Raw genomic sequence first — 57,671 nt, 5'->3', positions numbered from 1 at the left:
ACCCCTGTCGGGATAGCAATCAGCATCGTGGTCAGCGCGAAGAAGGCATTTACATCCGCTCCAGAGCCCATCGTGAAGAAGTGATGCGCCCACACCAGGAAGGACAAAATACTGATAATCATCATGGCGTACACCATTGATTTATACCCGAACAGCTTTTTCTTGGAGAAGGTCGCCACCACTTCGGAGAAGATACCGAAGGCTGGCAGGACGATAATATACACCTCGGGGTGACCCCACATCCAGATCAGGTTGATGTACATCATCGGGTTCCCGCCCCCGTCCAGCGTGAAGAAGTGAGCGCCAGCGTAACGATCCAGGAATAGCAGTGCCAGTGTCGCTGTCAGGATCGGGAACGAGAAGATAATAGCGATACAGCTCGACAGCACAGACCAGGGGAACATCGGCATTTTCATCAGCTTCATCCCTGGCGCACGCATTTTCAGAATGGTGACGATAAAGTTGATCCCTGTCATCAGACTGCCGATCCCGGAAATCTGGATGCCCCAGATATAGAAGTCTTGTCCGACGCCGGGATTATACATCAGCTCCGAATACGGCGGATAAGCAAGCCAGCCTGCATCCGGCGAGCCGCCGATGACAAAGCTCAGGTTGAATAGCATGGCCCCGGAGAAGAACAGCCAGAAGCTAAGTGCATTCAGGAACGGATAGGCCACATCCCGCGCCCCGATCTGTAGCGGCACCACGACATTGAACAACCCGAACATAAACGGCATCGCCATGAACAGAATCATAATTACGCCATGGGTGGTGAAAATCTCATTGTAGTGATCCGGCTGCAGGAACTGGAATTCCGGCACAGCGAGCTGCGCACGCATCAGCAGCGCGTCTACTCCGCCGCGGAACAGCATCAGAAAGGCCGACAGAATATACAGAATGCCAATTTTCTTATGATCGACGGTCGTCAGCCACTCCCTCCACAGCCACCTCCATTTTTTGAAATACGTCAATGTAAATAGAATGCCGACAAGCGCCAGACCGATGCTGACATCCGCCCCATAAATCATTGGATCACCGGTGACGAAAAAGTCGGAGGCGAAGTCTTTGATCTTGTCCATCATGATGCTATTTGCTCCTTTCCTGGGAATCTACTTGTGACTATGCATATCCTCCATATCCATGTTTTGCATATCCGTATTTTGCATATCCATGCCTTGCATGTCTGTGTGTTGCACGTCCGTTTCTCGTGCATCTCCAATTGGTGTATCCGGTTTGACTATACCCTGCGCCTGCTTCCCATGCTGATGGGATGCTGCATATTTGGTAACCGTTCGTTGGAACAACCCTTCCGGGAAAGAAGAATACGTCAGCACTTCAGATGCCGAAGGCTCGGCCAATGCATTATAGCCAGCTTGCGTTAGTGCAGGGGAGTCTCCTTTAACACCAGCTACCCATTCCTTAAATTGCTCCGGGGTTACAGCATCCACGTCAAAATACATCTTTGCAAAGTCAGTCCCGGTAAAATTAGCTCCGGAGCCCCAGTATTTACCTACCTCATCGGCCTGTAAATACAACGTCATCGCCATACCGGACATGGCATAGATTTGCCCGCCAAGCTGGGGAATCCAGAAGGAATTCATCGGAGAATCAGCGGTAATCTCGAACCGGACAGGTACCCCTTGTGGGATCGTCAGTACATTCACCGTGGCAATTCCCTGCTCGGGATATTGGAACAGCCACTTCCAGTTCAGTGAGGTGACCTGTACGGTTAACGGCTTAACCTCTGATTTCAGCGGCTTGGACGGTTCCAGTGCATAAGTGTACCGGACGGTGATGGCTGCAATTGCCACAATAATGAGGATCGGAATCCCCCACCAGATGACCTCCAACCGTGTGCTGTGCGCCCAATTCGGTGTATACGGGGCTTTCCTGCCTTCTGTATCCCGATATCGCCAGATAATGATTGCCGCAAGTATAAGGACGGGAATAATGATAATGGCGCAAAGCGCGGTTGAAATAAACATCAGATCCCGCTGCTGCGCCGCAATGGGTCCTTTCGGGTGAAGAACGCTGACGTCAGAGCAGCCGGTTGCGGTCAGCAGCAAAGCCATTAACACGGATAATGATGACAACCAGCGCAGCGTTTTGGGTACATTCATTGTTTCAACTCCTGTGTTCAGTTTGACATGATTTAGACACAATTCAGGGATGTGAGGTCTCTTTGCGCCGATAGATCCATGATCGAACGGCAATATCTGTTAGCAGACTGAATAGTATCGTCGCAATGATGTTATGAAGGAGACTGACGAACAGAAGCTCGTCTCCCCGATCGAGCGCAGCTGTGAGCCAGGCCCCACTCATAATTTGAAAGAGAATACATAGCAGCAGATAAGAGACGGCCGTTCCCATCCCCGAAGCCTGATTCTTGTGTTCTGCCCGCCGTACGAGTAATGCCCAGATTGCCGTCAGAATGAACAAAAGAACGGCTGCCAAACGGTGCGCAAAAACAACGCCTGCGACTTCGTTAAAATCAGGGACCAGCCTGCCATTACAAAGTGGCCAGCCTATGCAGCCACCTGCCGCTTCTCTGTGCCGGATGAAGGCACCCAGATAAATGACACCATAGGTGAACACCCAAATTGCCCAGGCCCAGACTGCAAAGCCCGGCGGTGTCTGCACGCTTTGACGGTCCGTCTGTTTCATGCGGTAGATCCATAAGACCAGCATCATACTGCTTGCAACCGCAAGCAGAGAAATACCAAAATGCAGAGCCATCACGGCCGGCTGTTGCGGCCATTTTACTGCTGCTGCGCCCATCAGCGCCTGAATAACTGTAAATAGCAGCGTGCCACCCGCATAAGCGTATGCTTCGCGGTGCTCCCTGCGATGGAACCATGTCAGAATGAAGGTCAGCAGCACCAGCAATCCGACAATCCCCGTAATCATACGATGGGAATACTCAATCATAGATTCCAGTGTATAAGCCGGAATGAATTTCCCGTGGCATAAGGGCCAATCGCTTCCACAGCCCCGGCCAGAGCCGGTCTGGGTCACAATGGCTCCCGCCAGCAAAACAAACAGCATGCCCACGAACGTACTCCAGGCCAGAATGCGGTATTGCCTTGATATCATTTCTCCCCCGCCCTCCACCAAACTCGGAACCATGGGCCTCTATCAGCCTTCCAGCCCTTCTCTAACTTCCTGTTAATCTCTGACTCTCCCCTTCCTCGCTGTAAATCAAATCCGAATATAACGGTTCTGCCGGAGCCCGTAACCATCCATTTCTTAAATTTTAAATACCAGCCGATTTTGCCCTGGTAGGCTGAACTTAAGAATCACTCAATATAAAAAAGCGGTTTGCTCAAAAAAAGAGGCAAATGGCTGGTTACTTTTCCGGGAAATCATCCTATATTCAACATCAACGTTGTCATTTTTAAAGAGTAAGAGGGGATGAAAACATGGAAGAATCGAAGATCAAGGCACGGAACACATTGAACAAGATATCGCCCTATTCCCCAGGGAAGCCGATCTGGGAGCTTGAACAGGAAATGGGATTGACGGGCATCATCAAATTGGCCTCGAACGAGAATCCGCTGGGACCATCGCCCAAAGCCCTTGAAGCAGCCGGCTATGCGTTACCCACGATTCATCGTTATCCCGACGCTGGCACCACCCGTCTAAGACAAGCTCTCGCCGCCACACTGAAGATGAACCCGGAGCAATTCATCATTAGTAATGGGGGTGATGAGTTGATTACTCTTATCGCCGAGACTTTTCTTGAACCGGAGGATGAAGTGATCGTCTGCTCGCCTTCTTTTAGCGAATATGAATTTGGAGCGCATTTAATGGGGGCAAGCATAGTAAAGGTTCAGCTTGACGGGGATTTTCTCATAAATGTCCATGCTATAGCTGAAGCCGTAACGGACCGGACGAAGCTGTTGTGCCTATGTTCGCCCAATAACCCTACCGGCACTTATATTCCGCGGGAAGAGCTGCGTCAGCTGCTGGATCTCTTGCCTCAGCATGTTGTTGTACTGCTGGATGCGGCTTACTGTCAATATGCTTCGGCTGACGACTACACCGATGGTGTGGAATTTGTCCGGGCCGGATATCCGGTCATTGTTCTTCAGACGTTCTCCAAAATTTATGGACTGGCCGGACTCCGAGTCGGCTATGGGATTGCATCTGGAAGCATGATCCAGCTTCTATCCAAAGTGAAGGAACCTTTTAATGTGAACGCCCTCGCCCAGGCCGCTGCCGTAGCCGCACTTGGCGACAGTGATCATGTCCACTTGTCACTGGAGGTCAATTCAAAGGGCAAACAGCAGTTATATCAGGCTTTTAACAACATGGGTTTGGATTATATCCAGAGTATGAGTAACTTCGTATGGGTGCACATCGGACCTGAAGCGCGGAGTGTGTACGAGAATCTGCTGAAACGAGGGATTATTGTACGATTCGGAGTGATTTGGCAGCTGCCGGATTATCTTCGCATCTCCGTAGGGACACGGAGGGAAAATGCTGCTTTGATTAAGGAATTGTCCGCTATTTTGAATCATGAATGTTAGGACGCTTGCCGTCTAAAGATATACAGACCCGGAAGACAGGAGTTGAACGCTGTGCTTACAGAACAGAGCCTGCATGGCATTATCGTCCCCGTTATTACACCGTTCGATGAACAGGGCAATCTGGACCGGCAGTCCTTTGCAGAGTTGATTGAGCGCCTGGCCAGCAAAGGCATCCACGGGCTTGTTATTAATGGAATAACCGGGGAAGCTCCTGCCATCAGAACGGACGAGTTGAAAACAATGCTCCTGACTGCGCGTACAGCGATAGGAAACATCCCGCTCATTGTTGGCATTCACGCCACCAGCCCTACTGCCGCAGCCAGAAGGATATCCTGGGCCAAATTACTCGGAGCCGACGCCGCTCTTGTGGCCGCCCCAGCCTCCAGCCGCTCTTCTCAACAAAGCATTGTCCGCTATTTTGAGACTTTGGCTGGGGCGGAGCTGCCCATCATTGTGTTGGACCGGCCGCATCGCGCCGGAGTCCCGCTGGAACTTGCAGCCGTACAGGCCATTCTGGAGCTGGACCATGTGATTGGCTTAAAAGAAAGCACCGGCAACATCCGGCGGGTGTTCAAGCTTTCACGCTTCTCGTCCAAGCCGATTCTCTGCGGGGAGGATGAGCTTCTGTTCGCTTCCCTGTCCTGCGGCGCTAAAGGGGGCATTCTGGCCAGCGCCAACTTGGATAGTGAGCAGTTTGTAGAGGTGTATGAGTCGTTTCGGGCCGGCAAAATCGAGCAGGCTCACCAGCGGTTCGAGCATCTGCTGCCGCTGATCCAATTCCTGATTACGGAGCCGAATCCCGCTCCCTTGAAATGGCTGCTCGCCGAACGCGGGCACATCCGTTCCGACCATCTTCGCCTGCCAGCTGCGGCGGTCAGCAACGAAACCTCACAAAAAAGAGCCTATCTGCTGCAAAGCGCGATGGGCTGACCGTCCAAGTATGACAAAGGAGCCCCTTCGGGCTCCTTTGTGTTTGTACCAAATCTCGACTGAACTGCTACTTATGTATAGGTTAGGTAAGCTGGATCTTTATAATCGGACAAGTTGGAATGTACCGAGCGACCCCCAGCTTCAAATATTCGCATCACAGCGAATGGCAGATTCAACTGCTCCAGCACTAACTTGGCCGTCCCCTTCGAATAGTGCATGACAGCCATCTCCTTCATTTTCACTTCGTTCGTCATCCGATCAGTCCGTCATCCGAGCAGTCCGTCCTCCAATTGTTCCAACACAGGCGCTCCACCACTGGTTTTCGTCATCTACACTTAGAGGGTCCCGCTCGGTAAAAAACTCCCGCAGACCATAATGAAATGTACCTTAACCCGATGTATTACCCGGCAGTTACAGGATTGAATCTTTAAAGGTTCATAAAACTACACCTCTCTGAAAACAATAGAATTTGAGTATTGCATTTACAAAACCTAGATGTAAACTAAACGTATAGTTCACTTAATAATTTAACAGGAGGCTTACTCATATGTCTATTTCACATACCAATGCAGCATTATCTGGCTCATACGCCATTGGCGGCGAGCTACACGTTAACCGGCTCGGATATGGAGCCATGCAGTTAACCGGACCGGGTGTCTGGGGAGATCCGCGCGATCCGGAAGAAGCGCTGCGCGTACTCCAAAGATCAGTAGAGCTTGGCGTTAATTTCATTGATACTGCCGATTCCTACGGCCCTTTTGTAGCCGATCATCTGATCCGCAAGGCCCTTTATCCATATCCTAAGGATCTCGTCATCGCCACCAAAGCCGGGTTGACCCGCTCAGGCCCGAACGACTGGCGCCCGGTTGGACGTCCTGAATATTTACGGCAGCAATTAGAGCTTAGTTTGCGGCATTTCGGGCTGGATCAGATCGATCTTTTCCAACTGCACCGGATCGATCCTAAGGTTCCCCTCGCTGAGCAGATCGGTGAGCTGGCTTTACTGCAACAGGAAGGGAAAATCCGCAAGATCGGACTAAGTGAAGTGACCGTGGAGCAGTTGCAAGAGGCTGGCCAGATTGCCAAAATCGATTCTGTTCAGAATCTGTACAATCTCATTGAACGCAAATCAGAAGCCGTACTGACCTATGCTGAAGCTAACAATATTGCCTTCATTCCTTGGTTCCCGCTGGCAACAGGAGAACTGGCCAAAGCAGGCGGACCGCTGGCCGCCCTGGCTGCCAAGCATGATGCACAGCCTTCGCAGCTCGCACTTGCCTGGTTGCTGAAGCGTTCCCCGGTGATGCTCCCTATTCCGGGCACCTCTTCCGTCAAGCATCTCGAAGAAAACATTGCTGCGGCTGCCATCCAATTGAGCGAGGAAGATTTCACCACACTATCCAACATCGTTTAATGACTTAATCGACACCTAGAGAGCACAGAAATTCATGGGAGAGGATTATATGAGCGTTTGGTTTATTACAGGAGCATCGCGCGGCCTCGGCGCAGAAATTCTGCGTGAAGCGATAGACCATGGCCATCAGGTTGTGGCTGCAGTACGAAATCCCGATGCTATCGCAGCGCTGTATGCCGATGCGGGCAACCGTCTATTGGCCGTACAAGTGGATGTGACGAACGAGGAACAAATTCAGGCGGCTGTGGAGACCACGGTTGAACGATTCGGCCGTATTGACGTACTGGTTAACAATGCGGGACGCGGGTTGCTCAGCGCTGTTGAGGAAGCCTCCGATGCTGCCGCCAGGCTGGTCTTTGACACCAACGTATTTGGTGTCCTGAATGTGAACCGCGCTGTCCTTCCGGTCATGCGGGCACAGCGTTCGGGGCATGTGTTCAACATTAGTTCCGTAGGCGGATTCGCCCAAGGCGCCGGTTGGGGGATCTATGGTGCTACCAAGTTCGCACTTGAAGGGTTCTCGGAAGCGATGCATGCCGAATTAGCTCCCGTAGGCATCAAGGTGACTATCGTCGAGCCAGGCTATTTCCGGACAGACTTTCTGGATTCATCCAGCCTCCATACAGAAAGCAACATCATCGAGGACTATAGTGAAACTTCCGGCAAAATGCGCAGCTATGCAGGCAAGATGAATCATAATCAGCCTGGTGATCCGGTCAAAGCAGCACAGGCAATATTGAAGGTTGCGGGGGAACAGGAACCTCCGCTCCGCCTTCAGCTCGGTTCAGACTGTATTTCCCGTGTAGAGGCCAAGCTTCACTATGTACAGAATGAACTGAATCAGTGGCGTGAGCTCGCACTCTCCACAGATTATGGAGATGCACAGGTTGGTTAAGGGTACAGATACCGTAGACAGCGCCGCCTTGAGCAAGCGCCGCAATCCCCGCAGCCAGCGTGCCCATGATGCTGCCTTGCTGGCAGCGTCTGAGCTTCTCGAAGAAGGCGGCCTTCCGGCGGCGACAGTCGATGCCATCAGCGAACGATCCGGTGTAAGCAAGGCCACGCTGTATAAGCATTGGCCCAACCGCACAGCTATTGCGGCAGAGGCATTCGGACAGCAGATGGCTGAAGCGATTCCTCTGCCCGACACCGGCACTGCCGTAGGCGACTTCACAGAGCAAGTCCGGCTGGTCAGCCTCTTTTATGCCAGCCACGCCGGTACGATCTTTGCCCAACTGCTTGCCGATGGCGTATTTAACCCTGAATCCGGCGCGTTCTTTCGCGAATTCTTTCTTAGCGGAAGACGGGCAGCTATCCGGGAGCTGTGGGAGCGCGCGTTGGCCCGCGGAGAAGTCAAAGCCAATATTGATGTGGAGACGGCAACCGATATCCTGTTCGGCCCGCTTATTTTCCGCCTGATGAGCGGACATGCTCCACTGAATGATGAAGAAGCAGCGAACATTGCTTTTGCCGCGCTTAATGGATTGATGAAATAACAGACCTGGAATACAAACAATCTCCGGACAACCCTGTTGCCGGAGATTGTTTGTGTTGTGGATGAATGGGCACGCACGGCGACTTTCGGGTCATGGGTGACCAGCAGAATATCTCGTTCATTCTATCTTATACTCAAGTTCCCCAAAGCTGCGCTCTAAGCCAACTGACATGAACAACGATTGTCCGCCCATCATAGATAGAGTACAATATTTAATGATAATGGTTCTCATTTATGATTTCGTGATTGAGGTGTAGGAAATGAATTTACCCGAAGAACGTTTTTTGATGATAAAAAGAGTTGTCCAGCCCTCACTGCCCTTCTCGCCTGATCAAATGGACGGAGTTGACCAGACAACCGAATATTCGCTTTTTGTTGTGCTTGAGGGCTTCGGTTCGATGACACAATCAGCACCAGATCACAGACTACTGCCGCTCAGTCCGGGATCTGTATGGCTTAGAGTGCCTATTGGGAACGAAAAATGGGTTATAGATTCACAACAGAACCTGCGCATCATCCAAGTTGACTTTCAGCTTCTTTTGCCCGAAGACGAGGGGACAGAAACTGAAGCGTTATATAAAGCCTTGCGGGGCAAGGAATCTGTGCTAAAGTCGCCCACTATAAATATGCAGGCTATTGAGTTCACAAACAATTTGTTAAAACAATGGAATCGACCAGCAGAATGTGATCTGTCCACGCTGAACCATCTGCTTAGAGAATATCTGGAGCTACTCCTGAAAAAGGCCAGGCAAGCTCGTGAAGGCTCCCCAAATGCCATCACCCGTACCATTCAATATATGGAGCATGCCTATACGGCCAACATCCGCCAGCAAGACCTATCCAGAATCGCAAACATGACAGCCTCACATTTCTCTTATGCTTTTCGCAAGCAGACCGGACTGCGGCCTATGGATTATTTATCTGACATCCGGATTCGTCATGCGAAGCAACATCTGCACTGTAATGGTTTAAATGTTAAAGAAACCGCTCAACAGGTCGGATTCACAGATGAGTATTACTTTAGCCGCCGGTTCAAACAGCGTGTAGGCATTTCACCTGCCGCCTATGTACATATCAAAAGAAGTTCAATGAAAATTATCGCACTCAGTTATACAGGGCAATTGCTTGCCCTTGGCGTGAAGCCGCTAGGAGCTCCGCGCCAGCACCTGGCGAATCGGACAGTTGACTCCTTAAAGGCAGGCATTGCGGATATCGGTGACTTTTACCGGATTGATCTTAACGCCATAGCTGCGTTCTCCCCCGACCTCATTGTGACCGCACAGGAGCTGCCGCATCTGGAAGATTATCGTCTTCGTCTGAAACGAATGGCGCCGCTTGCCATCATTCCCTGGGATAATCAGGATGTGTTCGGTCACCTCCGGCAAATCGCCGGAATACTCGACAAAGATCAGGAGGCGGAAGCCTGGATCAACCGGCACGGTGAGCATTCAGCGCTGGCCAAAGCGGAGCTTCAACCTTATATCGATTTTAGTGAGACTGTGTCGCTCCTAAGGATTGTGGACGGACACATCGGTCTTTGGGCCGGAAAAGAATTCGGTCATGTCTTGTATCAGACGCTCGGACTGAAGCCGCCGCCTGCTGTATCCCTCTTAATGGATGGGAACAAATACTTCACTCCACTATCGCTTACTCTAGATAAGATCAAATCTTATGCGGGAGATCATCTTTTTGTGTCAGTCGGTGATGACCCTGGCTCTCAGGCTTTTTACGGCAACATAACAAGTCAGTCCGAATGGCAAGAACTACGTGCTGTGCAAAATAACGCTGTCTATCAGGTCTCCGATACCATCTGGAAATTCTATGAGCCACGTGCGATCTCGGCACAGCTCCAGGATGCTGTTCAGCAATTCCGCTCCCGCCGGTCTTCCTGAATTTCAGCAGAATACCGCCCAAATCGACATCTAGTCCATTCTCAACCGGAAATGAGCCGTATATGATAATCTCTATTGAGAATGAATATCAATCATCAAAGGAGCGGTATACCCAATGAACCGAAATAAAATACTCGTCAGCTTGTGTGTATTCATATTGATTATGGCGTTGACGGCATGCGGACAGGGAAACAACACTAACACAGCAACACAGCAGTCTTCTTCTCCGGCCCCAGATAACGCTCAGGCGTCAGCCACTTCTGAAGCTACTCCATCGTCCAACAATTCAGAAGATACTACTGTAGCAGGCACGAGAACGGTCAAGGATGACCTTGGACATGAGCTGCAAATTCCCGCACATCCAAAGCATGTGCTTGCTCCATACTTGGAAGATCCGCTAACCGCGCTTGGCATTAAGCCAGTCGCACAATGGGCCAACGGCGATATCGTTCAGGAGTATCTGCAGAACGAGCTGGCCGGGTTGCCAAAGGTAGACTTCTCAGCAGGCGGCCTGGTTCCCGAACAAGCAGCTGCCCAGCAGCCGGATCTGATTATTCTGATCTTTAAGGAGTGGGCCGATAAAGGGATGTACGAGTCCTATTCCAAAATCGCACCGACCTATGTGTTCGAGAACGGCATGACCGATTGGCGAAAAACACTGCGCACACTCGGAGATTTGCTCGGTCAAACGGATAAAGCAGAACAGGAGATTAAGGCTTTTGACAGCAAGGTTGCTGATGCCAAGGAGAAAATCAAAGGAGCGATCGGGGATCAGGAGGTTGCTCTGCTGTGGCCGAGCGGCAAGAATCTCTTCCTGCTCAGCGCCCAGGACTACAGTGGTAAGCTGCTCTATGATGAACTGGGTATCAAGGAGCCTGCTCTTGCCCACGGACAAAGCTTCCAGAATATTTCGCTTGAGAAGCTGCCGGAGATCGGCAAAGGTCATATTTTCCTGATCACACAATATAACGATACGGAATCAGGACAATTGATGACTAGTGAGGTATGGAAGGGTCTTCCTGCCGTCAAGGAAGGACGGGTACATGAGATCAGTTGGAACCACTGGATGAATAATGGACTGATTGCCAACCAGTTGAATTTGGAGGATACGCTCAAGGCCCTGGTGAAATAAGTTCCTTTACGTAAAAAATGAGCAGTTGACTAACGCCGCTCTATTTCCCGTTTGCACTGGGGAAAGGAGCGGCGTTATACTTATCGTAATATTTCTATCTTTAAAATCCCCCGACAACGATGTTGCCGGAGCTTTTTTTACCCCTGGCTTGCTTCGACCCCGCTCACCCTATATCGATACCAACAAACAGCACACAAAAGACAGCTATGACGACTGCGCCCACAATCTTAAGGGTCTTGTTTGATTTACGCATGAATATCTCTTCTCCCGAATGAAAAATAGGTAATAGACATACAGATGGCGGTGATCACCAATGGAATGACAAGCACTTCAACAACACTCTTCGTCCCTGACAGGATAACACGCTCTGAATTGACAACGTAGACACCCGAGAATTTCATAATTTGGGTCGTCAGCGTATATCCCGATAACTCACGTACCAATGCAGAAGAAGCCTCTCGGCAGTAGCCGGTGATAAGAAAGTCACCGAAGATAACAAGAAAAGTAGCGACTACCGCCGAGGCTGTTCTTCTAATAAATATCCCAAACATGATGATCAGAACCGCATAAGCGGACAAGTATAGCACATTCAGCCCCAGCACACGGATAACCTGAATCGCGTCCGTTTTCAATCCGCCATTGCCGATGACACTTCCCGAGATCAAGGCAGCCGACATATAACACACATAGTAAACACCAAAAAACTGAATGACCCACACAAAGATGAAGTTTAGCGCAGAGATATATTTTCCCGTAATGTAAGCAAATCGACTCTGGCCTGAAGCAAGGACAAGCTTTATGGAACCATATTCATATCCTTCAGTCGCAAAGAAACAAACATACGTAGGAATGACAAAATAAAGAAAGAGCGATAATTGCGTTAACAGGATCAATGGCTGTGCGAGATTGATGATCTCGAAGTTATTTTTGCCGCCCACCCAGAACGCCAGCACAGCGCTTGCAATAAAGAACAGTAGAGAAATTCCGCGGAACATCGTATCCTTTTTTATAAAATAAGCTTGTGCCTTCAGAAAATTCAGCATCGATTCATCCTCCTATCAGATCCATGTAATAATGCTCAAGACTCGCAGCAGACAAGTGGATTCCCTCAATGGGTATCCCTTGCTCTATGAATACCGTCATGAGCTGCTCCAGATCCGCAGCAGACTTGGGAACCCGGATTTCGTTAGCAACCGACCGTATGAATGAATGGATATTTAGCTCATTTTCCAGCACATGTATTGCAGCGTCTGCCTCTGGAGTTTGAATACATATCTCTGTCTTTGCCGATTGCAAAAGCTCTTCAGCTAAGACCTCCTTAATGAGTCTGCCTTTATGTATAAACCCGAATTTGGTAGCGATCAGCTGCAGTTCGCTCAGAATATGACTGGAGATCAGGATCGTTACGCCTTGCTCCTTAACTAGTCTCGTTAATACGTGTCTCATCTCAACGATTCCGCCAGGATCAAGCCCATTCATTGGCTCGTCCAGCATCAGAAATTTCGGTGCGTGAAGCAACGCGACAGCCAGCCCCAGCCGCTGCTTCATTCCAAGAGAGTATTCTGAGGTGTTCTTCTTACGATTGTCAGTCAATCCGACCAGACCCAACACCTCTTCAACTCTATGAGCATCCGATATTCCATGAATCCTGCTATAGAAGCTCAAGTTCTCTTCACCATTCATATGTGGATAAAGAGCCGGGTGCTCAATCAGAACGCCTATTTGTTTTCGGGCCTGCGCCAGCTCCCTCCTTTTGCTTCGCCCCATCAGCGTAATAGACCCCTGAGTCGGATGGATTAATCCGCTGATCACTTTCATTAGAGTAGTTTTACCGGCCCCATTCTCACCAACAAAACCATAAATATCACCCTCTGCAATTACCATGTTGATATTCTCGAGTGCCGCTGGATTCCCATAATGCTTGGTTAATCCTTCCGCTTGAAAGATAGTAGTATTCATTCCATCGCTCCTCTGAGGTTTGGTCTGCTGCGCATGGATATGAATCTACCATGTTTAGTGTGCTATCCAACGGCAGACGTAATAAACAGGAGAGTTATTGTAACTTCTGCCGTTGCCTGATCTCCTAAATAATGTATGATTAACGTATATAGCCAAAGGGGAAGAGTTACATGATACATATCGCCATCTGTGATGATGACAAACCAACAACGGAACAGCTGGAGGACATGATCCTTAATAGCTCCATATCTCGAACCGAAAAGCTCGATGTCTCCATCTTCTATTCAGGTGAAAGCTTCACGAAAGCCATTCAACACAGCTGTCACTTTGATCTTGTATTTATGGATATCGAAATGGAAGGGATTAGCGGAGTTACTGCGGGGCATATTTTGCGGGCAGATTATGATAACGACAGGGTGCAGCTTGTTTATGTGTCCAGCCACGAAGAGTATCATGTGCAGCTGTTTGATGTACAGCCCTCAGGCTTTCTCAAGAAGCCCTTGCACCAAGCGTCCTTCGAACAGAAGCTGATCTCCTTAATTCAGAACATCAAGCGCAAACGCCAGCGAAGTAAGCCAAGATTGCTGCCTATTAACCAAAAAGGGATTGAAACGCTCGTTCCGATCCGTAATATCATGTATCTGGCAAGTGATCGCCGCAAAGTTATTCTGCGAACCACCGACGAACAATTGGAATACTACAGTACATTATCCGTAGAAGAAAGTAAGCTTCCCTCCGAGCAGTTCGTTCGCATACACCAGTCGTATCTTGTGAATTTCTTTTATGTAAAGCAAATCCTGGCTAGAAGAATGATCTTAACCAGCGGAGAAGAATTACCCATTAGCGAAAAACAAGCTGCCGCAGTGAAAAAGAGCTATTTGAAGTTCAGGGGGAGTCTGATTGAATAGTATCGTTCTGGATGAGTTTTTTTATGAAATTACGCTGATCGCTCTCCCGTTTATTATTCATTATTTTTACAGCCACTACTTCACCTGCCGCGTGGAATCCAAACTGTACCTCGCTGCGATTTACACAATCTATTATATTTTCGTAACTCTGCTGCACTTCAGTTCATTACCCGGCATCTGGATGCTTGCACTCAATGCAGGCTCTATTATACTTCTGTCCTTTCTCTACCATGGTCAGGCAAAATGGCGCATCGGCGCCGGTTTATTCATCGTCTCCCTCATTCTACTTACGGATGTTGCCATAGGTGTCATTCAGAATTCGGGTGGTTATATCCTCTCGCTGTTTCTGTCGAAAATGATGATGTTTTTATTGGTCCGGATGACGCTTCACTTTACTAGAGCTTTTGGCAAGGGCGATCTAAGTCCCTGGTATTGGGTCGGACTATTCTGTTTCCCATTCATTGGTATCCTTGGAATTACGGGATTGACGAGTAACCTGACCTACCACGGCTCCCCTGTCTTGTACTCGATTTTTTCCAGTGGCATGCTGGCCATTCAGTTCTTGATGATCCTTTTATGCGATAGGGTGCTCACCATTCAATCGGCGCAACACAAAAACTCGCTACTGGAACAACAAAATATTTATTATATCAATCAGTATCTGCTTACAAAAGAACGACAGGAAGAAGTCTTTGCCTTTCAACATGACTTCAAAAATATTTTACTGGGCCTACGGTCGCAGCTGCAATCCGGGGAGAAAAGAGCAGGACTCAGCGAGGTAGAAAAGCTTCTGGAGCGCATAGAAGATACACCCGGATGCTGCAACACCGGGACCATCCTGATCGACTCCATTGTCAATTACAAACAGCAAGTAGCCGAGAAGCTGGGCATTGCTTTTGAACCCGACATCCGCATTCCGCCCCATCTGGATTTGGAGACCAACACGCTCAGCATTATTTTGGGAAATACGCTCGACAATGCCATTGAAGCCGCCAAGCAGCAAGGTGTGACGAAGCCCTATATCAAATTCCAGCTGCACTATTTGAATGAGACATTGTTCATTAGAATTCAAAATCCATATCAACATCAAATACGCCAAAATCAATTCGGAGAACTGACAACCACTAAAAAGGATAAGCAACTCCATGGGCTGGGCTTGAAAAGTGTTAAAAAGATGGTGGATGAAAGCGGCGGGATATGGAATATCTCCTATGAGAATGAGATTTTCCAGGTGGAGATTTGTCTATTTAACGTTGGAATTTCATCTGCTTCACAGGATCATTACGAAGACAACCGTGTGACCATGAAATAGAATAATTCGAACGGTCCCGGTTGGTTACTTAACCATATTCTCCAAAAAGGAGGTTAAGCGGCATGAAGCATACTGCTAATCTCATTTCACTAAGTCGGATAGTTCTCACGCTGTGCATGTTGTTCTCCTTCAGCCACGTATGGCTCTTCACGTTGTTGTATCTGCTTTGCGGGCTGAGTGATGTGCTTGATGGATATATCGCACGCCAAACAGGCACCCAAAGTGAATTTGGAGCCCGTTTAGATACGGCAGCGGATTTGCTGTTTTATACATTGATCATCGTATTTACCGCAATCCGGCTTGGTCAGGGCACGCTGGTCTTTTTGCCATGGATTATTATCATCGCCCTGATTCGTATAGCAAACGCCATCATCGCAGCTTACAAATATCATTCATGGGTTATGTTGCATACGTGGGGAAACAAGCTGACTGGGGGGCTTCTTTTTCTAGCACCGCCACTCTACCTCATCCTGCAGAATCCAATGGTATTCTGGCCGGTATGTATAGCCGGGGTTCTATCCTCTGTGGAAGAAGGCGCGATTCATCTCACCTCTGCACAGCTCAATATTGACAGGCAGAGTATTTTCAAAGCGGAATAAAGCCCGGTCGCTACAGTCCAAAGCCCCCTCCATTCCACCTACCTTACCGCCCCTCCACGATCTTCTGCAATAATCAAATGTTCAAAAGCCCATGTTCATCAGCCAGGCAGTCAACTTCTCTTCCCGCGCCTTAAGGTCATTGTTCCTCTTCTCGTACCTGCCAAGCCGGTGTTCTGCAGCAATGCTGCCATCGAGCATGTACAGCACTCGTTCTGCCTCGGCAGCAACCTTGGTATCATGCGTGACCAGTAGAATCGTTGTTCCTGTCCGGTGGATCTCGGCGATAATCTCCATAATCTCTGCGGCTGCCTTGGAGTTCAGCGCACCTGTTGGCTCATCGCCGAAGAGGATATCCGGCTCGTTGATCAGGGCCCGGCAGATGGCTGCCCGCTGCATCTGACCTCCTGATACCTGCGTGATATCGCGTTCTGCCAGTGCGGCAATGCCGGTTCTTTTCATTAAATCAGCGGCTTTTTTATTGATACTTGCACGTCTATTTTTGTTCGCCCGGTAAGCAGGCAGGATGATATTATCACGGATATTCAGGTTTTTTAACAGATGCATCTGCTGAAAAATAAATCCCATCTCGTGCAGCCGGAGTTCCGCCAGCTCCTCCTTGGCAAGGCCGCTGATCTCCCGCCCCTTAAAAACCACCCGTCCCGCACTGATTCCATCCATACCGCTGATCGTATACAGTAACGTGGATTTGCCAGACCCGGAAGGCCCCATAACCGCCACGAATTCCCCCTGCGCTATCTGAAGCTGTATCTCTCGCAACACCAATTGCTTGGCACCTTGTCCTGAGGAATACGCTTTAGATAATCCGCTGGCTTCTAATATGTACATCTCGCCATCCCCTTTCATTCTGTAAGGCCGCTATCCTCTGATCCTGTACATCCCGCTATTCCTCTCATTCACTCATCTGTACCGCAATACTGGATTTTTTGATGGACATTGTGCTCACGAGTGTTGTCACTCCGACAACCAGAACAAAGACTAGCGGAAGCCACCCATACACTGTCATAGGTTGAATCACAAACTGAATCTTTGAAGCCCCCATCATCGATCCAATCACCCGAACCACACCTTGTCCAAGGGTCCCTGCCGCAATAGTTCCCAAAGTAATACCCAGTCCTGCTATCAGCAGCATACGCACCAGATACTGATGACGAATGTCCCCGAGTGAGAACCCAATACTTCGCAGAATGGAGATTTGCGAGGCATCTTTTGCCAACAGCATTTTTAGAAACAGTGAGGTAATCAGCACGGCAATGGCTAAGGAAACGGCAATAATCAGGATAGTTACGAGCTGAAGTTGTGCAATCATACTCCCTAGGGTCTGGGACAGATAGCTGTCCAGATGCGTGATTTTAGCAGGGTAAAAGAGTTTGGCATATTGATCCACCTTCGCGCTCACCCCAACACCCGGCTTGACATCTATAGCCACTACATACCACATAGCAGTCTTAGGATCGTAGGGCAGTCGCGCTTTTGCCGTTCGGCCACCGTTCGTGATATCCTGATAGATTCCGCTGACGGTCATTTTTACTTGGGTTCCACTCACGACCAATAGCAGTTCTTCCCCTAACCCTTTGTCCAGGTCTCTGGCGTTCAGATCCGAAAGCGCAATTTCATTACGCTTTTCGGGAGCCATACCTTCAATGTAAGACAATGGGAAGATGGAGAAATCCCCACTCTCAACATTTAAGCTCTCCCATACCCCATCACTACCCAGCACCTTAAAACGTGAGGTCACCAGTGGAGAAAACTTCTCGATGTCTTGATCCTTTTCAAGTGTTCTTAGCATAGATTCAAACTTGCGCTCGGTAGGTCCCGATTGCTGCAGGTCGATCCGAATATCGCTCTGCCCAATACCCATATAGGTAATGAACTGCGGGGACTGAAGTGTATGCAGCAGATTCACTGGCACAATGATGATGAACGTACAGATCATAAGAATAGAGAGCAATAATCCGTACATTTTGAAGCGTCCCACCACATCCTTGATCCCGAGAAAAATATTCACGTTCATCCATTTGCGCCAGCTAAGCGGAAACATAGTAGTGTTAAGCTTAGCCGCCCCGGCAGTGCCGGACCGTAATGCCTGGGCCGCTGTGATAACGTTCAGTCTTCTCAGCATTAGCTTGCAGAAGAATACAACTGCGGCAAATACAAGTCCCACTGCCAGAACAGGAACAAGATGCTGCAGCAAGCTTGATGAAGCTGTTCCCAAATACAGGCTAATGTTGGCTGTAAAAATCCTCATCACAGCTAAAGAGGCCAAGTATCCCAGCAGCGAAGACGATGCTGCCATGACGACGTATTTTGCCATATAAATAGCTCTGATCTCAGACTGTGGAATCCCGATGGCCTTCATGACTCCAAGCTCCCTGTAATCCTCCTCTAACGCGGCAATCATCGTGAACCTAAGGCATAACAGGGCAATAATCATTAGCAGAATACTGGCTAGAATAATAACAAGTGCAATTGCACCATCGGTCAAGGCATTCAGCATCTTGAATAATGCATAGTCGACCGTCGGACCTTTAGCAGGTAGTCCTGAAGCCTCATAAGCCCTCTGAAATTCACTGAGCTTGCTCTGGTCGGTGAGTTGGAACTCGATCAAATATTCAGAATCCTTGAAGAATCTCTTAAGAACTGTATAGTCTCTATCGCTCACTACAAAACGCTTGGAGCTAACAAGGGCCGGATTCATCTGTACATCACGAACGAAATCAACGATGGTGAACGTAGACTCCCTGGTCCCAGCAGTTATGGTGACGGGATCTCCAATACTCAAATGGTTCTGCTGTCTGTAGTAGATGGGAACAGCGATTTCGCCCTCTGACAGCTGAATCACCTCATTCTCCAAATTGAGCAAGAAATCAAACGATAGATTCTGTCTCACAAAGCCAATATCCATCACACTATTGAGTTCTGTCTTGGATTGATTGCCTAGCGTGATATTCGAGCCGTCTATACGCAACATCTCTACCGTCTGCTGTTTCTTCACTATGGGATTGGCCGATACGAATCTTTGGATCACTGTGTGATTGATTGGACCTTGGTGCATCTGAACAAAGTGGGGAGCGTTCGATTTAAGCAGCAAATTGTTCAAAGACCCCGATAACTCCATGATGATATGGGACGCACTGGCCACAAGTAAGGCCGATAGCATAATGAACAGGAAGAGTCCGATTGTCACAATTTTATTACGCTGAAAATCTTTTATCGCAATCTTCAACAGCATGTCTCCATATCCCCTCCTCTCTTTGAATAAAATCAGCTATGGCTTCTCCAGTGAAGTGATAGATTTAATACTGGGAATCAAGAAGGCAAGGACAACAATCAGCAAGCCGCACACGATAAATAACAGACCGATCCCCCGTCCTTCCCCAATACCTATCACTCTCCCGACCGTAGTAACCAGGAATCCCCCTTCCCATAACATCGGGTTGAAGATACGATCCGCCAGCACTCCGGCCAGCGCGTAAGCTGCCACATAACCTAGCTGTGACAAGATGCCAATAATCCCCCAGGCCCGGCCCTGAGCTTCATTCGGAATATTCGAGCGGATCATTACATCAGCACTTGTATTAATGAAGGGAATAGCTGCGAAGAAGAGAAAGGCCGCTCCAGCGATAAAATAAATGTTCGTCGTCAAACCCACCGCAGCGTAGAACCACCCGGCTACCCCCAGCCCGATCCCCAGCAGCTGGATATAGTTGCTCTTCATACTGAAGATCCCGATGATCAGACTTCCGACCAGCATTCCGATGGCACTTACAGACATTACCGTACCAAGTGTTCCTGAATCTGTGAGAGGTAAAAGCATGGGAGTAAATAAAGTCTGGAGAAAACCAATGTAGAAGGTTACCATCGACAGAATAAAGGTCAGAGAGAGCACGCCCTTGGTGGAAGTCAAGACACTCCATCCCTCCTTCAGTTCCTTGACAAAAGACGATGGTTCCTTGACATGGAGGGTTGTCCCGAGGGTTCTTTTCACAGCCAGTATCGTCAGAAACGTCACTAGAAACGTGAAGATGTCGATCAACAGCACGACCTTGATATCAAACAGAGACAGTAGAATTCCGGCGATCACCGGGGAAAGAAGATACTTGGAGGATGCCGCAAGCTGGACCAGACCACTGGCCTTGGCAAATTGCTCTTCGGTCAAAAGGTCCGTGATCGTCGCTTTGTAAGCGGGATCAAGCAGAGAAACAAAGATTGAACTAAAGGCTACACCCACACAGATCTGCCATAGCGGCGGATCACCCACCAGCATCGCCACTAGAATAAAGACAAGGCCAACAGCAGAGAACAGATCGCCCAGCAACATGAGCAGTCTGCGGTCAAATCGGTCTGCGAGCACCCCGCCGATCGGTCCAAGCAAGATAGACGGGAGAAAAGCACAAAGCGTCACCAACGCTACACTGGTGGCTGTACCAGTCATTTGATAGACATAAACACCGAGTGCAAAGGCAGTCAGACCGCTGCCAATACTGGAAATCCACTCCCCCGTCCACAGGATCAGAAAGGGTCTAAACGACTTATGGCTTGCTCTCCCCATACTTTCTCATCTCCTCATCCTTTGGGCCGTTGTGCAAACATCTGCGCTACATAAGAGAAGCTGCCTTTATCCGCCCCCAGCATCGTCTCCATGATATAGATGAACGCTCCAATCTTCTGCGCGATCTCCTCCGGCTGCCAGCGGAAGATCCCTTCATCGAACAGAAACTCCGAGGTGGTCAATAGGAACTCTACCGATTCCTTGGGATACGGTGTATGGAACAGATTTTCCCGTATTCCTTGCTCTATGACCTCTGTTAACACAGGTGTCAGGTGAAGAATGGTCTGGGCCAGGCTTTTCTGGTGAATCTGGGCATTGTCCGGCTGGTGAAACTGCTCAATCATTTGTTCCTTTCGGTCATCTTCTGGCTTCTGGGCCATAATAATGGACAACAGCTTCTCATGGACAGTCAGATCGGGATTGCCTGCAATCTGCTTGGCTGATGTCACCCCTGCCTCGATGAAACGCATAACCACCGCATCCATAACCTCTTCCTTGGATTTAAAATAATAATAAAAGGTGCCTTTGGCGATCCCGATTTCCTGCAATATATCGTTCACTGTCGTTCCGGCATATCCTTTGGTATAAAAAAGCTTCTCCGCCGTATCCAGAATTTCATTTCTACGTTCTTCAGGTTCTTTCGTAATTCTCATTGGATGATACCTCCATTCACTTGATCGACCGACCGTCGGTCTATAATAGATTACACCTTGATCCAAATAATGTCAACCGTTAGCAAAGAGGGACTACTATCATACTATTTAAAAAAACAGGGGCTTATCCCTCCGTAGAAAAATCTACTTCCGGAATAGCCCCTATGTTTAATATCATCGTTTTTTTCAAATCCCTTGGCCCGATTCTAATCAATGATGGCTTCCGCTTCTATTTCGATCAGGAGACGCGGGTCTATTAACGCCTTTACCTCCAGCATGCTTGCTACCGGCTGAATCTCTTTAAAGAATTCACCGTGCGCTTTCCCGATTTCTTCCCATCTGGAGATGTCCGTAACAAACATTCGGGTTCGTACTACATGCGTTAGGTCAGCTCCCAACTCGTTCAAAGCCTTTTCAATGGTTTCCAAAATAAACTTCGTTTGTGCATAAGGATCTCCTAGGCCGATAACTTCCCCATCTTGCATCGCTGTTGTGCCTGCGACCTCAATCATGTTACCCACACGAATGGCGCGGCAATATCCTACGACCGGTTCCCAAGGGGAACCTGTAAACACCTGTTGTCTGCTCACGTTGTTCTTCCCTTCCTGCAAAAAAAGATAATAGTTTCTTTTATTATACTGAACGTACACTTGTAGTTGAAGAATTTTTCTCATCATTCGATTTCTGAACATGTGCCTATATAAGTAGCATCGAAGCCTAATTAACGGCATTTTTGTATCTTAAATCTTTTGCAACTAAGGGTTAGTGGAGATTAAGTGCAATATTGTACCTTAAATCTTCCAAAATACCCCACTAAGTGTGTTTTTTCGAAAAATAAGATACAACAATGTCCTTATTTACCTCATTTTCTTATTTTAAAGAAAAATAAGGTACAAAAATGCCGTTAGTTGAGGAGGTGTCCCTTCTTCTTTCACTATTAAGTCGACTGGTGAAGAAATATACCGCTATTGTTGAAATCTATCAACAGTCGATGTTCCGGTGCTAGCTTTCCTATGGAAGTTAATATTATTTACATATTCCGAAAACACTCTCATAATCTAAGTTCTTTATGATTTGTTTGGTAGTACAAACATTAGGAGGGAACATATGAAATCACCGAAAAAGTACGGAATCAAGACTGCCGTTGTAGCCACCGCGGCAACTGCCCTGTTCGCTTCAAGCGTAATAACTGCACAAGTCACCAATCGTGCGGACGCCGCTCCTTCCAAGACTAAAAATGTTATTCTGTTTGTCGGTGACGGAATGGGGACAGCACAACGAAATGCCATCCGGTTAGCCACTGTTGGTGAAAAAGGCAACCTTGCTATGGATTCCATGCCCTACGCGGGTCTGATCCATACAAGCTCCACCGTTCCAGTTACGGATTCGGCGGCGTCTGCCACAGCTTATGCCAGTGGTGTGAAGACTTACAACGGTGCCATCGGCATGGATGCCAACAAGAAATCGGTACCTACTATTATGGAATATGCCAAAGAAGCTGGTAAATCCACTGGCGTGGTTACGACCAGTCAGATTACGGATGCCACCGGAGCTGCTTTTGGAGCGCACGTAGAAGACCGTTCTAAGCAAAGCGACATCGCACTGCAACTACTGACGAAGAGTAAAGTCGATGTGCTGCTTGGTGGAGGCGAGGATTTCTGGTATCCAGCGGGCAACCCGGGTAAATTCCAGGATGAGCCTGCGGAAGATCCTTCCGAGAAGAGCAAAGGCACGCAAGGAAATCTCGTAGAAAAAGCCAAGCAACTAGGCTATAACTACGTATCTTCCAAAACAGAACTGCAAAATGCAAAGAACGGCAAGCTGCTCGGACTGTTCGCTAATGAAGAAATGTTCCAGCAAAAGCCTGAAGGTGAAGGCGATATCTATAACCCTGTCGTCTCGCTTAAAGAAATGACCACGAAAGCCATCGACACCCTTTCTAAAAATAAAAATGGCTTCTTCCTGATGGTTGAAGAAGAGGGTACCGACGAATTCGCACACCAAAACAATGCCAAAATGACGATTAAATCCGGTCAAGAGCTGGATAAAGCGGTTCAAGTCGCCAAAGACTTTGCCAAGAAGAACCCGGATACGCTGGTTCTCGTACTAGCTGACCATGAAACCGGCGGCTTCTCGATTGAAGAAGTGAACGACGGCGACGAGTCCGGCGATGGCATCTCCAAGGAAGACGGACCATTCGCTATTGCCAATTCCAAAGCAAACTTTGTGGTAGACTGGACAACCTCTGGACACACAGCGGTAGATATCCCTATCACAGCTATGGGCAGAAATGCGAATCTCTTCACAGGCATCTACGAGAATACTGAAGTATTCCACAAGCTGATGGATTCTATGGGACTTAAAGCAAAGAAATAATCTTGTGAAACGTTGTTCACAGGATTAACGTAACAGGCTTCCCGTCGGGTAACAAGACCCGCGGCAAGCCTGTTTTTCATTGCTACCTCCCAAGTGACTCATACTCCACACGGGCTATGAGAATCATCGGAAACGATGCCGCAATAGTATTCGAAGAGACGTTGTCCAGCAGCATCTCATTCACTGGACCATAGGGAGAATCATTGCCGTAAACCATCACCACCGAATTGTAAGGGGCGAGGCGGGCTTCCAGGTCAGCTGGCAATTGTTCCGCGAACTCACTATCCTCTATGTACTCATGCCGCAAGTAGGTCATCAAACTCCGCCGCTCTTCCCCGTTTCTCACAAAATGCCGTTCCATAAAATCCTGATCCAAACCCTCTATTCCTGCTTCGTCTATAAAATTACCCCCGGTCACCCCATCACCAGAGGAACCCTCTGTATAGGCCATAAGTTCTTCTTCAGAATTGAAATTCCCCGCCCAGATCGCTACCGCATTTCTCATCTTCGCTCTCCTTTGCCCAGTTATATGCGAATGATAAACAAGCCTTGTACTTAAAGTTTACCCAATTGTACACGGAAAAGTAACGCTATATACGTAAAAATCCGGCTGGATCAGCGATAGGCTCCAGCCGGATTTTTCAAAGATGTTTTTCCGCATCGCATGCGGCTCCCGGCGCGCGGTGTTCAGCCTTTACAATTGCAGCCGCCCGCCCTGCTGCTGGACTACTTTACCGGCTATAACATTCCCCAGCTCACAGGCCTGCTGTAGAGAATAGCCTCTGGCAAGTCCCGTGATAAAAGCACCGGTATGCGAATCGCCTGCACCGATCGTATCCACAACCTTCACCGGCTCCGTCTCGGCGATCCCCTCTTCGTCACGTGAACAGTACAGGGTGCCTTCTCCACCCAAGGTGACTACGACCGCCTCACCAGTCCGTTGGGTCAGCTTGGCTGCTGCTTCCTTAACATCATTCTCCTGCATGATGGCCTGGATCTCGTTCTTATTAGCATGCACAATCGTACCCATGCTAAAGATTCTTTCCAGAATCGATGGCTCCAGGAATTCACCGCGCGGACCTGGATCGAAGACAATTTTCCCGGTTGACTTGCGCTGGCTCAGAGCATCCAAAATAGTAGGGCCTGATGGTCCTTCCAATTCGTAACCGCTAACGTAGATATAGTCATAGCTAGCGAGATCAATTGTCTCGAACCAGTGTGCAGCCCATCGTGTTTCGATTCCAGGAATAGTGATGAAAGTCCGCTCACCATCATGCTCTACGATGGAAAGGTTCCAACCGTTATCTCCGGACAAGTCCTCCAGGAGCACGGGTACGCCGTCCTTTTGCAGCTGGGCCTTGACGATATCGCCATAGCTTCCTTGTCCCACCGGGGCGAACAGACTGTAATTCACATGTAGCTGGTTCAGGATATTGGACACATTGTAGGCGCAGCCACCCACAATAGTTTCTTTATGCTCGGCCATGACATCCTCAGCCGTTCTTGGCAGTCTGTCAAGCTGGATGATCACATCCACTACAGCTGCACCGATCACGAGGATTCTGCGGCTTTTATCGGATTTTACACGATCCAGAATATTTTCACTCATGGGATACTCCTCCTTGCATGGACTTTCTATTCGCCTGACTCAAGATGATGGTTGTCACAGCACTTGCCGCAAAGGCCAGCAGCACCCCTAGGCTGCTATCCTTAAAAATTCCTGTGGCAAACGGGCCGCTGAAGAACGGCGAGTTAGTGAACAGAAAACCTGTAACTACACCGATAATCCAGCTGATTACGCCATTATAATTAAATGCCCTGCCTGTAGCATTGTCCATCAATCCTGCGTCATAGCCAGTCTTGCTTCTCAACAGCACATAGTCGAACATAAAGGTCGCCGCCCAGGCTGCCAGGCCAATGCCGAGAATACCGAGGAACAGCTGGAAGTTCATCAGGAAATCCTCTGAAATAAACAGGACGTAGACCGGAATAAGGATCATAATTAGCGCGTGAATCGCGATAGCGGTTTTATCGCTAACCTTGATGTTCAGCGTCTCCATGTTGACACGAGCCGATTTCAAGCTGATGATACATTGCGGAATCAGGCCGCCAAGCGCTGTAATGAAGTAGACGACTGTCATCCATTTCGGAAGCGCATTTCCAATGGCCTGGATTGGGTTGGAAGCGGATACCAGATCCGGCACAGAAGTACTGAGCAGAATCCCCACGCCCATGATGAAGAACAGTGGTATAAAGGCGCCGATAGTCACACCTGCGAATACCTTTTTGCCGGAATTGGCCGGGTTCTGATAAGCGCTGTAGTCAGCGGAAGCAATGGACCAACTGATTCCCGTTCCTGCAATGATGATGGAGAGCGCCGGCAGAAAACCATTCAGCCAGTTACCGTTGCTCATCTTGAACAACGCTGTCCAGTCTGTCTGGGGAATGAGAATAACCAGGATCAGGAAGGTTAATGCCCCGAACACATAGGTGAAGAAGGTCTGTACTTTGACCAGGACATTTTGCCCAAAGAGATTCGATGTTAGAATCAGCACCACGAACAACGCCAGACTTATCACCGTCAATACTGCTGATTGACCGATACCAAACAGCCCGAACAGTGACATTAGGGTAAGCGTTCCCGTAATCACGTTCACTGCTAACCAGCCTATTAGACTAAGCCAACCGAGCAGATTCGGAATATAGTTTCCCTTGACGCCAAAGACTGCTCTAGACAGCACGAAGGTGGTTCCGCCTGACTTGAGACCTGACAGACTTAGATAACCCACAAGAGCAAACGACAATGCACCTGCGGCTGCCGCCAGTACGGACTGGATAAAGCTCAGATGATAACTCACAATAAGTGCGCCATAAACTACACCCAGAATTCCAATATTGCCAGCAAACCAGATGAAAAAAAGTTCCTTGGGACTTCCGGTTCTTTCATCAGACGGGATAAACAGTTCAGACTTCGAATTGGACATGTTCTTCTTCCCCCTATAATGAATCAGAATGAATTAATGCTGTGTTCTGAACGCAAGAATATGATCGGCATACTGACTGAGATTCACACCATTGGCCTCGTCGATCAATGCTCTCCATGAGGGATCAATGGCATCTGCTCCCGATTTGGCACCACAGATGGCAGTTGCCATCGCACCGATGGTATCTGTGTCACCGCCCAAATTTGCACACAATAGGCTGCATCGTTGCGGTTCCTTGGCGTAATACGCAATAGCAAGCGCTGCTGGAACTGATTCGCTGGTGATTACGCCGCTGCCGATGACATCGTAAATGACCTGCAGGAATCTTTCGTCCTGACCTTCGTACTTCTCCGCGTATTCCAGTGCGAGCTTCAGCCGCGCAGGGAGCGATGCGCTGTACGTCTCTGCACCGTAATCCTTCGTTTCCAAGTAGGCCAATACCGCATGGGCCATAATATCCTCCCAGGACTTGTCGACTATGGCGGCTCCTACTGCTGCGGCAACCATTGCCGCTCCACCTACAGCTACATCCGTAGAATGCGTCACCTTGCTGATGTCGTACACGAATTTGGATAACTTCTGAACCTCTGCTGGCAAGAATAGTCCTCCGACAGGAGCAATCCGCATCGCGGCTCCATTCGTTTCGGCTTTGGAAGTGAATTCCGTCGCATCCTTACCTGCCTTTAGGGCGAGCAGCGCAGCCTTGGAGCTTGGCCCAAGAATGTTGTTCTCAAAAGCATTCAGCCTATCGGCCCATTCCAGCAAGTGCCGGCCAATCACAGCCGTCTCCGGGACGAAATCGCTTTCAATAAGAGCATCCAGGATTAGCAAAGCCTGTGAGGTGTCATCCGTAAATTGACCACGGGTAAAGTTGCATGCCACATCATTTTCCTTAGGGCCATCCAGAAAATCGGTTATGGTTCCAAAATACGCCTTCACCTTGTTTCTGCCCCACAGCTCCGATGGCATCCCCATCGCATCACCAATAGCCATCCCGTATAATGCACCTAGAATTTTGTTCTTCATAAAATCTGTCTCCTATCTTTAAATTTATACACATACGGTTGTACGTATGAGTCGATCTTAAAATAAAGCCGAGATCACTCGGCGATTAAATATGGGTAACCACTTTGAACTCGACACTCGGCCCGTAGATAACCTCTACCTTTTCCACTTCGATTCCCTTCTCATCCAATACGCTTCCCTTGGTCATGATCAACGGGAAATCCCCCTCATATTCAAACAGCTGTCTTGTTCGCTTGCTGCTGTTAATGGGATGAATGGCCAGCGCTGCATTCTGCGGGTAAATACTGTAGCGTTGATTCATAATCTGGTACAGGGACTGCTCGGAGAAATCATATTGATCGATATCCGGAAATAGAGCCAACGGAACATAGGAAGTGTCCAAGGTCAGCCACTTAATACTGCTCTCCCTGCGCGTCCCGCGGAGCCGAACCAAATGCATGTAAGAGCTGCCTTCCAGGCTGATAATCTCCTGCTTCAGCACACGCGAGACGGGAATTTCATTCTTCTTCCGCGCTGATTCGGTAAACCCGCTGAAGTTCCAGATATTATGCTTCATCTCCCGCAGGCACACCATCGTGCCCTTGCCATGCATCTTCACCAGAAGGGCTTCATCGACGAGACCGTCAATTGCCTTACGGATCGTGGTCCTTGTGACCTGATACAGCTTCATCATTTCCGTCTCAGAAGGAATCATCCCCCCTTCTTTGAACTTCCCATTGATGATATCGCTGCGGATAATGTTCTGCAGTTGGATGTACAGTGGGACACTGTCATGCTTGTTAAGCATATCTGCCTCCTTACACGCAATCACGGGATGGCCAGCCAGGCTGCACCGTCCATTCTGCTCAAGACTACTACTGCAGGTGATTTAGCGCTTTCATCTCGTGTTGTCCTGCTTGCCGTTCACTCATACGTATGAGTTGAGTTCAATATATCAGGTTCATTATCCTTTAGCAATAGCTTTCTGAAGTTTGGGACAAACTTCCATTAGTGTGACTGTGGAACACGCTCCTGAGCAGCCTGATAATTATTGCATCATCTCTGCTTTAGCTGTCCGATTAACGATCGTACTTACTTTTCCTCTACTGTTCAAGTTCTGTTAAAGTTAATATGGTACGATGAGAGTGGGTGAAGAATATATGACAATAATGAACGATATAAAAATAGTCATCGTAGACGATGAATCTTCAATTATCACTATGCTTCAAATGGTGCTGCGCAAGGAAGGGTTCCAGCACATCTATACTGCCGCTTCCTGCAGGGAAGCGCTGGAGGTCGCCCGGCGTGTCCGTCCTGAGATCGTACTGCTCGACATCATGCTCCCTGACGGCAGCGGGCTGGATATTTGCTCGCGTATTCGAGAATACGGCAATCCTCATATCCTTTTTCTAACGGCAAGAGCTTCAGATCTGGATGTACTGACCGGCTTTGCCATGGGCGGGGATGATTATATCACCAAGCCTTTCAATCCTCTGGAGATCGTGGCCCGGATTAAAGCTCGTTTGCGCCGTCAGGATGCCGAGAATTCATCGGTGATGCTTATTCCCCCCCGCTCTGAAGCTGTGAAGTACGAGTTCGGACATTTCGTCGTCAACGAAGCAGAAGGCGAGCTGCTGGTAGACGGACAATCCGTCTCCTGCCCGGCGCAGGTATTCCAGTTGCTTCTCCATTTCTGCAAGCATCCGGGGATCGTCTTTACGCGCACCCAGCTCTATGAAGCGGTATGGGGGATTGACGGATTGGGGGATGACTCCACAGTACCCGTGCATATCCGGCGGATCCGGGAGCGGATCGAGCAAGACCCTGGAAACCCCAAATATTTACTGACCATCCGCGGTCTCGGTTATAAGCTGGCAAAGGGGCCGCAGGAGTTATGAAAATCAGACGGCGTATTGCCTTCCATCTTACCTATCAGTTTATTTTATATGCCCTGCTTATACAGGCCATTGGTCTGTTCTTGCTCTTTATGTTTCTGCAAAAAACCATTGACGATGACTTACGCCGCAATTTTCCAAACGGGGCCTTGACCAGCATCACAACAGAAGTCTCAATGCGTAACGGGGAGATCAAGGTCCCCTCACACTGGATTAATCTGCTCAAAGAGCGGAGGATGTGGCTGCAGATTATCAATAAGGAAGGGAATGTGATCTATGACATTAACTCGGCCATTGTCCCATCGCTTCCCTCCTCCTACTCTGTGGCCCAATTGTTAAACATACAGGAATCAGGCAAGTACGAAGATTACTCGGTGCATTCTCAAATGGATTTTAATCTTTCACAGACCCAGCTTTTTCTCCTTGGTTATAAAAATCCTGACCTGGATCTGCTCATCAATCTGTTCAACAGCTATCAGAACAATGGGCTGGTTAGTAGCTCCAAGCTCTCCGAACTATCCACTCAGTTGATGGAAAGCGGAAGGTATTTGCAAATCACTGACGAAGCCGGGACAACCGTTCAGAGTGCCGGGAAGAGCAGCGCTTTTTATCCAAACAAGGCTACGCTGGAAATTCTGGAAATGCAGCAGGCTCCAGCCAATACGGATAGGAATATTGCACTCTACCGGGATCCGCACACAGCAAAAACCTGGATGTTATACTCACCAAATGCGGTGGAGAACATCCCTAAGCAGCCTGTCGTCCAGAGTCTTGTCCGCGCGATCTACTGGCTGGCTATATTCATCTTTGTCTTCTCATTGGCCGTCTCTGTCTGGCACGGCTACCGCTATGGTCAGCCACTGATCCTCTTCGTCAGTTGGTTCCAACGATTGAGCCAAGGGCATTATGATCAAGTGCTGACGGAGAAGGACAGGCGCAAAGTCTTCAAGCGAAACGGTAAATTGAAAATCAGCTACAAGTTATACAGCGAGGTTATTCAGACGTTCTACCATATGGCTGAACAAATGGCACACACGGAGAAAGAACGCAAACGACTGGAGAACGCGCAGGAAGAATGGATGTCCGGCATATCACACGACCTGCGCACACCACTGGCTACTATTCAGGGGTATGGCTACATGCTGGCGAACCAGCCTGGACAATGGGATCAGGAGGAGCTTCAAGTCATGGGCACGATGATCCGCGAAAAAGGCGACTATATGCTTGAGCTGATCACCGACTTCTCACTCATTAATCAGCTCAAGCATGGGGCTTCGCTCATGAAAGTCCACAAGCTGGACCTGGAAGAGCTGGTACGCCGTGCTGTCCTGAAATATGTGAATGATGCAACGATGTCAGACTGTGATTTTACATATGAAGGCACAGATCAGGCCTTATATGTTCAGGCAGATGACAATTGGCTGCAGCGGCTGATGGACAACCTGTTATCCAATGCGGTGAAGCATAATCCGCCTGGTATTACGGTTAACGTCACCGTAGGTATAATGAATAAAGACCCTTACATCAAGGTAGCGGACAATGGAACCGGAATGGATGAAATCACTCAGCAAAATCTGTTCAAACGCTATTACCGGGGTACCAATACAGAAGAATCCACTGCAGGCTCGGGGATCGGGATGAGCATTGCCAAGGCAATTGTCGATGCGCATGGTGGTGAAATCAAGGTACGCTCAACATTAGGCCAAGGGACAGAAATCCTTATCCTGCTGCCTCAGAAGCATAACTTATGAAAAAAAGAATCTTCAGCCCTGCGACTTTACGCGGGCTTGAAGATTCTTTTTTATGTCCATACTAAGCTTGCTGGAGAAGCCATTGCTCGGCCTCATCGGTATTGTCAAATATTCTGAATTGGTTTCCTTTATTCAATTCGGAAGCGAGTTCCTTGAATCTGCCTTCTGTAATCATTTCATCCAAAATCAACGCAGTTTTCACATGATAATTAATGAGCTTCTGCATCATTCCGCCGGCCAGCCCTGTTCTGAGGTTGAAGAAATCTGCAGATAACACTGCATTGTGTAGCATCAGCAGTTTGGTGTCATGCTCTGAGCATAAGCCAATGAGGTCCAATGCATCCTGTTCTCTGCTCAGCGGCGTATCGGCGGACAGGACTGATACATAGGCCACATTGTTGTTGCTGATCACTTGGTAATTCATTCTGTTCTCTCCTTTGCTTGTTCGTATTCTGAAGCCTGTTCTGTCAAACCTTGGCGTAATTGCTGCACCCACTGCAGCTCCTGCTCATAGGAGGCGATGATATTCTTATCAATCATTTTCCAGATATACGTTTCACGGGATGTGCGATTAGGGGAAAAGAGTCCTCTACGCATCTTCTCCTGCTCCAGACTGATCTGCAGAATGAGCTCCTGCTCATATCCTGACAGTAGCTCTTCCAGCTCTGCAGGACTTAACTGATCGGCCCACGCCAATTGAGTCAGGAACCCTTTCTTGATTTCCGGCAGCTCCGGTGGTGAGAGCACCCAGCTTTTCAATTCAGCCCTGCCCTTTTCAGTAATCGTATAAATCTTCTTCGAAGGTGAGCTTTCTTGATGCTGCACTTCATTCGTAACGAGTTCTTCTCCAAGAAGTTGCACCAGTGTCTTGTAAATTTGATTGTTGTTGCCTGACCAATACATCGCCGAGGAGTCCTCGATAATTTTTTTCAGGTCATATCCAGTGGATGGCTTCCAGCTCAGGATGCCCAAAATCGCCAGTTTGATTGACATTACAATTCACCCTTTACCAAATAACTTATGTTAATAGTATCATATGTTATTAGTTATACACAAGGGCAGAAAAAAACCTCCTTTGCTGAGGATGAGATTGTCCAATCATCCACTACAAAAGAGGAGTCCTCACTAGCTATGTATGAATTCCTTCTCCAAGATCGCATAAAAATACTGGTCGACCCAGCGTCCCTGCCAATTCAACTCTTCCTTAAAAACCCCTTCCCTAACCATCCCGCTTCGCTCCATCAGCGCGGCTGATCGCTCATTATGACTATTGCACATTCCTACTACCTTATGGGCTTTCAACTGTTCAAAAGCGAATTGCAGCAGTAATCGTACGGCCTCAATCCCGTATCCATTCCCACTGTATTCCGGAAGCAGAGCATAACCAAGCTCCCAACTGCTGCGGAAACCAACATAACTCCAGAGCTTTATAATCCCAATTGGTGTTCTCTCAGGATCAGTCGCTCTGCGAATCACAAAATCATAATGATCCTTATTCCCGGCATCTTGAATCCTGCTCCGATACTTCTCGCGTACTTCCGCCTTGTTCTCTTCTACACTCTCTTCGTAATACCACAAATTTTTGTTGCATAATGTACTGCTCATAAAGTCCAAATCATCAACGGCTAGACTCGACAGTAGTACCTGTTCTCCGTGAATTTCCATGAACTCAGATTCCTCTTTACTTGGGGCAAGATTGTACCAGAATATAGGGTAGCTAAAATCTAAAGACAAACCCGCACCTTCAGCGAGCCGAATCGAGCCCATGTTATCACGAGAGCAATCCCAATAGGGTTGGAAATTACACCGACAGCATTCCTTAACAAAAGCCCTGACTGCCCCAGCAGCATAATACTGTCCCCGGAACTCTTCCACAGTCTCTACATCCGCCGCATGGGTACTCCCGGCTACGAAACCAGAAAAACACACACTGGCCACCTTCTCGTTACACTCCGCAATATATCCAATGCCATGCTGCAAAAACTCCTCTATGGAGTTCCAGTAGTGAAGAATCTTGTGCTCCAGAAAAGCATAATTCTTATACCTTCCGGGTCTTAATGTCTCCTTGTCCATTCTGGTGATGATTAACGGTGATGATAATACAGCTTCCAGTGCCGGAGGTACATTATCCTCTATGAGCCCGAACACATGCTGAATATCATGGGAGAGATGGCGCGGATGAAAGATCGCCCGGATCGTCTCCCCCCACTCTCTGTTCTCCGGCACAATCTCTACCCCATGAATATTTTGTTTTACCAGTTCAGGCTCAAGATAGGTTCTCATGTAAGAATCAAGGCCCTGTAAAAAACCTTGGCTTCGCGGATTTCCGACAATCTGAAAATCTGACTGGCCCTGAATCCAGATTAAAGCCGCTTCGGGTTCATCAGGATGATCGATGTATACCCGTCCAGGGTTGATACCTTCGGCAACAGCCCTTACCTCTATGTTGTTGCAGGGGTCCGTCAGATGTTTTATTTTATAGAATTCTTGAGTTCTTAACTCTGTAATCATTATAAATTCCTCCAACAGTTATCTTTATTTAGTATAACGACAGGTGGCAATTTATGGATTGTAAAGAATGAGTTAAAAAAAATTCGCCATATTTTAGCTAAAATACATCGACCCGTTACTGCTATTCATTGAGTATTATGGCGCCTTTTTATCCAAGAATATAATTCCATGAAAATTGCGCATAATAGCATAGAACTATCAAGTCAGACCCATCTAAGGATGTAAATATGCTCAAATGGCTCTTAAGAGATCGTAAATCACACAAAAAGCTGCCAACCCCACAGTTGTCCAGGGGGAATTCCCCGATGGGCTCTACACTAAGCGGTAATTTCGAAGCCGACTTGGCGTTCTTCAGAGAGAACTTTGACCGTTCAAGCGACATCGTATTCAAAGAACTGCTGGTCTGCGATGGTTACCGCGGCATTATTATTTTCATAGACGGATTAGTGGATGTATCTCTTGTGGACATGCACATCATTACTCCCTTGCTGCACGGTCGCAGCCAATTGGAACTCAAGCTGAATGAACAAGTCAAGCATCACAATGTCCAAGCGATTTTGCAAAAAAGCATTGTATCTGCCTGCCAGAGCAAGCTAGAGAGTGAGATGCGTATCATCGCATCTGCCATAACGAACGGTGACACCATACTCATTCTGGAGGGTTCTTCCGAAGCTCTGATCTTCGATATGAAAGAGCGTGAAGCACGAGCGGTCGAAGAAGCGGCCTCTGAGCCTACTATTCGTGGACCCCGGGAGGGTTTTACCGAAAAGCTACGTACCAATACGAGTCTTCTGCGCACCAGGCTTAAGACGAATAAACTCAAAATGGAGCCACTGACCATTGGCGATGTGTCCAATACAGACATTGTCCTAGTGTATCTGGACGGAGTCGCAAAGACAGAGCTATTGGATGAAGTGCGCACACGGCTTGGCCGCATAAAAATCGATGCGATTCTGGAGAGCGGATATATTGAAGAATTGATCGAGGATAATACCTATTCGCCGTTTCCCCAAGTCCTTAGTACAGAACGCCCGGACCGGGTCGCTGCAGCTCTGCTAGAAGGTAAAGTCGGTTTACTGATTGACAATACGCCGTTCGCTTTGGTGTTGCCTATCACTTTTCTGGGACTGATGCAGTCGCCGGAGGATTACTATCAGCGGTACATGATATCGACAGCCACCCGGTGGCTACGATACTGGCTGGCGTTCATCGCCCTGACCTTTCCCTCTCTTTATATTGCTGTAACAACCTTTCATCAGGAAATGGTGCCGACCAACCTGCTGCTTAGTATTGCATCCTCACGAGAAGCGGTCCCCTTTCCGGCCATTATCGAAGCGCTTCTCATGGAGATTACCTTTGAAGGATTACGGGAAGCAGGTATCCGAATGCCCCGCCCTGTTGGACAGGCCGTAAGTATCGTAGGTGCATTAGTCATTGGACAAGCCGCTGTGCAGGCGGGCATTGTCTCGGCGATCCTCGTGATTATTGTATCGTTCACGGGAATTGCCTCCTTTATTTTCCCTTCTTATAGCCTGGGGATCGCTGCACGGTTGCTGCGCTTTCCGTTAATGTTCCTGGCCGGAACTCTGGGGCTGTACGGAATTCTCCTGGGGCTGCTGGTCATATGCATCCATCTGCTTAGGCTCCGCTCCTTTGGCGTACCTTATCTTTCGCCCGTAGCTCCCCTATCCTTGAATAATCTTAAGGATACACTCTTCCGGGTACCTTGGAGGAATCTCATTCATCGCCGCAAAGGAATTGGCGAATAAGAACAAGACCATGCACTCTGTTCTGATGCCATTCATAAGCTTCGTTCCAACAATAAGATGAGGGGTGAGAAAAATGCAGGTGAAACCAGTGATCCTGTCAATGATATTCTTCCTGATTCTCCCTCTGTTGACGGGCTGTTGGAGCAAAGTGGAAGTAAATGATGTCGCTATCGTTACTGCCGTCGGTCTCGACAAGACGGATAAAGGAAAAATCCAGCTCTCGCTGGAACTCGCCGTCCCCCGATTGTTAGGTGTGACCAACCAATCCGGAGGCGAAAAGCTGGAGGCCAAAGCAGGCTGGATCCTGTCCGCAGAAGGGGAGACCATTCTGGAGGCCTACAGGTACATTCAGCAGAAAGTACAGCGGAAGATTGTTTTTTACCACAGTAAGGTCATTGTTATCGGTGAGAAGCTGGCGCGCAGCGGCGTACTGCCAGTCCTGGATTTCTTTGAACGGTACAAGCAATCGCAAATCAAGAGCCATATTCTGTTTGCCAAGGGCAAAGCGGTAGATATCTTGGAGTATAATCCAGTATTCGAAAAGCTGTCCTCTGAAATCATGCGCGAAGAAGCGAAATCCAAAAAGAATGTAAGCGTCCGTCTCCTGCAATTTATGGACATGTTGGTGTCGCCGGGAAATACGCCCATGGCAGCCCGTGTACAGCTAATCCCCGCTCAGACAGATAAAAATAGCGGCGAGTCTGATCCAGGCATATCCAAGATTAGCAGTCTATCCGTCAGAGGTGCGGCTGTGTTCCACAAGGATCAGCTGATCGGCTGGCTGAATGAGACAGAGACCAGAGGAGCCATGTGGCTGAAGAACCGGATGAAGGATGCGGTAACAACTGCCGAAGTTCCGGTGGAAAAAGGCGGCGGCCGAATCAGCGCACAAGTGCATACAGCGAGCACGAAATACCATACACTTGCAGGCACTAAAGGAATTAGGATAACGGTAGATCCCTACGCGGAGATTTCTATCTTTGAGAACACTTCTAAGCTGGACATGAGTAGTCCCAAAGATCTGGAGTATGTCAGAACTTTGGTTACGGAAGATGTTAAGGCCAGAATTGAATTGGTCTGCCGTGAGGCACAACTAAGTTATAAAAAAGATATTCTAGGGTTCGGGCATATCATCTACCGCCAGCACCCCAAGCAATGGAACAAGAGCTATGCCAAGGAATGGGAGAAGCTTTTTTCTGAAGTACCGATAAACATTACTCCACACATTACAATAACGCAGGTAGGGTTAACCAATAAATCCATAGAGCTTGAGTAAGCGGCTGAAAGGGAGGAATCAGGATGGTCAGGGTATCGGGTTATCAGCTCTTTGCGACTACGGTGTTGTTTCAGCTTGGAACGACAGTGATCTTCGGGTTCGCCTCTCCCGCCGGGCGTGATGCCTGGATTGCGATGCTGCTCTCAGCCTTCATTGGAATGTTCATGATCCTGGGCTACACCGCTCTTATGAACATGATGCCGGGCTTATCCTTGGTTGAATGGTTCCCCAAGCAATTTGGCCCTTGGCTGGGCATCCCCATTGCCTGGTTCTATCCATTGCTGTTTATTTATGACGCAGGACGGGGAATCAGCGATCTAAAGGAGCTTGTCCCGCTCACCCTGCTGCCAGGTACGCCTACATGGGTCATCCTTGGCTCCATGATGCTCGTAATTATGTATTTTCTATCCAGTGGAGTCGAAGTTATCTTTAGGTTCGCGGGGCTGCTTTTCCCGATTATATTCTTTCTCTTCGTTGCGGAGATCCTTCTACTACTGGGTTCCAGAAATGTGCATTTCGACAATCTTCAGCCCCTCTTGGGCGAAGGCTGGGGGCGAGTCTGGAAGGCCGTCTGGCCCTTTGGCATTCTGCAGACCTTCGGCGAAACCATCGAATTCGCGATGTTGTGGTCCTTTCTGAGAAAACCGGGGCAATTGGCCGGAATAAATATCATTGCCGTGCTGGTCACCGGCGTTACTATCGCCGTGTTTGATATGTTAGCGATTATGGTGCTGGGCGAAGGCGTCTTCCAACGCAATATCTATCCTCTGCTGGTGTTGTTGAGGCAACTAAGTATCAGTGATTTTCTGGATAACCTCGATGCTCTAGGCGTGATGTACTTTATGACGACTATCTTTTTAAAAATATCCCTTCATCTGATAACTGCTGTTCTGGCTATCCAGAAGCTTACCTCCGCCAAATCACTACGTCTGCCGATTCTTATCGTCACCATGACCACACTATGGATTGGCAGCAATATGGCACGGAATGTGACTGACCACATCTTCGTGGGGACCCGGATCCTTCCTTACAACTTATGGATTCCCCTCTTTATCGTGATTCCAGCTATTCTCTTGATGGTGGCCTGGATTCGCAAGAAAGCAGGGACAGCATTATGAGTGGATACCTGTGGCCTTGGCAGTCTCATGTGTTCATCCTGCATCCTTGGGCAATCTCTATCATGTTCATCGTGTTATCGCTGCTGTTGTCGATGATTAGTTGGTTCAAGAAGAAGTAGAGGGTCCGCTGATCCTGCTGCTAGTCATAAAGCGAAGATGAGCGAAAGGGAAATTTGGAATTGTAGGCGCAAAGCGCTCACCTTAAAGCTTTCCATAGGAAGGCTAGCACCGTAAACATAAACTGTCGGCAGATTTCAACCACTAGAAGCGTTAAATCCCCCTTCACCAGTCGTCTTAACAGTGAACAAGAGGGCAACCTCCCAACTAACAGCATTTTTGTACCTTATTTTTCTTCAATATAGCCAAATGAGGGAAATAAAGTCATTATTGTATCTTATTTTTCGAAAAAGCACACTGGATGGGGTATTATGGAAGAATTAAGGTACAATATTGCACTTAATCTTGGCTAACCCTTAGCTCCAGACGATTTAAGGTACAAAAATGCCGTTAATTACAATTCAATACTTCTTATAAAAGCTCTTTTTTTCTTGGCTATGTTTTTTAAACACATGGTAAAATCAGCTCAATTTCTTAATCAGCTTCTCGACTCGTTTCCGCTTTGTGTCTTTTTCAATGTCGTCAAGTCGTGAGATCAGCGTCTTTATGAATACGGCTTTGTTGTTATCGTTAATGATGGACATTGCATTCTCCGCATACATTGGGAGTTGATTTGTCGGGCATTTCTTAAGCTGTTCAATAAGTAAGCTGAATGCATGATCAGCATATTGTCCGACAGAACAAAGCTTAATCAGAATGTTTACTGCATGATCTTTGGTGATCACCGATCCTCTGTCAGCAATTCCAACAATTTTTGCAAGTGATAAATAAATGGTTTCCGGGTTTTCTAGAGTTATCATATCTAGTGCTGTCATAGCCCCCCAGACAAGTCGATTGTTCCTATGATCAAGTAATGTTACGAACTCTTTGCTGTATTCAACAATTAAAGACGGTTTTATAACTCCGATTTCATAGAGAACTTTAATACAATCGCTTTGAATATTCTTATCTCTGTTATGCAAATTATCAACGAGTTCTTTCACAGCTTCCTTATCCTCCCGGTCGGCAATATATTTCGCCAGCTCCTGATTAGGACCTTCGTCTTTACGGTCGAGTGAGGTTGCTAATTTGTCGATTATAGTCATCTGTTTTTCTCCTTTAGAGTTTAGGGATCTCACTTTATTGAGCTGAACAATACTCTAATAAGTTTCATAGACAAGATGGTCATTTATGTCAAGATTTTCATTAAAAATTACGTAAATACAGAGCTGCTGCCGGGGTATTTATAAAGCCCGATTAAATGTGCATTATGGCTGAGCTTATCTATGTTTGACTAATGAACATGAATTTCGCTAGACATCTATACTTTTGTTGAGACGTACCAGTTCGTCCAAATCCCGATTGTTTTTTAACCTATTAAAGTTATCCAGTTTGAATTGAATTTTTCTCAGCGTCTCGTGCCTTTCTTCAATCTGCGACTCAATATTTTGTTTATGGTCCTCCAGCATGACATAACAGCTCTCTAAGTTTTGTTCGTCTACCAGATTCATATACCGTTGAATTTCCTTGAGAGGCATTTCGGTGCGTTTCAGACAGTTAATAAAAATTAACCGCTCCAGAGCGTGCCCATCGAATTCAAGTTGGCCGTTGTCCTTACGTTTTGTCCGTGAGATCAGCCCTATTTTTTCGTAATAACGTATGGTGTCATAACTGAATCCTGTCTTCTTGGAAACTTCAGAAATTGTAAACGTCGGCATCTTTTTAACCATCCTCTTTATGAATGACATTTCTAGTGCGCGAATATGACAGTATACCCTGTAAATTAAATGTATATAAAAAGAGCTGCATCTCCGCGGTTTGTCTTATCTGACAATAGAGATACAGCTCTTTTAACATCCAACCGCAGGTTGTCTACAAATTATCGGCGACGCAAGCTCTTATTGGCAAGGGCCGGATGATCAGCAGCATAGTTATCTGCCGGATTGACATCTGTACCTGGCGGGACGATCTCATCAATACGGTCAAGAATTTCTTCACTGAGTTCAATGCCTGCGCCATCCAAAAGACTGCCCAACTGCTCCATCTTTCGCGGCCCAATGATTACCGAGCTCACAGCCGAATGCGACCGGACGAACGCAAGAGCGAGATGCGGCAGTGAAATGCCCGTCTCCTCCGCGAGCGCAGTAAGTTTTCTTAGAGCCTCTACCTTAGGCTGGAGAGCCGGAATTGTCGTGTCATACATCGATGGTCTGCCCGCTGCCCGATGGCTGGCATTAGGATTGGAACGCCCTGACAGCCATCCCCCGTTCAGTGGACTATACGTGAGAACGCCTATTCCGTAACGCTGCGCGGTTGGCAGCACGGCACCTTCCAGCTTTCTAGTAAAGATGGAGTACATCGGCTGCTCCGTGAGAAAACGGTGATGTCCTCCACGCTGTGCCGCCCATTGTGACTCGACGATAGCTTCCGCAGGGAATGTTGAAGATCCAATCGCCCGTACTTTCCCCTCATGAATCAGGTCAGAGAGGGCTGACAGCGTCTCGCTAATATCCGTATTGTAGTCCGGGCGATGAATCTGGTACAAATCGATATAGTCTGTACCCAGTCGCCGAAGACTATCTTCAGCAGCCCGCTTAATCCATCTCGCTGATCCGCCTTGCTGATTAACATCCGCGCCCATTGGAAAACCAAATTTCGTCGCGAGGATGACGTTCTCCCGGCGGCCCTTGAGTGCCTTGGCAACGATTTCCTCCGACTCGCCCCTGGAATAGACATCGGCCGTATCAATAACGTTAATGCCCTCATCCAATGCCTTATGAATGATGCGTATAGAATCATCATGATCGGTATTTCCCATCGCACCGAACATCATTGTACCGAGTGTCATTTCGCTAACGGATATGCCTGTTGCTCCCAGAATCCGATATTTCATTGTTGTATCCTCCCTTATATCTTGTCCTTGCTGTTGTATCGTAATTCGTGGAGTTAACTCCATGTCAAGGGAATGATTCCAAAGAAACTACAAAGAAGACGCACAGGAGATTCCTGGCATCTTCTAATTGGTGTAGCTAGAGATTCATAAAGCACTTAACACCGTACATGCTTGCGTTTAAAACCAGTCTGCCCTTTGTCTACTGCGGTTTGAATGCGTTCAGAAGCGTTCAGAAATTTACTTTTTTTCTTATCAACGTCAACTTCAACCGGACCTACTGCTTTAGCAGTTTCAATCGCTTTATCATGGAGAGGCACATAGGACACCCCAACTGTGTAGATAAAGTTATTCATAGCGTATTTTGCGCGCTCGGGAGCATCATGGATCGTATTTTTCACAAGATCAAGCATGTTGGCAATTTTACTTTCAGAAAATTCAGCGTCTGGACGATTCCCCAAAAGCCAGCAATAGCAGCTCCAGCCCGCAGACATCCTCAGTTCATCGCCGCTTGCGATCCAAATGTCAGCTACTTCCTGAGCAATATCTGCCTCTGCCAACGTTACCGCCACCACAAAATCAGACAGCATATAAAAATAAGCGCCGTCGATCCAACGTTCAAAGTCTGCTACGGTCATCGCCTTGGGGTCGGCAATAATCCCGGCAAAATACATGGCGTCGTAGTTCCCGGTTGCATAAAGTTGCTCAGCCAATGCTTGATTTATTTTTGTTTTTCGGAAAATGGGCTTCATTTGGCCTGTAGCCACACCAAAAAGCGGTTCATGTGCGCCATTCGATTGGTAAATCTTCTTAGTTCGTTCCTTGCCAAGGTCTTCAAGCTCCTGCATTACCATTTCAAAATCCATCGTTTAACACTTCCTTTGGGTCTGTATCAAAGATAACGGCGCTCAATGGGACAATTCAGCGATTTCATGCACATTACCGAACGGATCAACAAATGCAGCATATTGCCCTTGAATAGTTTCATCATGTAAAAATTGAATCCCTTTCCCCTTCATTTCCTTAAAAGTATGCTCCACAGATTCGACCTCGAACACCAAAACCGTTCTAGCCTCGTTGGAATAATCTCCAATTTCTTTCGTCTTCTCACACTTAAAAGCTACCAGCTGACAACCATCAAGGGCAAAATATTGCCCTCTTTCTTTTACTATATTAACATGGAAGGACCGCAGAAACTTTTATTAAAAATATGCCTTCTAAGTTACTGTGCCAATCTCCCCGTTCCCTACTGGCCTATCCAAATTGCTATTAATAATAGCCCTATTGAGATTAAAGTTAAACTCCTTGTCGAGATCTTATTCAATTTTTTATTATTCTCTGATTTATACCAGCCTTTAAATTGAAAATAATTTCGGTATAACACTAAAAATAAAATCATATTCCCCAATGTCATACTCCAATGATAAAGCGGCTGGCCAAATATCCCTTGATATATGACCTTTTCCAATCCACCTAAAACCAGCAGCGTCAAAGCAAGTAAAATACATAACCGGAGTAATTCAAATATAAAGGATACTAATTTAAGCATTTGATTTTCCGTCCTTTCATGTCGATAAGGATCAAAATAAGTATCATCTACACTAACAATTTTTTCAAGCTTCCGGTAATTTCAATTTTTTGGTAGAATTAAATGGTCTCTGATAGCCCCAACAATGAAGGTTCGACACGAGTGAAGCCTCAATAATGGGAGGGTACAATGGTTTTATTAAAACAAAGTCCTGATAAAGAAAAGGTTAAAGAGCAATACAATCAACTATGGGAAAGTCTTCTTAATATAGATGAAAAACATGCTACAAAAATTATAAACAAAGCAAATGAAGGTGTACTACCAAAAAAAGAAAGATTGAAAATAATAGCGCACCCACTCAAAACACATTTAATTTGGATTGTTCCACTTAGCGCTTTAGCGGTAGCGATACTCATATATGTAATATTTATATGGGTTGCCTTGTTTGTTGAATAGTCTGTTTTCCGTTCCCAAATTGCTACTCAAGACAATCTCCGCTTCCTTGCCAACAAAAGCGCGCTTGGCCTCTGCATCATCCATCAGTTGTATAATCTAACGCAAAAAATCCACTTAAGTCTCTCCTTAAGTGGATTCTTGCTATGAATTTTATCTATTAATTGTGTAATTCAAATATATGCCGTTAGACTCTAATTTGCGAACTTCTCTTAATGTAAATCGTGCCGCTGGTTGTTTCACCAGAGAATCTGGTTTGGCAAATAATGCTTGTGTACTTGTATCCCCATCGGCTGTTGGAGTAATTAATAAGCTTAATTCATCAACGAGTCCCTCATTTAGAAAAGTACCGTTCAGATAAGCTCCGCCGTCCAACATCATTTCCTGGACACCTAATAAGGTATTAATCTTTCTTAATACTTCATACAAATCCAGTTGATCTTTACCGCCAAAAATATAAGAAATCCCTAAATCGCGTAAATATGTTAAGTATTCATCTGCTACATCCTCAGTGATTACCACTACAATATGTGATTCCACTTTTAACTGAAACGATGTCGGTATTGTGTTTTGAGTCCATCTTAATTTTCCTTTAGGATCTACTGCAATTACATATCTTTCAGCATGAGCATCAGCAATGAAATCTGTCCTTGGTACTGCTAAAGTGATACCTCCCTTAAATTCCACCTTTTCTCCAAAGGCAAAATTCCCTTCCATAGTCACCCTGCCGCACATCCAGGCCTTAGGATTATAGCTTTCCTGGATTTCTACATATTTCAAATACAAAGTTTGTGCCTCTTCTGTGTTCATATAATCCCCGTCTATTTTCCCGTCCAAGGATGTCATCATGTGGCAAATAACATGAGGTCTATTCATATTTTTCTCTCCTTATCATTACTGTTTTTATAATAGAATAAGTATCTTTCACAAAAATCAATTTCGATCCTTGTGTGTATTAATACTCTCCTGTATATTTAATTTAAAATAGAATGATGGACAAAACAATTACCACATTCACTGATTCATGTAGTAATACTCATTTATTCTAAACTGTGTATGAAACGGAGTTTGATATGGAAGAAAAAATAGATCGGAGAACCAAAAAGTCCAGAAAAGCAATTCAATCCACTTTTTTGACACTTCTACTTCATGATGGATTTGATAGTATTACTGTGAAGACTCTTACTGAAAAAGCTGATATCAGCAGAAAAACCTTCTACTTGCACTTTACTGATAAAAATGACTTATTAGATGCGATCGTTCAAGAACAAATCAGAGAACTCAAATCTACTTGCGCCGAAAGCAAAGCAACTGATTTTATAGAAAGTACAATCGTTTGGTTTCATTACTTTGAACAAAAGAAAGATTTTTTCTATGCCTTATTTAAAAGTGAAAGCACTGTCTCTTTTAGAAAACAACTTCTCAATTGTCTTATGGAACAAATCGGTGGAGAAATTCCTATTGGAGATATCACGCAAGATCGGGACCTTAAGATTCGTTTTCTGAGCACAGCCGTTATAGGTATTGTGGAATCCTTCGTTATGGATGAAATCAATTCTGACTGTGAACATATAGCCAGACAAGTCGGGAAATTACTAGAAGAGAATCTGCCTTTTCTTTCGAATCACTAGCGTTGCAATAACAAAAAACGGAGATACCTATGTCATGTCAGACTAGGTCTCTCCGTTCTTATATTCCGTAATTCTGTTTTCCATACCCAGTTGAATCATTTCTGCATATTAGCTGAAGTGACATCTTTCCAATTGCTATTCGTCACAATCTCCGCATCTTTACCTATAAAAGCGCGTTTGGCCTCTGCATCATCCATCAGTTGGTATCTCATCCAGGCTGTCAGGTATCCTCTGTGCTGTCCGCCATCCTGTTCAATCGCTGTATGTGCAGCCCCTTTAGCCATCGCCATCATTACCGGAAGGGTCGGCTTAGCTTTGCTGATCTCCAGCTTGTTGGAGGAGGCCGGTGAGATGATAAAATCGCGGGTACCGCTCAGCACCAAAAATGGCACTTTCAGCGCAGACGTATCATAGACATCCTTTGGATCGCAAAATTCAAGCTTCGGAAGCGCGATGGATACGACGGTTTTGATCACACTTCCACGCTTATAATTCGTATGAGCATTAATTACGCCGGTAGAGCCTTGGGAATGACCTGCCGCACCTATTCGATCAGGCTGAACCCTGTGATAGAACTGACTTTTGGGGTCATTGTTCGCAGCCAGCATATACTCAATCGAGGCCAGGATTTCTTTCCCTGTTCCAGTCGTTGTACTATAGCTGTCGATGACGATAAATCCCCAGCCTGCAAGGTGGCGGAACAGCGCATCATATTGTTTGGGCAGTGCTCCCGTTCCGTTGCCCCATGCAATCAGTGGATGTCTGACATCCTTGGACTCCGGGTAGTAGACTTTGTACAGCTTTTCTCCCTTACTCCCCGTGACCTCCGCCGTTTGGACTGAATACTTTCCGGGTAACGCATATTTTTCCTCGATACTCCCCGTTTTGTAAGCAGCAGATACAGAGTTCACCAGTAGAAAAGATACTGTAGAGAAAGCAATAATCACAATCAGAAAAATACCGGCTATCCATTGAAACCAACGATTTCTGAGCACACGTTTGATTTGTGGCATACAACACCCTCTCCCACTAAAATATACATGGTTGTATTATTGGGAACTAAGCATACTATGCGGTTGTTAACACAATGTTACATGCAATCCGCTCTCTACTCGAACCGTTTTCCACCCAGCTCAATTTGACGGTTGATTTCGGCCTGGATTTTAGGTTCTGGTGCGTGGTCGCGCTCCCAGTTATCTGGTTTAATGACCTTTCCGACTTCATTGTAATGCGGTTTGCCGTCCGGGAAAATTTTGCCCATATTAGCAGCGTGGACGATGTTAAAGATCGGTTCGGGCTCCACGCCCGCTTCTACGAATCCGCCATTGGCGAAGTATAAAATATCCGTGAACGCATCCATCTGCCCGATCAACTGGTCGTCAGGATAGGATTTCTGCAGTTGCTTGCGATAAGACTCAGCGGCCCGGGTCATAAGATCCTCGTAAAAGGCGGCAAAGCGCTCGTCATTACCGGCAGTAGCATGCAGCAGCTCGATTACCTCTTCCATAATAAAAGAAGCACGGTTAACCGCAAGCTTGTCCGATAGTTTTTCCGGTGCCTCAGGGGCCGGGCAGTTAAAGCCAAGGTGAAACTCTCGTACTTGCTGGAATTGTGTTTTATTCTCTGTTTTCTCTGTCATGTGTTAATCTCGCTCCTCTGTCTCTTGAATCTTCTACTATTATAACGGCATCCCGCATGCTGGTCATGGAAATCATGAATTCTTTCGCAAAAAAAGAGCTGCCGCGCACCCTAAAGTGCGAAGCAACTCCTTAATCTGTGCTTAATTTGCCTAGCCGAACTGACGGAGTACGATTACGATAGCGCCAGCATAGTGTTCATATCTGCCTCGGCCGTTGTGATCAGCTTCAGCCCAAACATTTCAACAAGCACGTCCAGCACACCCTCTGAGATGAATTCAGGCGGCTTCGGCCCGATGCGGATATCCTGTATGCCTAGACTGAACAGTCCAAGCAGAATGGCTACGGCCTTTTGCTCAAACCAGGACAGTACGATACTGACCGGAAGCTCGTTCACGGTACAGCCGAAGGCATCGGCGAGGGCCAGTGCGATTTTTACAGTGGAGCCCGAATTATTGCATTGCCCAAGATCGATATAACGCGGAATTCCCGTGTTCCCTACAGTCCCGTAATCTACATCGTTAAAGCGGAACTTGCCACAGGAAGTGGTTAGAATAACTGTATCATTCGGCAGAGAGGTAGCCAGCTCACGGTAATATTCTCCCCCTTTGCCTGGTGCATCACAACCTGCAATCACGAAGAAGCGGCGGATATGACCGTCCTTGACTGCCTGAATAATTTCAGGTGCAAGCCCCAGCACTGTCTCATGATGATACCCTGTGGTAAGCACAAGATCCGACTCTATGTCTGCCACAGGTAGCGACAGCGCACGCTCAATCAGCGGGGTGAAATCCTCCCCTATGATCTTCTCCACACCTTCCAGCCCTGCTACTTCATATGAGAAAAAGCGGTCTGCATACGTCCCTTTAATCGGCATCACACAGTTCGTAGTCGCAAGGATGGCGCCGGGAAACTTCTCGAACAATCGGCGCTGGTCATACCAGGCTTTACCGATATTTCCTTTTAGATGACTATATTTCTTCAGTGCCGGATAGCCGTGGGCAGGCAGCATTTCAGAGTGGGTATAGATGTTGATCCCCTTGCCCTCTGTTTGCCGCAGCAGCTCTTCGAGAGCATACAGGTTATGGCCTGTCACTACGATGCAATGGCCCTCAATCTTGTTCTGGCTCACTGTAATCGGCTGAGGGATGCCAAATCGATCCGTATGCGCCTGGTCCAGCACATCCATAATTCGTACCGCGGCATTACCAACCTTCATCGCCATTTCCAGATGCTCCTGCACATTAAAGTTGGAATTGGTCAGGGTCATATATAACGCTTCATGAGTGATGCGATCCACCTCAGGATCGGTATATCCCAGTTGTCTTGCATGTGTCGCGTAGGCAGCAATGCCTTTTAATGCAAAAATCATCGTGTCCTGCAGGCTCGCAATCGTCTCGTTCTTTCCACACACTCCAACTACGGTACATCCTCCGTCTGGCGTCTGTTCGCACTGATAACAAAACATATCGTTATCCTCCTTGATAGATAATCAATCGTCCGTTTCAGCGTAACAGAGCGCCAAGACTGAAGGTGTGATTACACACACAGGATAATTCAAGATTATTTGTACATTTTGGAGGCCTTATCTCGTTACTCCCCTTACCTTCTCCTAACTTCATGCTCACACTACAATTCGTTCTAGTGAATTCTAGCTTTGTGAGGTTTAGGCTTTACCAATTACCACGGAATCGTTCCAAATGTTGCGCTCGTGAACATCCCTGTCGGTCCGTCCGGGCCGAGTAGCGCAACGCGCACGATCTCAGACGCGCCATCCTCGACAGTCTGCGTACCCGCTCCATTGAGAGCCGTCTTGGTAAAGCCCGGGGAGACTGCGTTGACCTTGATTCCGGTCGACTCCAGCTCGATCGCCATAGCGAGCGTCATAGCGTTGAGAGCCGTCTTCGAAGCAGGGTAGCCAGGGCGGAAGTACGTACGGTAAGCATAGGATGGATCCGAGTTACTCGTCAGCGAGCCAACACCACTTGATACGTTGACTATGCTTGCATGCGGTGCCTCGCGCAGGAGCGGCAGCATCGCCTGGTAAACGGCAAGGACGCCGAACACGTTGGTTTCCCACACTGCCCGCACTTCATCTAGTGACACGTTACTCGCAAGCGTCAATTTAGCGTACTCCTGAACAGACATGGAGCCCTGTCTTGTGTTTGAGATCGCTGCGTTTTGGACGAGCACATCGAGACGGCCAAGCTCCTTGCGAATGCGCTCTGCTGCTGCGGTGATTGAGGCCTGATCTGTCACATCCAGTTGGAGTGCAATGGCGCCTGGCCCAATTTCCTTGGCTGCAGCCTCTCCTCGCTCGAAATTACGCGATCCGACCAGTACAGTGAGGCCGTTTGCCACAAGATCCTTTGCGACCTGAAGACCGATCCCTTGATTTGCCCCGGTAACCAAGGCGACACGTTTGTTATGCATTGTAATACCTTCCTTTCATGCATCAATGTGCAATATAGTTTAAGCTTTACCAATTACCACGGAATCGTTCCAAATGTTGCGCTCATAAATGTTCCTGTTGGAGCGTCCGGCCCAAGCAGCGCAACGCGCACGATCTCGGAAGCACCCTCCTCGACGGTCTGCGTACCCTCTGCATTCAGAGCCGTTTTGGTGAAGCCCGGGGAGACTGCGTTGACCTTGATTCCGGTCGACTCCAGCTCAATCGCCATTGCGAGCGTCATAGCGTTGAGGGCCGTCTTCGAAGCAGGGTAGGTAGGGCGGAAGTACGTACGGTAGGCATAGGACGGATCCGAGTTATTCGTCAGCGAGCCAACACCACCTGATACGTTGACTATGCTTGCTTGAGGTGCCTCGCGCAGGAGCGGCAGCATCGCCTGATAAACGGCAAGGACGCCGAACACGTTGGTCTCCCATACTGCCCGCACTTCATCCATGGACACGTTGCTCGCAAGGGTCAATTTAGCGTACTCCTGCACGGACATAGAGCCCATTCCTGTATTTGAGATCGCTGCGTTTTGGATGAGCACGTCGAGGCGGCCAAGCTCCGTGCGGATGCGCTCTGCTGCTGCGGTGATTGAGGCCTGATCTGTCACATCCAGTTGGAGCGCAATGGCGCCCGGCCCGATCTCCTTGGCTGCAGCCTCTCCTCGCTCGAAATTACGCGATCCGACCAGTACAGTGAGGCCGTTTGCCACAAGATCCTTTGCGACCTGAAGGCCAATTCCTTGATTTGCCCCGGTAACCAAGGCGACACGTTTATTATGCATTGTAATACCTTCCTTTCTTGCATCAGCAATATTAGTAATATATCTGCTCCACCATCAAGTTGACACGTCAACCTGTTGATGGGACCACTATAGCATACCTAAGGTTGACACTTCAACTCACTAGTGAGTTTACTATAATACTTTGAAGTTGATACATCAACAATCTATGGGTACAAGCCATTTACCAAATGAAAAAAATAGGGTATCCTTGTCCATGTGCTGAATCCTTTGCGGTGCGTTTGCTCGTACCTTTTAACGTCCGCTTAATCTTTTGGTCCATCAAGAAAACCTTCGTTTCAGAAGATTTAGACAATTCATGCGTTCAACTTTTATGCAACGCTAGTGATAATTTCCCTATGAATAATAACGAAACTAAAGGAAAAGGATATGTGAATATGGATAAGGACTGGCTAAATGAAGAGGAAATGCAATTATGGTATATGTGGAAATCCAACTATAAGAAAATCATGGATCGTGTAGTAAAAGACATGTCCGAGAAAACAGGACTCTCAGAAGAGGGTGATTTTGGTATATTAGTTAGGTTAGTTGATTTAGGGAATGGTGTGCTTCGCCAACAGGAATTAGTCGACTCGATGGAGTGGACGAAGAGTCGATTGTCCCATCATCTAACGCGGATGGAACAACGCGGGCTTGTCCTAAGAAAACCATTAGATACAGGTAATGGTGTTCAAGTCATCATCACTCCCTCTGGAAAATCAGCAGTGGATGCTTCTCGTCCCATATACGCAAAGGCAGTACGCAAATATTTTCTTGATCAATTATCAGATCAAGATGTTGAATTAATTACTAAGCTGGCAGAACGGACAGATAAAATGACTTCAGATTGATCAGTAATAGAATACGCTCCATCTCACTTTGACACATTATAAAAGCAGATTAGGAGCTTACCTTCGTCATGACATGACTGCGATGAATGCTATTGCCCAGGAAATTGCAGAGCAAACGGGACTTTCCGGGAGAATTTTCAACGTGTTAGGTTAAAAGGTAACGAAAAAAAGCGTCTTCGGCAGCATCTGCTTGCCGGGGACGCTTTTTTGTCATGAGTATGCCCTTGTTTTTGTCCTGAATATGCCCTGGTTAATGTTGAGAAACCCTCCTGCTCCGCCACTCCCTGTAGATAAAGAATACGCATAGAATACTAATAATCAACAACAGGCTACGGGAGGAATACATGCCGATGACAACCACCAGAAACAGTGAAAGAATCGTTCCCAAAATAGCAACCACTCTGCTCTTCAGCACCTTGATCCCTGCCAGAATTCCGATTAGCGCGTTCATACCCAGAAAGCTGTTCGCGACCAAAACCAGCATGCTAATATCATAAGCTCCAATCTGCATGAACAGTATAACCGCTGCATTCACCAACCCAATGACGCTAATGGCGACAAAAGGAGTGTTATGCTTCGTACGTTGTCCAAGAAAAGCCGGCAAAATCCTCTCCCCGGATAAGGAAGCAGTCAGCCGCGATATGCCTCCTACGTATAGCAGATAGGTAGAGGCACAGAGGAAGACACCAAGCCCTGCAATAATCTGCTGCCCCCGCTCTCCGAACAACGGATACATAATTCCTCCAAGGGAATGTCCTCCTCCATCACCTGCCGGGTCACTCCACTGCATAGCCGCCGCCACTACCAGATACACACCAGCAATAACGATAAAGCTCAGAATCATCCCTCTGCTGGTCGTCTTGCGGATATCCTTCACCTCGTCCGTGTAATTCCCGATAATATCCCACCCAAAGACCGCCCAGAAAAGAATCAGCACCGCATACCCAAAGGATTGGGGCTGGAAATTATCCATAATAGCGAAAACCTTAGGATAATTGGACAGGCTAACGGCTGAACCTGTGAACAGTACCACGGCAGAGACTGTGGACATCAGCAGCGATATTTTTCCGACAACAGTAATTCTGCAAAATAGCAGCAGCACGCATACCGCAGTCAAAGCGTATCCGATATAAAAGGGGTCTCCCCACCCAAGCTGTGACAAATACTCACTCGCTGTCAGTAAGACGGCTGCCGCTCCGACCGACACGCCCAGGATCAAATACAAAGAAGACAACACCTTGATCTGTCCCCCGAACGCACGGTTAACCGCATTGGCAATACCGGCATCGCCGGGATAACGGATACTGATCGCCCCGAAAATATATGCCGTCAGCAAACTGACTCCGATAATGATCAGCCAAGCAACAATCGCCCACTCCCCGACCAGTTCGTAGATTGTAGAGGGTAACATCAGGATACCCGAGCCCAGAATGGGGCCAATAATCAGACCGCTAAGGGTCCATACGCCAAGCTTTTTCTCCTTCACACTATGTTGCCTATTCATGCCGTACCATCCCTTCTCGTCCCGAGCCTCAGTATCCGAAAGATTTCATTCAGTCTGCTGCTCATGTACAAGAAATTATAGACGGCCTTTTCCTCTATAGGGTAAATCTCAATAACTATGGGATTCCATAGCTAAAAGCTATATCTTGAAGCAACAATAGCCATTAAACTTTTCTGCATGCGCTACACCAGATCTTTGACCATAAGCTGTAACTCTTCTAAATATCGTTCACCAAGACGACTCAGATTCATATTTTTATGCCTGATGGTCCCAATCTGTATCTCTTCATCCACTTCAAGTGGGATCGCGATAAAATCATCGCCATGAATCTCCTCACCAATAATCCCCGTCGAAACCGTGTACGCGTTTAGGCCAATAAGCAGATTGACAACCGCGGCCCGGTCGGTCACTTTTATGCTCTTTTTGCGTTCCAGGTTGCTAAGAATCTCTTCCGAGAAGTAAAAGGAATTATTGTCGCCTTGCTCAAAAGACAGGTAGGGATATTCCTCCAGATCTTCAATTGTCACGCTTGTCCGTTGGGCCAATGGGTTCTGAGTGCTGATAAATATATGCGGGCGGGCAGTGAACAACACAGAGAAGACCAGATCATTTTCTTTGAGATGTTTTAGGATGATACGGGCGTTAAAAGTGTTGATATATAACACCCCGATCTCGCTGCGAAGGGCTCTGACATCATCGATAATGTCATAGGTTTTCGTCTCTCTGATCGTGAATTCATATTCATCAGCGCCATAGTCCTTGATCAGATTCACAAATGCATTAATAGCGAAAGTATAGTGTTGCGTGGAGACAGAAAAATGCTGCTTGGCTGGCTTGGAATGCAGATATTTCTCTTCCATGAGCTGATAATGCTCCAGCATCTGCCGTGCGTAGCTCAGGAACTCTGCTCCCTCCTTCGTCACGCTGACCCCTTTATGGGTACGGATGAAGATCGGGAGATTAATCTCCTCCTCCAGTTCCTTAATGGCGTTGGAGAGGCTGGGCTGGGAGATGAACAGACTTCTGGCGGCTTCACTAAAAGAGCTTTTATCCGCAATCTCCACTGCATATTTGAATTGCTGTAATTTCACGCAGGCGTCCTCCGTTCCGGGGCTGTTCGTCCTCAAATGACTTAAACATAAACAGCAGGTATACATTCGTCAAGTCCCTGTGTAAAAAGACAAAGACAGGCGTACCCCTCATGGGTCTTTGCCTGTCTTTAATTAGTGAATTTAAGATTCATGCAGTCTTCTTAACAATGAAGAATGGTCTGCCCCTCAATTAACAGCATTTTTGTACCTTATATTCCTGAAAAAGAGGTGGATAAAGGAAATAAGAACAATATTGTACCTTATTTTCCAAAAAGAGAGCTAAAAGGGGCATCATAGAGGATTTAACATACAATATTGCACTTAATCCCCATTAATCCTTAGCTGCAGAGTATTTAGGGTACAAAAATGCACTTAATTGCACTTCGGAAATAGCTACTAGGCTTTGTTTGTTATTGTAATGCGTACTATAATCTATGCTGCACTCACTTGATAAGGATATCGACCTGATACCACGCTTGGACGCCCTTTCTCCCTTCTCCCTTCTCCCTTCTCCCTTCTACTTTCTCCTTTCTACTTTCTCCTTTCTACTTTCTCCACTAAGGGGTTGCCTACCCTCTACCCTAATGCTCCACCAGCGAACCGTCGATATGATGACGCAACTTGATCGGTATTTCTCTCGGGGGATGCTTTGCCCTAAGATCTGGGGCAAGAGACGTGCCAAGTCCTGGTGAGACGGGGACGGTCACATATCCAGCATCGAATATTGGAACAGAAGTAACCATCGAGGTGCCGCGCAGAGACGTGCTGAAGGTATGGTCAATATAGCTTGCCGTCGGATATTCAAGGATTAGAAAATTCGGGAGCGCCGCTGCCGCATGCAGATTGGCGTTTAGCATAACCGGTGAGAACGGATTGTGCGGAATAATCTGCACATCGTAAGCTTCCGCCAGCACAGCAATCTTACGCAGTCCGGTGAAGCCACCGCATAATCCGATGCAGGGCCGGATATAGCGGGCACCGCCTGCCTGAAGCAGCCGCTGAAACTCATAGAGCGAGTAGATCCGCTCTCCAGTGGCAATCGGCACGCCGATCGCGCGCTGGACCTCGGCCATGGCCTCTATGGAATCGGGCCGGATCGGATCTTCGAGGAACAGCGGTCGCACGGATTCCAATGACCGCGCGAAGCTGATCGCTTCTCCAGGCGATAAACGGCGGTGTAACTCGATACCGAGGTCAAGATCATCACCTACAACTTCACGTACAGCGCTCAGCACCTCCAGCGCCGAGGACATCCGCTTGGCATAAGTGGCGTTCAGCGGAATGTCCGAGGAGACATCCAGGAACGGATTCAGATGGCCTGCTGCGGTGAAGCCTGCCGCCTTAAGCGCTGTTACATTATGTATCACTTCTTCCTGGTTTGCTCCTCTGATCTGGCCGTACACTCTGATGCGGTCGCGCAATGCTCCACCCAGCAACTCATGCACAGGCACCCCAAGTCGTTGTCCCTTTAGATCCCATAGCGCGATATCAATCGCGGAGACGACCCCCATCAGAATGGAGCCATGATAGCTGCCAAACCTTGTTAACGCTTGCCAGTGATATTCAATCCGGTCAGCACTCTGCCCAATCAAGTAACGTCCGGCCTTCTCTGCCAGTGTAGCCGCAGCTTCCAGATGTGCCCATACCCCAATCTCGCCGACGCCGACCAAGCCGCTTGCCGTCTCAATCTCCACAAAAGCATGCATATCAGCCAGAATCGGTTCCACACGGACAATCTCTTGGTCCCTGTGCGCCGCTGTCTTGCTCATTTCCTCACCCTCCAACGCGTATTTCAATCATCCAGTGCCAGTCCCATGTATTTCTTTAATCTGTGATTCTTCAATTTTCTCTTTGTTACAACCGTGATCACCTGTGTCTTTAAGATGTCAAATGCCGACAGAACCTCACAGCTTCAACCGATAAGGAGCAAGCCGGGTCTCGTCCGGTGTACAACCGTTGCCGACAACCTCCGGCACTTGAAGACAACCATCCGCATTCAGAACCGCGCCTTCAGTATAAAAGCTTGCCAGCATGGGATCGAACACGGCCGGATAATATTCCATCCAGATCCCGCAGGGGATCGAGGCCATCAGCGGCAGATTGATCTGGTGATCGCCATGCGCCGAAATGGCCAGGCCACTGGCTTCAGCCATAGCTGCCACTTTTCTGAACTCCGTAACTCCACCCATCCAGCGGGCGTCCGGCTGGAGAATGCCAACAGCGCCGGTCTCGATCAAGTCCCGAAAGCCGTATTTGGTGTATTCCTGCTCTCCTGCGGCCAGTGTGATGCTCGTATGCGCAGAAATCTTTTCATATCCTGCATAATCGTCAGGAGCTACCGGCTCTTCAAGCCAGAAGAGATCATACTCTTCAAGACGTTTGGCTATCTGAATAGCCTCGAAATAACGGTACGAGGCGTTGGCATCCACCATAAGGGTAATATCCGGCCCTATGGCTTCGCGTACAGCACGCACACGCTGCACATCCTCGCGGATGGACAGGCGCCCGATTTTCATTTTTACAGCACGTGCACCTAGCTCGACATAAGACAACATCTCCCGCTGCAATTCTGTAATGCCCTCGCCGTCCATATAGTAACCACCTGCGATGTAGACTAGCATCTTGTCCGTGAAGCCGCCGAGGAGACGGTGCAATGGCAAACCTGCATATTTGCTTTTAATATCCCACAGCGCCATATCTATGGAGGACAGTGCAGCGGTCTCATGGCCCCGCCGTCCGTGCAGCTTGCTGTCCCACAACGTGGACCAAATTCGCTCGGTCATTAGCGGGTCCATCCCGATCAGACGTACGGCGAACGCTTCACGCAGCTGCCGTTCTCCGTCTGATGCGCTACCGATGCCGTAGCCGGTGATGCCTTCATCCGTCTCTATCTTGAGTACGCAGCGTACCACATCACTCCATGTATGCGAACCATTCGAGATTGCCCGTGTACGGGGCCAGGAATAATAGTTGGCCGTTACGCGAGTTATTTTCATATTCCACCTTTGTTCTGCTGACGCGAGCCTTTCTGCGTATGTACTCTGACCTCTTTGAATAATTCCACCGCATTCATTTTCATAACCATATCCAATCACCATGCCTTTCTATTCAAAATACATTAAATTAATTTGTATAATCGGAATTATACACAACAAAAAGATCTCACTCTCCCCACCGTAGGGAAAATGAGACCTCTGTTTGTCAGGTCAGTCTCGATATTATTATCATGTGATAATCTAATATTATAATCGCGACATAAGGATGTCAATTATTATTTTTAGTATTCCCATTGGAATTAATATATTCATAGTCCCTTCATCGAAGGAAGATTCCACTTCGCACAAGGGCAACAAAATTTCGACTTTGACAGGCTAATTGAGAAATATTATCATTCATTAGTAGCTTATCTCGAAAGGGGGCCCTCACTTGAAAAAACAGCCTGATTATTCACCCGTCTTACGTAAATTGCTTCGTGCTGCCAGAATAAAAGGCGACCCGGCTGCAACCACGGGCAACCTGCCAGCCCAAGACCCTTCTGTCGACATGCTTCTTGTCGTTACCAAATCCCAGTCCTCCCGGTGGCAAGGGAATACAGCCTATTTTACCGTACTAGATACCCAAAGTATCGACTCGCTTCAATCTGCTGGGGCGTCTCTGGAGGGTTACCTTTTTCTAATAGAGCAGGAAAACAAACCGGTGAAGTGGTCCATTTCTCTTCCAGCGGCAGCCTCATATATAAGGCTTTGTGAACATGTCGTAGATCTATCCGAAGCGAATGATCCACTGCTGCAATTCCGTGGACAGATATACTTTCAAGAGCTTTTGTATGAGCTGTACCGGATCGACCGACAAGCTGCTCACGATACCAGGACCGCAGTGGAGCATACCAGAGAGTATATGGAGAGTCACTATGCAGAAGTCATGTCTGTCAAAAGCCTTGCCGAAATGGCTGGCATCAGCCCTTCCTACTATTTGGAGTTGTTCAAAAAAATTGTCGGCAGAAGCCCGATAGAATATTTGACCTCCGTACGGATCAATGCCGCCAAGCGGCTGATGGAGCAGACTGAAGCGCCCGCCCATCAGATTGCAGAGACGGTCGGTTATAAAGATCCGTTCTATTTCAGCCGCCAATTCAAGCAAGCGACGGGAATGTCTCCCTCCCGCTATGCTGAGCGGGATCGCAACCGGATCGCAGCCTTCCACTATCCCATGACCGGGCAAATGCTGGCACTGCAGAACATCCCCTACGCGGCGCCACTTGACCGGGAATTCTGCCTCTTCTATAAACACAAATACGAGCAACAAATTCCGGTTCACCTCAAGGACCCTTCCATGGAGAATAATATGCTCTTCAACCTGGAGGCACTGCAGGCGGGCAGACCAGATCTTATCATCGCGGGTGACTGGCTGCCCAAAGCTGGACGGGGGGAACTGGAACGAATTGCTCCTACACTTTATGTGCCTTGGTGGGAGAAGGATTGGCGGCAACACTTACTCATTGTTGCCCAGTTCCTCGGGGAGACCGTTCAAGCGGAGCGCTGGCTGACTCAATACGAGATCAAGGCAGCGACGATCCGCAGCAAACTGAAGGAGCGACTTCGGGACAGCAGCATTCTGGCGATTCATATACTGAATGGGTCAATCCACCGCTTCGGCGGTCGCAATCTAGGTGCTGT

General features: G+C 47.7%; 54 protein-coding genes and 1 pseudogene (2 of these 55 only partly in view). 21 read left to right on the top strand and 34 right to left on the bottom strand.

The genetic code is table 11. From position 1 onward, the window contains the following. The 3 genes in view from ACFVU8_RS01250 to ACFVU8_RS01240 are tightly spaced (at most 43 nt apart) and all read right to left on the bottom strand, a layout consistent with a single transcriptional unit that may run on beyond the window. A protein-coding gene (locus tag ACFVU8_RS01250; RefSeq protein WP_387425582.1) for a cbb3-type cytochrome c oxidase subunit I crosses the window boundary here: on the bottom strand, positions 1-1,082 show its 5' portion. 904 nt of this gene lie to the left of the window's left edge; the window shows 1,082 of its 1,986 coding nt (coding positions 1-1,082); its start codon is at positions 1,080-1,082; the stop codon falls past the left edge of the window. A gap of 27 nt (positions 1,083-1,109) precedes the next feature. Next, entirely contained in the window at positions 1,110-2,120 is a 1,011-nt protein-coding gene (gene qoxA / locus ACFVU8_RS01245) for a cytochrome aa3 quinol oxidase subunit II (protein ID WP_387425581.1), read from the bottom strand. Positions 2,121-2,163: 43 nt separating this feature from the next. Continuing rightward, positions 2,164-3,093 (bottom strand): COX15/CtaA family protein, encoded by a 930-nt coding sequence (locus tag ACFVU8_RS01240; RefSeq protein ID WP_387425580.1) that lies wholly within the window; start codon positions 3,091-3,093, stop codon positions 2,164-2,166. 326 nt (positions 3,094-3,419) lie between these two features. Here ACFVU8_RS01240 and hisC point away from each other — a divergent pair, with 326 nt between their 5' ends. Together hisC and ACFVU8_RS01230 are read left to right on the top strand one after the other, a co-directional pair. Further along, positions 3,420-4,529: a histidinol-phosphate transaminase gene (hisC, locus tag ACFVU8_RS01235; RefSeq protein WP_387425579.1), complete on the top strand. Its 1,110-nt coding sequence runs from the start codon at positions 3,420-3,422 to the stop codon at positions 4,527-4,529. A 51-nt stretch (positions 4,530-4,580) separates the two neighbouring features. Continuing rightward, positions 4,581-5,459 (top strand): dihydrodipicolinate synthase family protein, encoded by an 879-nt coding sequence (locus ACFVU8_RS01230; RefSeq protein ID WP_379464520.1) that lies wholly within the window; start codon positions 4,581-4,583, stop codon positions 5,457-5,459. Positions 5,460-5,530: 71 nt separating this feature from the next. Here the strand turns inward: ACFVU8_RS01230 and ACFVU8_RS01225 are convergent, their stop codons facing one another. Beyond that, positions 5,531-5,677, bottom strand: a complete 147-nt coding sequence (locus ACFVU8_RS01225) for a hypothetical protein (protein WP_379464521.1) — start codon at positions 5,675-5,677, stop codon at positions 5,531-5,533. Positions 5,678-6,006: 329 nt separating this feature from the next. Here ACFVU8_RS01225 and ACFVU8_RS01220 point away from each other — a divergent pair, with 329 nt between their 5' ends. The 5 genes from ACFVU8_RS01220 to ACFVU8_RS01200 all read left to right on the top strand — a co-directional run bounded on the left by ACFVU8_RS01220 (position 6,007) and on the right by ACFVU8_RS01200 (position 11,392). Beyond that, complete coding sequence (locus tag ACFVU8_RS01220; protein WP_379464522.1) at positions 6,007-6,873, top strand: aldo/keto reductase; 867 nt, start codon at positions 6,007-6,009, stop codon at positions 6,871-6,873. Between the two features lie 49 nt (positions 6,874-6,922). Continuing rightward, a complete protein-coding gene (locus tag ACFVU8_RS01215) occupies positions 6,923-7,768 on the top strand; it encodes an oxidoreductase (RefSeq protein WP_387425578.1) in 846 nt (281 codons plus the stop codon). Then, entirely contained in the window at positions 7,761-8,369 is a 609-nt protein-coding gene (locus ACFVU8_RS01210; protein ID WP_387425577.1) for a TetR/AcrR family transcriptional regulator, read from the top strand. The genes ACFVU8_RS01215 and ACFVU8_RS01210 overlap by 8 nt, the downstream gene beginning before the upstream one ends. 259 nt (positions 8,370-8,628) lie before the next feature. After that, positions 8,629-10,260 carry an AraC family transcriptional regulator gene (locus ACFVU8_RS01205; RefSeq protein WP_387425576.1) on the top strand — a complete coding sequence of 544 codons (1,632 nt, stop codon included), beginning with the start codon at positions 8,629-8,631 and terminating at the stop codon, positions 10,258-10,260. 115 nt (positions 10,261-10,375) lie between these two features. Next, the gene (locus ACFVU8_RS01200; RefSeq protein WP_387425575.1) at positions 10,376-11,392 is read left to right on the top strand and encodes an ABC transporter substrate-binding protein; all 1,017 of its coding nucleotides are present in this window, start codon (positions 10,376-10,378) and stop codon (positions 11,390-11,392) included. 245 nt (positions 11,393-11,637) lie between these two features. Here the strand turns inward: ACFVU8_RS01200 and ACFVU8_RS01195 are convergent, their stop codons facing one another. Together ACFVU8_RS01195 and ACFVU8_RS01190 are read right to left on the bottom strand one after the other, a co-directional pair. Further along, positions 11,638-12,435, bottom strand: a complete 798-nt coding sequence (locus ACFVU8_RS01195; RefSeq protein ID WP_387425574.1) for an ABC transporter permease — start codon at positions 12,433-12,435, stop codon at positions 11,638-11,640. A 4-nt stretch (positions 12,436-12,439) separates the two neighbouring features. Beyond that, positions 12,440-13,351: an ABC transporter ATP-binding protein gene (locus ACFVU8_RS01190; protein ID WP_387425573.1), complete on the bottom strand. Its 912-nt coding sequence runs from the start codon at positions 13,349-13,351 to the stop codon at positions 12,440-12,442. A 170-nt stretch (positions 13,352-13,521) separates the two neighbouring features. Here ACFVU8_RS01190 and ACFVU8_RS01185 point away from each other — a divergent pair, with 170 nt between their 5' ends. The 3 genes from ACFVU8_RS01185 to ACFVU8_RS01175 all read left to right on the top strand — a co-directional run bounded on the left by ACFVU8_RS01185 (position 13,522) and on the right by ACFVU8_RS01175 (position 16,170). After that, positions 13,522-14,259, top strand: coding sequence for a LytR/AlgR family response regulator transcription factor (locus ACFVU8_RS01185; RefSeq protein ID WP_387425572.1), 738 nt, complete (start codon positions 13,522-13,524; stop codon positions 14,257-14,259). Next, positions 14,252-15,571: a GHKL domain-containing protein gene (locus ACFVU8_RS01180; RefSeq protein WP_387425571.1), complete on the top strand. Its 1,320-nt coding sequence runs from the start codon at positions 14,252-14,254 to the stop codon at positions 15,569-15,571. Before ACFVU8_RS01185 ends, ACFVU8_RS01180 begins: the two co-directional genes overlap by 8 nt. Before the next feature lie 62 nt (positions 15,572-15,633). Next, the gene (locus ACFVU8_RS01175; RefSeq protein WP_387425570.1) at positions 15,634-16,170 is read left to right on the top strand and encodes a CDP-alcohol phosphatidyltransferase family protein; all 537 of its coding nucleotides are present in this window, start codon (positions 15,634-15,636) and stop codon (positions 16,168-16,170) included. Between the two features lie 81 nt (positions 16,171-16,251). On the opposite strand, the gene ACFVU8_RS01170 is transcribed toward ACFVU8_RS01175, so the two are convergent. From ACFVU8_RS01170 to ACFVU8_RS01150, 5 genes are all read right to left on the bottom strand, one after another. Beyond that, positions 16,252-17,016 (bottom strand): ABC transporter ATP-binding protein, encoded by a 765-nt coding sequence (locus tag ACFVU8_RS01170; RefSeq protein WP_387425569.1) that lies wholly within the window; start codon positions 17,014-17,016, stop codon positions 16,252-16,254. Positions 17,017-17,080: 64 nt separating this feature from the next. Then, positions 17,081-19,420: an ABC transporter permease gene (locus ACFVU8_RS01165; protein WP_387425568.1), complete on the bottom strand. Its 2,340-nt coding sequence runs from the start codon at positions 19,418-19,420 to the stop codon at positions 17,081-17,083. Positions 19,421-19,456: 36 nt separating this feature from the next. Beyond that, positions 19,457-20,740 carry an MFS transporter gene (locus ACFVU8_RS01160; protein ID WP_387425567.1) on the bottom strand — a complete coding sequence of 428 codons (1,284 nt, stop codon included), beginning with the start codon at positions 20,738-20,740 and terminating at the stop codon, positions 19,457-19,459. 14 nt (positions 20,741-20,754) lie between these two features. Continuing rightward, positions 20,755-21,393 carry a TetR/AcrR family transcriptional regulator gene (locus ACFVU8_RS01155; protein ID WP_387425566.1) on the bottom strand — a complete coding sequence of 213 codons (639 nt, stop codon included), beginning with the start codon at positions 21,391-21,393 and terminating at the stop codon, positions 20,755-20,757. A 206-nt stretch (positions 21,394-21,599) separates the two neighbouring features. Continuing rightward, a complete protein-coding gene (locus tag ACFVU8_RS01150; RefSeq protein ID WP_379464536.1) occupies positions 21,600-21,983 on the bottom strand; it encodes a RidA family protein in 384 nt (127 codons plus the stop codon). Positions 21,984-22,500: 517 nt separating this feature from the next. On the opposite strand from ACFVU8_RS01150, the gene ACFVU8_RS01145 reads away from it, so the two are divergent. After that, entirely contained in the window at positions 22,501-23,769 is a 1,269-nt protein-coding gene (locus ACFVU8_RS01145) for an alkaline phosphatase (RefSeq protein WP_387425565.1), read from the top strand. Positions 23,770-23,851: 82 nt separating this feature from the next. On the opposite strand, the gene ACFVU8_RS01140 is transcribed toward ACFVU8_RS01145, so the two are convergent. The 5 genes from ACFVU8_RS01140 to ACFVU8_RS01120 all read right to left on the bottom strand — a co-directional run bounded on the left by ACFVU8_RS01140 (position 23,852) and on the right by ACFVU8_RS01120 (position 28,566). After that, positions 23,852-24,274: an immunity 22 family protein gene (locus ACFVU8_RS01140; protein WP_387425564.1), complete on the bottom strand. Its 423-nt coding sequence runs from the start codon at positions 24,272-24,274 to the stop codon at positions 23,852-23,854. Between the two features lie 189 nt (positions 24,275-24,463). Beyond that, positions 24,464-25,378 (bottom strand): PfkB family carbohydrate kinase, encoded by a 915-nt coding sequence (locus tag ACFVU8_RS01135; protein ID WP_387425563.1) that lies wholly within the window; start codon positions 25,376-25,378, stop codon positions 24,464-24,466. Further along, on the bottom strand, positions 25,371-26,753 hold the full coding sequence (locus ACFVU8_RS01130) for a purine-cytosine permease family protein (RefSeq protein WP_387425562.1): 1,383 nt from the start codon (positions 26,751-26,753) through the stop codon (positions 25,371-25,373). Before ACFVU8_RS01130 ends, ACFVU8_RS01135 begins: the two co-directional genes overlap by 8 nt. 33 nt (positions 26,754-26,786) lie before the next feature. Further along, positions 26,787-27,779 (bottom strand): ADP-ribosylglycohydrolase family protein, encoded by a 993-nt coding sequence (locus ACFVU8_RS01125; protein WP_387425561.1) that lies wholly within the window; start codon positions 27,777-27,779, stop codon positions 26,787-26,789. An 85-nt stretch (positions 27,780-27,864) separates the two neighbouring features. Beyond that, positions 27,865-28,566, bottom strand: coding sequence for a GntR family transcriptional regulator (locus tag ACFVU8_RS01120; RefSeq protein ID WP_387425560.1), 702 nt, complete (start codon positions 28,564-28,566; stop codon positions 27,865-27,867). 361 nt (positions 28,567-28,927) lie between these two features. Between ACFVU8_RS01120 and ACFVU8_RS01115 the strand changes: the two genes are divergently transcribed. Then, positions 28,928-29,656, top strand: coding sequence for a response regulator (locus ACFVU8_RS01115; protein ID WP_387427155.1), 729 nt, complete (start codon positions 28,928-28,930; stop codon positions 29,654-29,656). Then, complete coding sequence (locus ACFVU8_RS01110) at positions 29,653-31,404, top strand: HAMP domain-containing sensor histidine kinase (RefSeq protein ID WP_387425558.1); 1,752 nt, start codon at positions 29,653-29,655, stop codon at positions 31,402-31,404. The genes ACFVU8_RS01115 and ACFVU8_RS01110 overlap by 4 nt, the downstream gene beginning before the upstream one ends. Positions 31,405-31,465: 61 nt before the next feature. Here ACFVU8_RS01110 and ACFVU8_RS01105 read toward each other — a convergent pair whose 3' ends face one another. From ACFVU8_RS01105 to ACFVU8_RS01095, 3 genes are all read right to left on the bottom strand, one after another. Then, entirely contained in the window at positions 31,466-31,828 is a 363-nt protein-coding gene (locus ACFVU8_RS01105; RefSeq protein WP_387425557.1) for a DUF4180 domain-containing protein, read from the bottom strand. Beyond that, a complete protein-coding gene (locus ACFVU8_RS01100) occupies positions 31,825-32,397 on the bottom strand; it encodes a PadR family transcriptional regulator (RefSeq protein ID WP_246317197.1) in 573 nt (190 codons plus the stop codon). Before ACFVU8_RS01100 ends, ACFVU8_RS01105 begins: the two co-directional genes overlap by 4 nt. A gap of 132 nt (positions 32,398-32,529) precedes the next feature. Continuing rightward, positions 32,530-33,915, bottom strand: a complete 1,386-nt coding sequence (locus ACFVU8_RS01095) for a GNAT family N-acetyltransferase (RefSeq protein ID WP_387425556.1) — start codon at positions 33,913-33,915, stop codon at positions 32,530-32,532. A 305-nt stretch (positions 33,916-34,220) separates the two neighbouring features. Between ACFVU8_RS01095 and ACFVU8_RS01090 the strand changes: the two genes are divergently transcribed. The 4 genes from ACFVU8_RS01090 to ACFVU8_RS01075 all read left to right on the top strand — a co-directional run bounded on the left by ACFVU8_RS01090 (position 34,221) and on the right by ACFVU8_RS01075 (position 38,197). Continuing rightward, positions 34,221-35,684, top strand: a complete 1,464-nt coding sequence (locus tag ACFVU8_RS01090) for a spore germination protein (RefSeq protein ID WP_387425555.1) — start codon at positions 34,221-34,223, stop codon at positions 35,682-35,684. A gap of 73 nt (positions 35,685-35,757) precedes the next feature. Continuing rightward, a complete protein-coding gene (locus tag ACFVU8_RS01085; RefSeq protein WP_387425554.1) occupies positions 35,758-36,960 on the top strand; it encodes a Ger(x)C family spore germination protein in 1,203 nt (400 codons plus the stop codon). A gap of 23 nt (positions 36,961-36,983) precedes the next feature. Then, positions 36,984-38,078, top strand: coding sequence for a GerAB/ArcD/ProY family transporter (locus ACFVU8_RS01080; protein ID WP_387425553.1), 1,095 nt, complete (start codon positions 36,984-36,986; stop codon positions 38,076-38,078). Continuing rightward, complete coding sequence (locus ACFVU8_RS01075) at positions 38,075-38,197, top strand: hypothetical protein (RefSeq protein ID WP_379464547.1); 123 nt, start codon at positions 38,075-38,077, stop codon at positions 38,195-38,197. The genes ACFVU8_RS01080 and ACFVU8_RS01075 overlap by 4 nt, the downstream gene beginning before the upstream one ends. A 459-nt stretch (positions 38,198-38,656) precedes the next feature. On the opposite strand, the gene ACFVU8_RS01070 is transcribed toward ACFVU8_RS01075, so the two are convergent. From ACFVU8_RS01070 to ACFVU8_RS01050, 5 genes and pseudogenes are all read right to left on the bottom strand, one after another. Then, complete coding sequence (locus ACFVU8_RS01070) at positions 38,657-39,280, bottom strand: hypothetical protein (protein WP_387425552.1); 624 nt, start codon at positions 39,278-39,280, stop codon at positions 38,657-38,659. 207 nt (positions 39,281-39,487) lie between these two features. Next, positions 39,488-39,892 carry a MerR family transcriptional regulator gene (locus tag ACFVU8_RS01065; protein WP_387425551.1) on the bottom strand — a complete coding sequence of 135 codons (405 nt, stop codon included), beginning with the start codon at positions 39,890-39,892 and terminating at the stop codon, positions 39,488-39,490. Positions 39,893-40,053: 161 nt separating this feature from the next. Next, on the bottom strand, positions 40,054-41,067 hold the full coding sequence (locus tag ACFVU8_RS01060; RefSeq protein WP_387425550.1) for an aldo/keto reductase: 1,014 nt from the start codon (positions 41,065-41,067) through the stop codon (positions 40,054-40,056). 155 nt (positions 41,068-41,222) lie between these two features. Then, a complete protein-coding gene (locus ACFVU8_RS01055; protein WP_387425549.1) occupies positions 41,223-41,930 on the bottom strand; it encodes a DNA alkylation repair protein in 708 nt (235 codons plus the stop codon). 42 nt (positions 41,931-41,972) lie between these two features. Continuing rightward, positions 41,973-42,218: pseudogene (locus ACFVU8_RS01050) on the bottom strand (VOC family protein); the annotation flags it as partial. A gap of 563 nt (positions 42,219-42,781) precedes the next feature. Between ACFVU8_RS01050 and ACFVU8_RS01045 the strand changes: the two are divergent. After that, entirely contained in the window at positions 42,782-43,048 is a 267-nt protein-coding gene (locus ACFVU8_RS01045; RefSeq protein WP_387425548.1) for a hypothetical protein, read from the top strand. Positions 43,049-43,198: 150 nt separating this feature from the next. On the opposite strand, the gene ACFVU8_RS01040 is transcribed toward ACFVU8_RS01045, so the two are convergent. Next, positions 43,199-43,921 carry a RibD family protein gene (locus tag ACFVU8_RS01040; RefSeq protein ID WP_387425547.1) on the bottom strand — a complete coding sequence of 241 codons (723 nt, stop codon included), beginning with the start codon at positions 43,919-43,921 and terminating at the stop codon, positions 43,199-43,201. A gap of 197 nt (positions 43,922-44,118) precedes the next feature. Between ACFVU8_RS01040 and ACFVU8_RS01035 the strand changes: the two genes are divergently transcribed. After that, a complete protein-coding gene (locus ACFVU8_RS01035; protein WP_387425546.1) occupies positions 44,119-44,676 on the top strand; it encodes a TetR/AcrR family transcriptional regulator in 558 nt (185 codons plus the stop codon). Between the two features lie 95 nt (positions 44,677-44,771). Here the strand turns inward: ACFVU8_RS01035 and ACFVU8_RS01030 are convergent, their stop codons facing one another. The 5 genes from ACFVU8_RS01030 to ACFVU8_RS01010 form a co-directional block, all read right to left on the bottom strand. Further along, complete coding sequence (locus tag ACFVU8_RS01030; RefSeq protein ID WP_387425545.1) at positions 44,772-45,689, bottom strand: poly(ethylene terephthalate) hydrolase family protein; 918 nt, start codon at positions 45,687-45,689, stop codon at positions 44,772-44,774. 95 nt (positions 45,690-45,784) lie between these two features. After that, positions 45,785-46,315: a pyrophosphohydrolase domain-containing protein gene (locus ACFVU8_RS01025; protein WP_379464555.1), complete on the bottom strand. Its 531-nt coding sequence runs from the start codon at positions 46,313-46,315 to the stop codon at positions 45,785-45,787. A 173-nt stretch (positions 46,316-46,488) separates the two neighbouring features. Further along, on the bottom strand, positions 46,489-47,781 hold the full coding sequence (gene hcp / locus ACFVU8_RS01020; protein ID WP_387425544.1) for a hydroxylamine reductase: 1,293 nt from the start codon (positions 47,779-47,781) through the stop codon (positions 46,489-46,491). A gap of 212 nt (positions 47,782-47,993) precedes the next feature. Then, positions 47,994-48,746, bottom strand: coding sequence for an SDR family NAD(P)-dependent oxidoreductase (locus ACFVU8_RS01015; RefSeq protein ID WP_387425543.1), 753 nt, complete (start codon positions 48,744-48,746; stop codon positions 47,994-47,996). A 53-nt stretch (positions 48,747-48,799) separates the two neighbouring features. Beyond that, a complete protein-coding gene (locus ACFVU8_RS01010; RefSeq protein ID WP_387425542.1) occupies positions 48,800-49,552 on the bottom strand; it encodes an SDR family NAD(P)-dependent oxidoreductase in 753 nt (250 codons plus the stop codon). 356 nt (positions 49,553-49,908) lie between these two features. Here ACFVU8_RS01010 and ACFVU8_RS01005 point away from each other — a divergent pair, with 356 nt between their 5' ends. Continuing rightward, positions 49,909-50,400 carry a MarR family winged helix-turn-helix transcriptional regulator gene (locus ACFVU8_RS01005; protein WP_387425541.1) on the top strand — a complete coding sequence of 164 codons (492 nt, stop codon included), beginning with the start codon at positions 49,909-49,911 and terminating at the stop codon, positions 50,398-50,400. A 250-nt stretch (positions 50,401-50,650) separates the two neighbouring features. Here ACFVU8_RS01005 and ACFVU8_RS01000 read toward each other — a convergent pair whose 3' ends face one another. From ACFVU8_RS01000 to ACFVU8_RS00985, 4 genes are all read right to left on the bottom strand, one after another. Then, positions 50,651-51,904 (bottom strand): APC family permease, encoded by a 1,254-nt coding sequence (locus ACFVU8_RS01000; RefSeq protein WP_387425540.1) that lies wholly within the window; start codon positions 51,902-51,904, stop codon positions 50,651-50,653. A 182-nt stretch (positions 51,905-52,086) separates the two neighbouring features. Further along, positions 52,087-52,995 carry a LysR family transcriptional regulator gene (locus ACFVU8_RS00995; RefSeq protein ID WP_387425539.1) on the bottom strand — a complete coding sequence of 303 codons (909 nt, stop codon included), beginning with the start codon at positions 52,993-52,995 and terminating at the stop codon, positions 52,087-52,089. Between the two features lie 581 nt (positions 52,996-53,576). Next, a complete protein-coding gene (locus tag ACFVU8_RS00990) occupies positions 53,577-54,764 on the bottom strand; it encodes a mandelate racemase/muconate lactonizing enzyme family protein (protein WP_387425538.1) in 1,188 nt (395 codons plus the stop codon). Positions 54,765-54,899: 135 nt separating this feature from the next. Next, positions 54,900-55,991 (bottom strand): mandelate racemase/muconate lactonizing enzyme family protein, encoded by a 1,092-nt coding sequence (locus tag ACFVU8_RS00985; RefSeq protein ID WP_387425537.1) that lies wholly within the window; start codon positions 55,989-55,991, stop codon positions 54,900-54,902. Between the two features lie 430 nt (positions 55,992-56,421). Here ACFVU8_RS00985 and ACFVU8_RS00980 point away from each other — a divergent pair, with 430 nt between their 5' ends. Continuing rightward, positions 56,422-57,671: the 5' portion of a helix-turn-helix domain-containing protein gene (locus ACFVU8_RS00980; protein WP_387425536.1), read on the top strand. 310 nt of this gene lie beyond the right edge of the window; 1,250 of the gene's 1,560 nt are visible here — the first part of the coding sequence; its start codon is at positions 56,422-56,424; its stop codon lies off the right edge, out of view.

The organism is Paenibacillus sp. NPDC058177 (assembly GCF_042883835.1).
Lineage (GTDB): Bacteria > Bacillota > Bacilli > Paenibacillales > Paenibacillaceae > Paenibacillus_AQ > Paenibacillus_AQ agri.
This window is presented reverse-complemented; position numbering and strand designations above follow the sequence as displayed.

Coding starts and splice junctions, on each gene's coding strand:
- hisC (WP_387425579.1), top strand. CDS start 3,420: ATGGAAGAATCGAAGATCAAGGCACGGAACACATTGAACAAGATATCG.
- ACFVU8_RS01085 (WP_387425554.1), top strand. CDS start 35,758: ATGCAGGTGAAACCAGTGATCCTGTCAATGATATTCTTCCTGATTCTC.
- ACFVU8_RS01135 (WP_387425563.1), bottom strand. CDS start 25,378: ATGAGTGAAAATATTCTGGATCGTGTAAAATCCGATAAAAGCCGCAGA.
- ACFVU8_RS01165 (WP_387425568.1), bottom strand. CDS start 19,420: ATGCTGTTGAAGATTGCGATAAAAGATTTTCAGCGTAATAAAATTGTG.
- ACFVU8_RS01170 (WP_387425569.1), bottom strand. CDS start 17,016: ATGTACATATTAGAAGCCAGCGGATTATCTAAAGCGTATTCCTCAGGA.
- ACFVU8_RS01185 (WP_387425572.1), top strand. CDS start 13,522: ATGATACATATCGCCATCTGTGATGATGACAAACCAACAACGGAACAG.
- ACFVU8_RS01190 (WP_387425573.1), bottom strand. CDS start 13,351: ATGAATACTACTATCTTTCAAGCGGAAGGATTAACCAAGCATTATGGG.
- ACFVU8_RS01120 (WP_387425560.1), bottom strand. CDS start 28,566: ATGCTTAACAAGCATGACAGTGTCCCACTGTACATCCAACTGCAGAAC.
- ACFVU8_RS01115 (WP_387427155.1), top strand. CDS start 28,928: ATGAACGATATAAAAATAGTCATCGTAGACGATGAATCTTCAATTATC.
- ACFVU8_RS01045 (WP_387425548.1), top strand. CDS start 42,782: ATGGTTTTATTAAAACAAAGTCCTGATAAAGAAAAGGTTAAAGAGCAA.
- hcp (WP_387425544.1), bottom strand. CDS start 47,781: ATGTTTTGTTATCAGTGCGAACAGACGCCAGACGGAGGATGTACCGTA.
- ACFVU8_RS01205 (WP_387425576.1), top strand. CDS start 8,629: ATGAATTTACCCGAAGAACGTTTTTTGATGATAAAAAGAGTTGTCCAG.
- ACFVU8_RS01155 (WP_387425566.1), bottom strand. CDS start 21,393: ATGAGAATTACGAAAGAACCTGAAGAACGTAGAAATGAAATTCTGGAT.
- ACFVU8_RS01040 (WP_387425547.1), bottom strand. CDS start 43,921: ATGAATAGACCTCATGTTATTTGCCACATGATGACATCCTTGGACGGG.
- ACFVU8_RS01240 (WP_387425580.1), bottom strand. CDS start 3,093: ATGATATCAAGGCAATACCGCATTCTGGCCTGGAGTACGTTCGTGGGC.
- ACFVU8_RS01215 (WP_387425578.1), top strand. CDS start 6,923: ATGAGCGTTTGGTTTATTACAGGAGCATCGCGCGGCCTCGGCGCAGAA.
- ACFVU8_RS01015 (WP_387425543.1), bottom strand. CDS start 48,746: ATGCATAACAAACGTGTCGCCTTGGTTACCGGGGCAAATCAAGGGATC.
- ACFVU8_RS01125 (WP_387425561.1), bottom strand. CDS start 27,779: ATGAAGAACAAAATTCTAGGTGCATTATACGGGATGGCTATTGGTGAT.
- ACFVU8_RS01065 (WP_387425551.1), bottom strand. CDS start 39,892: ATGCCGACGTTTACAATTTCTGAAGTTTCCAAGAAGACAGGATTCAGT.
- ACFVU8_RS01195 (WP_387425574.1), bottom strand. CDS start 12,435: ATGCTGAATTTTCTGAAGGCACAAGCTTATTTTATAAAAAAGGATACG.
- ACFVU8_RS01105 (WP_387425557.1), bottom strand. CDS start 31,828: ATGAATTACCAAGTGATCAGCAACAACAATGTGGCCTATGTATCAGTC.
- ACFVU8_RS01110 (WP_387425558.1), top strand. CDS start 29,653: ATGAAAATCAGACGGCGTATTGCCTTCCATCTTACCTATCAGTTTATT.
- ACFVU8_RS00990 (WP_387425538.1), bottom strand. CDS start 54,764: ATGAGCAAGACAGCGGCGCACAGGGACCAAGAGATTGTCCGTGTGGAA.
- ACFVU8_RS01080 (WP_387425553.1), top strand. CDS start 36,984: ATGGTCAGGGTATCGGGTTATCAGCTCTTTGCGACTACGGTGTTGTTT.
- ACFVU8_RS01035 (WP_387425546.1), top strand. CDS start 44,119: ATGGAAGAAAAAATAGATCGGAGAACCAAAAAGTCCAGAAAAGCAATT.
- ACFVU8_RS01100 (WP_246317197.1), bottom strand. CDS start 32,397: ATGTCAATCAAACTGGCGATTTTGGGCATCCTGAGCTGGAAGCCATCC.
- ACFVU8_RS01090 (WP_387425555.1), top strand. CDS start 34,221: ATGGGCTCTACACTAAGCGGTAATTTCGAAGCCGACTTGGCGTTCTTC.
- ACFVU8_RS01130 (WP_387425562.1), bottom strand. CDS start 26,753: ATGTCCAATTCGAAGTCTGAACTGTTTATCCCGTCTGATGAAAGAACC.
- ACFVU8_RS01175 (WP_387425570.1), top strand. CDS start 15,634: ATGAAGCATACTGCTAATCTCATTTCACTAAGTCGGATAGTTCTCACG.
- ACFVU8_RS01055 (WP_387425549.1), bottom strand. CDS start 41,930: ATGGATTTTGAAATGGTAATGCAGGAGCTTGAAGACCTTGGCAAGGAA.
- ACFVU8_RS01060 (WP_387425550.1), bottom strand. CDS start 41,067: ATGAAATATCGGATTCTGGGAGCAACAGGCATATCCGTTAGCGAAATG.
- ACFVU8_RS01075 (WP_379464547.1), top strand. CDS start 38,075: ATGAGTGGATACCTGTGGCCTTGGCAGTCTCATGTGTTCATCCTGCAT.
- ACFVU8_RS01025 (WP_379464555.1), bottom strand. CDS start 46,315: ATGACAGAGAAAACAGAGAATAAAACACAATTCCAGCAAGTACGAGAG.
- ACFVU8_RS01145 (WP_387425565.1), top strand. CDS start 22,501: ATGAAATCACCGAAAAAGTACGGAATCAAGACTGCCGTTGTAGCCACC.
- ACFVU8_RS01070 (WP_387425552.1), bottom strand. CDS start 39,280: ATGACTATAATCGACAAATTAGCAACCTCACTCGACCGTAAAGACGAA.
- ACFVU8_RS01030 (WP_387425545.1), bottom strand. CDS start 45,689: ATGCCACAAATCAAACGTGTGCTCAGAAATCGTTGGTTTCAATGGATA.
- ACFVU8_RS01140 (WP_387425564.1), bottom strand. CDS start 24,274: ATGAGAAATGCGGTAGCGATCTGGGCGGGGAATTTCAATTCTGAAGAA.
- ACFVU8_RS01010 (WP_387425542.1), bottom strand. CDS start 49,552: ATGCATAATAAACGTGTCGCCTTGGTTACCGGGGCAAATCAAGGAATT.
- ACFVU8_RS01220 (WP_379464522.1), top strand. CDS start 6,007: ATGTCTATTTCACATACCAATGCAGCATTATCTGGCTCATACGCCATT.
- qoxA (WP_387425581.1), bottom strand. CDS start 2,120: ATGAATGTACCCAAAACGCTGCGCTGGTTGTCATCATTATCCGTGTTA.
- ACFVU8_RS01200 (WP_387425575.1), top strand. CDS start 10,376: ATGAACCGAAATAAAATACTCGTCAGCTTGTGTGTATTCATATTGATT.
- ACFVU8_RS01095 (WP_387425556.1), bottom strand. CDS start 33,915: ATGATTACAGAGTTAAGAACTCAAGAATTCTATAAAATAAAACATCTG.
- ACFVU8_RS01005 (WP_387425541.1), top strand. CDS start 49,909: ATGAATAATAACGAAACTAAAGGAAAAGGATATGTGAATATGGATAAG.
- ACFVU8_RS01000 (WP_387425540.1), bottom strand. CDS start 51,904: ATGAATAGGCAACATAGTGTGAAGGAGAAAAAGCTTGGCGTATGGACC.
- ACFVU8_RS01225 (WP_379464521.1), bottom strand. CDS start 5,677: ATGCACTATTCGAAGGGGACGGCCAAGTTAGTGCTGGAGCAGTTGAAT.
- ACFVU8_RS00985 (WP_387425537.1), bottom strand. CDS start 55,991: ATGAAAATAACTCGCGTAACGGCCAACTATTATTCCTGGCCCCGTACA.
- ACFVU8_RS01160 (WP_387425567.1), bottom strand. CDS start 20,740: ATGGGGAGAGCAAGCCATAAGTCGTTTAGACCCTTTCTGATCCTGTGG.